Annotated in this window: 31 protein-coding genes and 1 pseudogene; 14 read left to right on the forward strand and 18 right to left on the reverse strand. The window is 50.0% G+C overall.

Annotated features, from left to right (window positions below):
* Window positions 1-195: 195 nt before the first annotated feature.
* The 6 genes from AC0QH1_RS24720 to AC0QH1_RS24745 all read right to left on the reverse strand — a co-directional run bounded on the left by AC0QH1_RS24720 (window position 196) and on the right by AC0QH1_RS24745 (window position 4866).
* The gene (locus AC0QH1_RS24720; protein ID WP_324634071.1) at window positions 196-582 is read right to left on the reverse strand and encodes a hypothetical protein; all 387 of its coding nucleotides are present in this window, start codon (window positions 580-582) and stop codon (window positions 196-198) included.
* Window positions 583-619: 37 nt separating this feature from the next.
* Complete coding sequence (locus AC0QH1_RS24725; RefSeq protein ID WP_324634073.1) at window positions 620-1753, reverse strand: glycosyltransferase; 1134 nt, start codon at window positions 1751-1753, stop codon at window positions 620-622.
* Between the two features lie 81 nt (window positions 1754-1834).
* Entirely contained in the window at window positions 1835-3097 is a 1263-nt protein-coding gene (locus AC0QH1_RS24730; protein WP_324634074.1) for a BaiN/RdsA family NAD(P)/FAD-dependent oxidoreductase, read from the reverse strand.
* A gap of 199 nt (window positions 3098-3296) precedes the next feature.
* Window positions 3297-4178: an SDR family oxidoreductase gene (locus AC0QH1_RS24735; protein ID WP_324634076.1), complete on the reverse strand. Its 882-nt coding sequence runs from the start codon at window positions 4176-4178 to the stop codon at window positions 3297-3299.
* A gap of 371 nt (window positions 4179-4549) precedes the next feature.
* Window positions 4550-4708: a rubredoxin gene (gene rd / locus AC0QH1_RS24740; RefSeq protein WP_324634077.1), complete on the reverse strand. Its 159-nt coding sequence runs from the start codon at window positions 4706-4708 to the stop codon at window positions 4550-4552.
* Between the two features lie 32 nt (window positions 4709-4740).
* Window positions 4741-4866, reverse strand: a complete 126-nt coding sequence (locus AC0QH1_RS24745) for a hypothetical protein (protein ID WP_324634079.1) — start codon at window positions 4864-4866, stop codon at window positions 4741-4743.
* 3 nt (window positions 4867-4869) lie between these two features.
* On the opposite strand from AC0QH1_RS24745, the gene AC0QH1_RS24750 reads away from it, so the two are divergent.
* The 3 genes from AC0QH1_RS24750 (at window position 4870) to ligA (ending at window position 8956) form a co-directional block, all read left to right on the forward strand.
* Window positions 4870-5349, forward strand: coding sequence for a DUF4112 domain-containing protein (locus AC0QH1_RS24750; protein ID WP_324634080.1), 480 nt, complete (start codon window positions 4870-4872; stop codon window positions 5347-5349).
* 337 nt (window positions 5350-5686) lie between these two features.
* On the forward strand, window positions 5687-6751 hold the full coding sequence (locus AC0QH1_RS24755) for a vWA domain-containing protein (protein WP_324634081.1): 1065 nt from the start codon (window positions 5687-5689) through the stop codon (window positions 6749-6751).
* A 168-nt stretch (window positions 6752-6919) separates the two neighbouring features.
* Window positions 6920-8956: an NAD-dependent DNA ligase LigA gene (ligA, locus tag AC0QH1_RS24760; protein WP_324634082.1), complete on the forward strand. Its 2037-nt coding sequence runs from the start codon at window positions 6920-6922 to the stop codon at window positions 8954-8956.
* Between the two features lie 187 nt (window positions 8957-9143).
* Here ligA and atpC read toward each other — a convergent pair whose 3' ends face one another.
* Window positions 9144-9632, reverse strand: coding sequence for an ATP synthase F1 subunit epsilon (gene atpC / locus AC0QH1_RS24765; RefSeq protein ID WP_324634083.1), 489 nt, complete (start codon window positions 9630-9632; stop codon window positions 9144-9146).
* A gap of 66 nt (window positions 9633-9698) precedes the next feature.
* Window positions 9699-9854 carry a hypothetical protein gene (locus AC0QH1_RS24770; RefSeq protein WP_324634084.1) on the reverse strand — a complete coding sequence of 52 codons (156 nt, stop codon included), beginning with the start codon at window positions 9852-9854 and terminating at the stop codon, window positions 9699-9701.
* 765 nt (window positions 9855-10619) lie between these two features.
* Here AC0QH1_RS24770 and AC0QH1_RS24775 point away from each other — a divergent pair.
* The 3 genes and pseudogenes from AC0QH1_RS24775 to AC0QH1_RS24785 all read left to right on the forward strand — a co-directional run bounded on the left by AC0QH1_RS24775 (window position 10620) and on the right by AC0QH1_RS24785 (window position 15039).
* On the forward strand, window positions 10620-13382 hold the full coding sequence (locus tag AC0QH1_RS24775; protein ID WP_324634085.1) for a response regulator: 2763 nt from the start codon (window positions 10620-10622) through the stop codon (window positions 13380-13382).
* A gap of 466 nt (window positions 13383-13848) precedes the next feature.
* A complete protein-coding gene (locus AC0QH1_RS24780) occupies window positions 13849-14025 on the forward strand; it encodes a hypothetical protein (protein WP_324634087.1) in 177 nt (58 codons plus the stop codon).
* A gap of 153 nt (window positions 14026-14178) precedes the next feature.
* Window positions 14179-15039: pseudogene (locus AC0QH1_RS24785) on the forward strand (hypothetical protein).
* Here the strand turns inward: AC0QH1_RS24785 and AC0QH1_RS24790 are convergent.
* Window positions 15033-15371, reverse strand: a complete 339-nt coding sequence (locus AC0QH1_RS24790; RefSeq protein WP_324634088.1) for an NfeD family protein — start codon at window positions 15369-15371, stop codon at window positions 15033-15035. The pseudogene AC0QH1_RS24785 and the gene AC0QH1_RS24790 overlap by 7 nt on opposite strands.
* A 404-nt stretch (window positions 15372-15775) precedes the next feature.
* Here AC0QH1_RS24790 and AC0QH1_RS24795 point away from each other — a divergent pair, with 404 nt between their 5' ends.
* From AC0QH1_RS24795 to AC0QH1_RS24810, 4 genes are read left to right on the forward strand one after another with little or no spacing between them, the layout of a single operon-like run.
* A complete protein-coding gene (locus tag AC0QH1_RS24795; RefSeq protein ID WP_324634090.1) occupies window positions 15776-17659 on the forward strand; it encodes a sigma-70 RNA polymerase sigma factor region 4 domain-containing protein in 1884 nt (627 codons plus the stop codon).
* Entirely contained in the window at window positions 17649-19109 is a 1461-nt protein-coding gene (locus AC0QH1_RS24800) for a DUF1822 family protein (protein WP_324634092.1), read from the forward strand. The genes AC0QH1_RS24795 and AC0QH1_RS24800 overlap by 11 nt, the downstream gene beginning before the upstream one ends.
* 40 nt (window positions 19110-19149) lie before the next feature.
* On the forward strand, window positions 19150-21636 hold the full coding sequence (locus AC0QH1_RS24805) for a CHASE2 domain-containing protein (RefSeq protein ID WP_324634093.1): 2487 nt from the start codon (window positions 19150-19152) through the stop codon (window positions 21634-21636).
* A gap of 31 nt (window positions 21637-21667) precedes the next feature.
* Window positions 21668-22432, forward strand: coding sequence for a DUF928 domain-containing protein (locus tag AC0QH1_RS24810; RefSeq protein ID WP_324634094.1), 765 nt, complete (start codon window positions 21668-21670; stop codon window positions 22430-22432).
* A gap of 110 nt (window positions 22433-22542) precedes the next feature.
* Here the strand turns inward: AC0QH1_RS24810 and AC0QH1_RS24815 are convergent, their stop codons facing one another.
* From AC0QH1_RS24815 to AC0QH1_RS24835, 5 genes are all read right to left on the reverse strand, one after another.
* Entirely contained in the window at window positions 22543-25359 is a 2817-nt protein-coding gene (locus tag AC0QH1_RS24815; protein ID WP_324634096.1) for a CHAT domain-containing protein, read from the reverse strand.
* Window positions 25311-29810, reverse strand: a complete 4500-nt coding sequence (locus tag AC0QH1_RS24820; RefSeq protein ID WP_324634097.1) for a two-partner secretion domain-containing protein — start codon at window positions 29808-29810, stop codon at window positions 25311-25313. Before AC0QH1_RS24820 ends, AC0QH1_RS24815 begins: the two co-directional genes overlap by 49 nt.
* Window positions 29811-30122: 312 nt before the next feature.
* The gene (locus tag AC0QH1_RS24825) at window positions 30123-30797 is read right to left on the reverse strand and encodes a Uma2 family endonuclease (protein ID WP_324634098.1); all 675 of its coding nucleotides are present in this window, start codon (window positions 30795-30797) and stop codon (window positions 30123-30125) included.
* A gap of 154 nt (window positions 30798-30951) precedes the next feature.
* The gene (locus tag AC0QH1_RS24830) at window positions 30952-36696 is read right to left on the reverse strand and encodes a S8 family serine peptidase (RefSeq protein ID WP_324634099.1); all 5745 of its coding nucleotides are present in this window, start codon (window positions 36694-36696) and stop codon (window positions 30952-30954) included.
* Window positions 36697-37161: 465 nt separating this feature from the next.
* Entirely contained in the window at window positions 37162-37341 is a 180-nt protein-coding gene (locus AC0QH1_RS24835; RefSeq protein ID WP_324634101.1) for a hypothetical protein, read from the reverse strand.
* Between the two features lie 54 nt (window positions 37342-37395).
* On the opposite strand from AC0QH1_RS24835, the gene AC0QH1_RS24840 reads away from it, so the two are divergent.
* Entirely contained in the window at window positions 37396-38526 is a 1131-nt protein-coding gene (locus AC0QH1_RS24840; protein WP_324634103.1) for a CAP domain-containing protein, read from the forward strand.
* A 457-nt stretch (window positions 38527-38983) separates the two neighbouring features.
* On the opposite strand, the gene AC0QH1_RS24845 is transcribed toward AC0QH1_RS24840, so the two are convergent.
* On the reverse strand, window positions 38984-43231 hold the full coding sequence (locus AC0QH1_RS24845; protein ID WP_324634104.1) for an NACHT and WD40 repeat domain-containing protein: 4248 nt from the start codon (window positions 43229-43231) through the stop codon (window positions 38984-38986).
* Window positions 43232-43636: 405 nt separating this feature from the next.
* On the opposite strand from AC0QH1_RS24845, the gene AC0QH1_RS24850 reads away from it, so the two are divergent.
* The gene (locus AC0QH1_RS24850; RefSeq protein ID WP_324634105.1) at window positions 43637-45517 is read left to right on the forward strand and encodes a serine/threonine-protein kinase; all 1881 of its coding nucleotides are present in this window, start codon (window positions 43637-43639) and stop codon (window positions 45515-45517) included.
* Between the two features lie 236 nt (window positions 45518-45753).
* On the opposite strand, the gene AC0QH1_RS24855 is transcribed toward AC0QH1_RS24850, so the two are convergent.
* From AC0QH1_RS24855 to AC0QH1_RS24865, 3 genes are all read right to left on the reverse strand, one after another.
* On the reverse strand, window positions 45754-47118 hold the full coding sequence (locus AC0QH1_RS24855) for a sensor histidine kinase (protein ID WP_324634106.1): 1365 nt from the start codon (window positions 47116-47118) through the stop codon (window positions 45754-45756).
* A 166-nt stretch (window positions 47119-47284) separates the two neighbouring features.
* Window positions 47285-47665 carry a hypothetical protein gene (locus AC0QH1_RS24860; RefSeq protein WP_324634107.1) on the reverse strand — a complete coding sequence of 127 codons (381 nt, stop codon included), beginning with the start codon at window positions 47663-47665 and terminating at the stop codon, window positions 47285-47287.
* Window positions 47666-47679: 14 nt separating this feature from the next.
* Window positions 47680-48735 (reverse strand): GGDEF domain-containing protein, encoded by a 1056-nt coding sequence (locus AC0QH1_RS24865; protein WP_324634108.1) that lies wholly within the window; start codon window positions 48733-48735, stop codon window positions 47680-47682.
* A gap of 610 nt (window positions 48736-49345) precedes the next feature.
* Between AC0QH1_RS24865 and AC0QH1_RS24870 the strand changes: the two genes are divergently transcribed.
* On the forward strand, window positions 49346-50404 hold the full coding sequence (locus AC0QH1_RS24870) for a permease (RefSeq protein ID WP_324634109.1): 1059 nt from the start codon (window positions 49346-49348) through the stop codon (window positions 50402-50404).
* Between the two features lie 157 nt (window positions 50405-50561).
* Window positions 50562-51371, forward strand: coding sequence for a TIGR03943 family putative permease subunit (locus tag AC0QH1_RS24875; protein ID WP_324634110.1), 810 nt, complete (start codon window positions 50562-50564; stop codon window positions 51369-51371).
* Window positions 51372-51572: the final 201 nt, after the last annotated feature.

Genomic DNA, 51572 nt, shown 5'->3' on the forward strand with positions numbered 1-51572 from the left:
AACAAGAGCGCCAACGCGCCGAACGAGCAGAGGCGCAACTGCAAGAAGAACAGCAGCGCTATCAGGCTCTCATCGAGAGACTGCGCGCGCGAGGCATGGATCCGGAACAGTTGTAAGCGCGCCAGGGGGTTCACCCACAAGACACAGTGGCGATCGCACCTCTAGGGGCGATCGCCACAAGTGACTGACTGGCATTTAACGCGACCCCTCAAAGGTTTTTGGCGAAACCTCAACCGCGTCCACCTCAATGGTTCCCGGCGGCGTCAACCGTTCGAAATGGTCTTGTGCTCCCTTCAGCGGTTCCCCACAACTGGGACATTGAAACTGAGTTTGATTCAAACCGGTAATTTCATAACTGCAAACCGGACAGCGATCGATAATGATATTGCGCTTCAGCCACCAGCGCAAGCCAACAAATGCCACCACTGGCGCGATCGCTATTAATGCGAGTATAATCAAAATCGACTTAACGACCCATCCCAAACCAATCGACACCAACAACCACACGATTAACAGTGGCACCACCCATCGGCTCAATTCCGAAAGGGCAAACATAAAATTTTTAGTCGTTCCTTGATTCACGATTTACTCCTGTGTCATATTATCCAACACTTCCATACTACTCAGAAACCGCGAGTAATTGTTGGAGGCGGTGAGTGAAGGCATCCGTACCAAATGCCGCCAACGTCTCTTGACGCAACCACTCCCCGTCACAGCGCTTGTCCTCGCCTTTGAGGATTTCGATGCAAGCTTTCGCCACCGCCTCCGGGTCGCGATGGGGCACTCGCCAACCCAACCTGCCATCTTGCAGGGGATCTGCCGATCCATCCCTATCCCCAGACAGCACCGGTTTTCCCGTGGCCATCGCTTCCATGTACACGATGCCAAACCCTTCTTGAGAGGGCATGATATAGGCATCGGCAACCCGATAATGTGCGCTTAATTCCTCCGCCGGCACGAACCCGGCAAAGACCACCCGATCGCTCACCCCCAACTCTCGCGCCAGTTGCTCCAATCGCGGGCGATCTTCCCCCCGTCCGATAGCCAAATACTTGACATTGGGAATCGCTTGTGCTATAATTGGCAAAGCCCGAATGGTGACATCCACCCCTTTATAAATATCCCCGGGCCACAGACGTGCCACGGTCATCAACACCCGGGAATCCGCCAACCCATACCGTTCCACTAACTCCGGCGGTTTCGGACCGGGGGTAAATAGGGTTCCATTCACCGCGCAAGGGAGCAAGGCAAACTGTTTCCGATCCAATCCATTCTCCTCACAAGCGCGATCGCGACTGTACCGACTGATCGTCCAAATCCGATCCGCCTTCTGCAGCGACTTTTGCGCCCTAGGGTCTAACGGTTCCCACACTTCCTTCCCGTAGGTCAACACCGTGTAGGGAATTCCGAGGGGTTTGCACAACAGTTGTACCAACGGCCCTAAATTAATATGACCGCAAAACACCCATTGAGGACGCCGCTGCACCAACAGCGCCAGTAATGTCATCGCCAGACGCCAGCGCCCCCGCCACGGCGGTAGGGTTTTGAGATAATGAAATTCAAACGCCTCATTATCGGCAAATGGATTATCGCACTCCGGATCGTCGCGCAATAGCAACACCTGCGCCTTCATCTGATTTTTCGAGGCAATTTGCCCGTAAGCTTGCAGAATATCTTTCACATAAGACTGAATTCCCCCTTCCCGGGAAAAAATTTCTAAAAACACGAAGATATGTTGGGTTTTACCTGCCACGTTTTGCTCCCATTTTTAACCGATAATCTTGGCGATCGCCCCCTAATTTTTTCCCAAAAAGATCATCCCCTTGCAACAGCTTCACCCTGCGGATTTTCCCATCGCCTGACCCGCCAACCAACTGGTGGTCCAAGCACTTTGGAAATTAAACCCTCCCGTTACCCCGTCAATATCCAGGATTTCTCCAGCAAAATAAAGACCGGGACAGCACCGACTTTCCATTGTTTTAAAATTCACTTCTTTGAGTTTGACACCGCCGCAGGTGACGAATTCTTCTTTAAACACCCCTTTCCCCGTAATTTGATAGCGTCCCCGCGTTAATTCTTCCACCAAGCGATTAAACGCTTTTTTGGAAATTTCCGCACAACGGGTTTGGGGGTCGATCGCCACCGTGGCGAGCAATCGTTCCCAAAGGCGGCGCGGAAGGGCAAAGCAGTTACACTTGGCGATCGCCGATTTTGGCGCAGCAGACTTTAACTGTAGCAACTCGGCCCGCGCGGTTTCCGGGTTATATTGCGGTACCCAATTTATTGTTAATGGGGCGCGATACTTTTGTGCGGACAAATATCTCGCCCCCCATGCAGAAAGTTTGAGCGCTGCAGGACCGCTCAGTCCCCAATGGGTAATTAACACAGGACCAGTTTGCTGTAATTTGGCCTCGGGTAATTGCACGATCGCATTCGCCACCGAAATTCCCGCTAAATCCTTTAGGCGATCGCCCTCCAGATTAAACGTAAACAAAGACGGTACCGGCGGTTCGATTTGGTGTCCCAGGGACTTGGCAATTCGATACCCGAGGGGATGACTTCCCGTTGTTAATAATAGGCGATCGCATTCCAACTTTGCCCCAGACTTTAACAAAATTTCAAACTTTCCCCCCTCAACCCCCTCAGTTCCGGAGTTTGCAGGATGTGCGATCGCCCCCACCACCGCCACCCCCGTGCGAAGTTGCACCCCCGCTTGTTTTGCTTCCCCCATCAAACAACCCGCAATCGTTTCCGAATCATCGGTGATGGGAAACATTCGCCCATCCGACTCAGTTTTCAGCTTCACTCCCCGCGATTCAAACCACTCCACCGTATCCCGGGGTTGAAACCGCGAAAAAGCACCGCGCAACGCTTTTCCTCCTCGGGGATAATTTTGCACTAACAGCGCCGGTTCAAAACAATGATGCGTCACATTACAGCGCCCCCCACCGGAAATTCTGACCTTCTTCAGCGGATCGCGTCCCGCTTCCAATATCGTCACCTCCGCATCGGGATGGGTTTGGGCGCAGGTAATCGCACCAAAAAATCCCGCCGCACCTCCCCCGACGACGATCGCTCGCAATTTATCTGACCTCAAGGCCGATTTACGCTTGATAATTGACACTCCACCTGACGATAAATAAGTATGCCAAATAATTCTAACTCATTCTAACTCATTCTAACCCATTTGAATCCATTTAACTCGTTCCCAGACTCCTGCCTGGGAACGCCCTATTTGAGGCTCCGCCTCCCCCCGTAACCATGCCAAATAACTCGCCCACTGTGGCTATTTACCCCTACAATTGAAAGCGAAACTGCTGCAACTGTTCTCGCAAATCCGGCGGATTGTAGCCCAATGCAAACGCCTTTGAACTATCCAACGACACATCCGGTGGCCGTGGTGCCGCCATTTTTACTTCCGCTTGCCGACCTTCTTTTAGGTTAGCATCCCTCAGTTGCAGCACCTCCACCGCTATCGCCAAAAACTGATAGCGCGACACCCGTTCTTTCCCGCCCAAATGTAGCAATTCCGGTGCTTTTTCTAGGGCTAATAACAACCCCTCTGCGCCCACTTTCCCGCTGACCGGGGTGCGGAATTCATCCACAAACAAACTCAGTTCTTTTCCTTCCCGCAGGGTTTGCAACATCGGTTGCAAGAAACTTTTCGCCACCGGCCCGCCATAACCAAACATTAACGGCATCCGACAAACCACCGTTTTCGGATAGCGATCGCGCATTCCCTGTTCCGCCATCACTTTATGCTCGCCATAAATGCTCACCGGACACACCGGATCTGTTTCTTTGTAAGGCGGATTTAACCCATTAAATACCAAATCAGTAGAAGTAAAAACGCAAGCAATCTCCGCATCGGCACAAAGACCCGCCAGATTGCAAGATGCCTTCACATTGATTTTATGGGATTCCTGGGGATGAACTTGACAAAAATTCGGTTGAGATTGGGCCGCCGTATGAATCACCGCATCCGGTTTAATCTCTTCAAACAAACGCTTCATTGCCGCAAAATCCCTCAAGTCAACCTGTAACAAATTTACCCCGGGAATGCTGCTCGGTTTTAGGGAAAAATAAGTCCCATAAACCTGCCAGTTTTGTTTGGCTTTTTGACCCAGATTCCATCCTAAAAAGCCGCTAGCACCAGTAATTAACAGTTTATTAGTCATTCGTCAATTTTTATTAGTCAATTGTCATTGGTCATTGGTCATATTGGTCATTGGTCATATTGGTCATATTGGTCATTGGTCATATTGGTCATATTGGTCATTGGTTTTGGGGTGTAGGGTGCGTCACCCCCGCCACCCTATCACACAAATCAACCAATCCCCGACGGGGGTGACGCACCGATTCCCGTGCGGCTCATTGGTCAATTGTCATTGGTCAAGTGTCATTGGTCATATTGGTTATATTGGTCATTGGTCATATTGGTCATTGGTCATCTGGTAACAGGTCATTGGTACTCCTTCAAAGGACAAATGACAAATGACAAATGTCCAATGACAAATGTCCAATGACAAAGGACAAATGACAAAAATCCCTACTGTGGTTCAAAATCGGTTTTATCCACACCACATACCGGGCACACCCAATCCTCGGGAATATCTTCAAAGGCGGTTCCGGGTTCGATTCCGCCGTCAGGATCTCCTTTTTCCGGGTCGTAAACGTAACCACAGACGGTACAGACATATTTTTTCACGATCGCTCTCCACTTTCATCTCGGCGTGACTCTTATTTTAAGGGAAAGGCGATCGCAATCTTGCTTTGCTCTCCCCAAAGCAGCGATCGCCCCATCCAATCCACCGGATCTTCCGTCATAATTGGGAACGATTTACACTCACCCAATCCCTGCTGCACTCTATGACCACTCCCAGAGACCCAAACACCAACCATCTGCGCCGCCTTCGTACCCTGTCTCGCCTCCTCGATAGCGCGATTACCATCCCCGGAACCCGCTACCGGGTCGGATTGGATCCCCTCCTGGGACTCCTCCCTGCTGGGGGCGATATCGCCGGTGCCCTAGTTTCGGCGTATATCGTCTTTGCGGCGGCGCAAATGGGCGTACCGCGCAACAGTTTATTGCAAATGGTCTACAACATTCTCTTGGAAACCTTAGTGGGTACAGTTCCCGTACTCGGCGATTTGTTTGATGTTGCTTGGAAAGCCAATCTCAAAAATATGGAGCTGTTGGAGTCTCACCTTGGTTCCCCCCGCCCCGCCAAACCCGCCGATAAATGGTTCGTCTTCTTGCTGTTGGCGGGATTAATACTGGCTGTTCTGGCGATCGTCGCCCTCGGTCTCTGGATCCTCAGCCTCATCGTCGGCGCGGTATTTCAATGAGCAAAATAACTTTTTTCTGCAAGGTTTGAAAATCGCATAATTTCTGATTTGCTTGGCTTACAGGCTAGCAATAGCTTGCAAAAAATTAGCAATTTGTACTGACAAAGTAATAAATCTCCGCCAAGGGCGCTTTCGGGGTTGACAAAAAAATCAACCTCGGTTATATTGATTCTAGAGCGTTGGGAGGGTAGCGGGTAGAAACCGGATGGCTATACCCACTCTTTGCCTGGGCAACGAATGAGTTATAGAATGTTTCTTCGCCTTGTTATCTACTACTAAACCGACGCTTTAGTGGCACGCCAATTGGGTTATAAATTTATCCCCCGGAGGTATATCAATGACGATGAAAACCATTGATGTTTTGTTCAGTTTTGATACCACAGGCAGCATGTATCCTTGCCTGACGCAAGTTCGCAAAAAAATCAAAAGCACCGTCACGCGCCTTTTAGATGAAATCCCCGGAATTCGTATTGGAATTATCGCCCACGGAGACTATTGCGATGCAGGCAAAACCTACGTCACGAAAACCTTAGATTTTTCCGGAGATCTGGATAAAATTTGCCACTTCGTGCAAAATGTTGAGGCAACTTACGGCGGCGATGCCCCGGAATGTTATGAATTAGTCTTGCATGAAGCGCGATCCCTATCTTGGCTTCCCGATAGTACGAAAACCGTGGTAATGATTGGGGATTCGATTCCCCATGCGCCGGCCCAAACCCCTGAAAAATTGAATTGGCGCAAAGAATTAGACAAATTAGCAGCGATGGAAATTCCCGTTTATGGGGTGCAAGCGCTGAACCGCTCTCATGCTACGCCGTTTTATCAAGAACTCGCCGATCGCTCTGGTGGCTTTCACATTAGTTTAGACCAGTTTTCCTACATCACTGACCTATTTTTTGCTGTCTGCTACCAGCAATCCTCCGACGAACAACTGCAAGCATATGAAAAAGAAGTTGCCTCCCAAGGGCGCATGAGTCGCGGATTAAACAAAATGTTTAATTCCATGATGAATCGCGAGGTAGCAGTGTATGAGGAAGCTGCCGATTTGCGTGCGGTTCCTCCGGGACGATTCCAGGTTCTCGAAGTAGATAAAACCTGTGCGATTAAAGGATTCGTCCAAGAAAATGGCCTAATTTTCAAGCGCGGACGCGGCTTTTACGAATTCACAAAAACCGAAACTATCCAAGGTAAAAAAGAAGTCATATTGATGGATCGCAAAACCGGAGATTTATTTGCCGGCGAAGCAGCGCGGGAAATGCTGGGATTGCCAAAAGGGGAAACCGTGCGGATAAAACCCGCCAACTTGGAACAGTATGCAGTGTTCGTGCAAAGTACCTCTTACAATCGCAAATTGATGGCGGGCACGCGGTTTCTCTACGAAGTAGAAGACTGGGACAAGTAATTAAACAATCACAGGTTTTTTGACTTATTACCAGGATAGTGCTGGGAACGAGAGCATAAAACTCTGATAAAATATCCGGCATTGGGGGTGGGGCAGCTCATCCCCAAACTGGGATGAAAAGCGGCTATAATTCTTAACTGGATAACAGAGGAAAAGGAGACTTGTCCCTTGCCAGAATCGACAGCAGAAATTAAACAGCGCGCCAAGCAACTGCGCCAACAGCTACAACAAGCTAGTTATGCCTATTACGTCCTCGACAATCCGATAATGGAGGATGCGGTTTACGATAAGCTTTATCGGGAATTACAAGAGCTAGAAAATCAATATCCGGAACTGATTGCGCCGGATAGTCCGACGCAGCGGGTGGGGGAAAAGCCGGCGACGCAATTTGCTACGGTAAAGCATAATATTGCGCTGTACAGTTTGGACAATGCCTTTGATTTGGAAGAATTTGCCCAATGGGAGTCAAAATGGCAGCGGATTGCACCGCGAGAGGAATTTGAGTATGTGTGCGAATTGAAAATCGATGGGTCGGCATTGGCGCTCACTTATGAAAATGGCCTGTTGGTGCGCGGGGCGACGCGGGGCGATGGGGTGACGGGGGAGGAGATTACGCAAAATGTGAAGACGATTCGCTCGATTCCCTTGCGGTTGAAGGGCGAGAATCTGCCGCCAGTGGTGGAGGTGCGCGGGGAGGCATTTTTGGCGCTGGATGTGTTTGAGCGGATTAATGAAGAACGATCGCGATCGCATGAGGCAGCATTTGCCAATCCGCGCAATGCGGCGGCGGGCACTCTGCGCCAGCTAGATTCACGCATTGTCGCACAGCGGCGGTTGGATTTCTTTGCCTATACCTTGCAGGTGCCGGATGTGGAGGATATCCAGGTGGCGCAGACTCAGTGGGAGTCTCTGGAATTATTGCAAAACATGGGGTTTAAAGTCAATCCCCACCGGACATTGTGCCGATCGCTCGATGAAGTGAAGGCATATTACCAGTATTGGGACAAGCAACGGGTGGATTTACCCTACATGACTGATGGGGTGGTGGTGAAACTCAACAGTGTGACCCTGCAAAAACAACTGGGATTTACGCAAAAATCCCCCCGCTGGGCGATCGCGCTCAAATATCCCGCCGAAGAAGCCCCCACTCGGGTGGAATCCGTCACCGTGCAAGTGGGACGCACCGGCGCGCTGACCCCAGTGGCCAATTTATCCCCGGTGCAATTGGCGGGCACTACCGTGTCGCGCGCCTCCCTGCATAACGGCGATCGCATTGCTCAGTTAGATTTGCATATCGGCGATACGGCGATCGTTCGCAAAGCCGGTGAAATCATCCCGGAAGTGGTGCGAATCCTGCCGGAATTGCGCCCGGACAATGCCCAACCCTTCCGCATGCCCACCCACTGCCCGGAATGCGGTCAACCCACGGTCAAACCCGCAAGTGAGGCAGTGGCGCGCTGTATCAACGCCTCTTGTCCCGCCATTTTGCGCGGGTCTCTCGTCCACTGGGGCAGTCGCGATGCTTTAGATATTAACGGATTGGGGGAAAAGCTGGTCCAGCAAATGGTCGATCGCCAATTCGTGCAGTCCGTAGCGGATTTATACGACCTCACGATAGATAAACTCTCTGCCTTAGAGCGATTTGGCCGGAAATCCGCCCACAACTTGCTCCAGGAACTGGAAAAATCCAAAACCAAACCCTGGGCGCGGGTATTATACGGATTGGGCATTCGCCATGTAGGCAGCGTCAACGCCCAATTGCTGACAGAAAAATTCCCCGATGTGGAGCAATTGTCCGCCGCATCCCCGGCGCAAATCGAAGCAGTTTATGGCATCGGTGCGGAAATTGCCGATTCTGTGGCGCAATGGTTCCAAGTCCCGGCAAACCAAACGTTAATCCAGCGATTAAAAGCGGCAGGATTGCAATTCTCTGCTGCCCCCAGTTCCCCACAATCTGCCGCAGAAAAACCCGCCCAAACCTTCGCCGGGAAAACCTTTGTCCTCACCGGCACTTTGCCTACCTTGACGCGCAATGACGCAAAATCTTTGATTGAAAATGCCGGGGGAAAGGTGACGAGTTCCGTGAGTTCTAAAACCGATTATTTGGTGGTGGGAGAAGATGCCGGCTCTAAGTTGAAAAAAGCCCAAGATTTGGGAATCGCGCAATTGGGAGAAGCGCAGTTATTGGCATTGTTGGAGCAATAGTTGCAAACCCCTGGGAAACTCGGGGATCCGGTTAGTAGTGGTGAGAAACCGGGTTTTTTTACCGCATATTTACTGATTCGGCAAGCCCACGTCGGGTGCTTGTATCCCCTCGGTGGGAGAATTGCACAACCGAATTGGGGGGTTTATGCACCCGACGCTGGCTGATTTTAATGCCTCTTGGATTGGGTTACAGCTTTTCGATGGTCTTCATCGCCGAAACTTTGGGATTTTTCCGGGTCGAACCGGTTCCCACGGGTACCCGACCGATTAATTGCTGAGGGAAGTCATGGGCCGCGATCGCCCGCGCCCGCGCCCGGGCGATCGCTTGTTGGGCGCGGGTTTTTTCCGGACGACTCTGGGCGCTGTGCAAACTTTCCCGGGCAGTTTCTAAAGCACTATCCGCCATCGCACAATCGATTTCGTCTCCGCGTTCTGCGCCATTGACCACCACCGTCACTTCGTCTGCTTCAACTTCGGCAAATCCTCCCATCACGAATATCGGAAGCCAATCTTTTTCAAACCGCACCCGTATCACCCCGACTTGGAGAAATGTTACAATCGATACATGACCCGGGAGGATGCCAATTTGACCGTTAGTGGTGGGCAAAATGATTTCGGGGGTGGGCGCATCCCAGACGACTTTTGTGGGCGTGACGACATGAAGGTTCAAAGTCATAGCAATTTTAGATTTTTCGATGTTACATTCAACATGAATTCACCATGCAAATCTTAAACTGTGAAATTATAGCACTGCTGTGGGTTCCTTTTTCTCGTGAGACTTCCCCCTCCCCCACCCGATCGCGCCTTTCCCCCCGATCGCCCGCACTGGCGTAGGCATCCCACCCGCGATCGCGCAATCGCCTCGCCATTTTTCCCTTGCTGATTGCCGATTCATCATCTAAAATCATTACCCATCATTAACTTGAGAGTTGCAGATTGCAGGGATTGCAGAAACATCGGCGGCTGACGCCGGGGCCTTGGGAGAATAAATTGCATTGTGTTCACGAGAAAAACCGGTGGGGTCCCCCAGACATCCCTGGATCCCGACAGTGAGCCCGGGGGAGATTTGTTTAAAAATATGTTAACCGAGCCGTCAAATTTTTTACGATTCGCAATCTACACCTTTCACGTTTTATGATATTATGGTTAGTTGCTTTTTTTTAAAACAAGTAACCGCACCACAAAAAAGCGAGCGGCAGCTTGTTAAAAAATATTAAGGGCGATCGGGATAGACCCAAAGCAAAGAAAGGCCGGAAAATTTCAGCACAAACCAGAGGTAAAATAGAAAAAGTCCACCGGGTGCATCTGGGAAAAAAATCAAGGGAAAAGCACTGGCCGATGGGGGGAATCGAGGCGGCTGAGTAGGGGCAGAAACCCTGTGTCCGTGAACGTTGCGGCCAGGGAGAGATTGCGATCGGGCAACCGAATCGAAGCGATCGCATCTCTGATACTTCGGATAGATTTTTCGCCCTGAGATTCACCATCTGTGGTTTTTGTCGTTTAGGATCGAGATGAGCTTGTCGGAAATGGCAAGTCAAGAAACCCGATCGAAAAACAGAAGTGAAACCCTGTTTTCATGGAGACCTTATGAAAAAACTAACCTTTAGAAGACAACCGATTTAACAACTGAGGATATTCGACGCAAGCAGGTGAAACAGCCGCCATGAGAATTTTACTGGTGGAGGATGACGAGCCGATCGCGCAAGCGTTAGTCGCCACACTCCGAGAGCAAAACTATGTTGTAGACATCGCCACCGACGGACAAGAAGGGTTAGAACTGGTCGAAGCCTTTGGCTACGACTTGATTCTGCTCGACGTCATGCTACCCAAGCTCGATGGTATCAGTTTGTGTGGCAAGCTACGAAACTCCGGCTATCAGATGCCGATTTTATTGCTCACCGCAAAAGACACCACCGAAGACAAAGTTAAAGGACTCGATGCCGGGGCAGATGATTATCTGGTCAAACCCTTCGACATTCCCGAATTAACCGCAAGAATTCGCGCCTTATTGCGGCGAGGAAATGCCCCCTTATCCGCGATACTAGAGCGGGGACAACTGCAACTGAACCCCAACACCTGCGACGTCACCTATGCCAGCAAACCCGTCACCCTGACCCCCACCGAATATCGCTTGCTCGAACTCTTTTTGCGAAACAGCAACCGAGTTTATAGCCGCAGTGCCATCCTCGATCACCTGTGGTCTTTTGACGAACCCCCTGCAGAAGACACGATTCGGGCGCATATCAAAGGCTTGCGACAGAAATTGAAAGCCGCAGGCGCGCCTGCGGACTTAATCGAAACCGTGTATGGGATTGGATATCGGCTCAAACCCCTCAGTTCCGAGGACAAATACCGCGAACCGCCCAAGATTCTCATGGCGGGATTGCCAGAAGAATTGGGTTTTTGGTTACAGCAGCGACTGGGGAAAGTCTCGGTGCGAGTCACCCATACCGGAGAAGAGACCCTGCAAGAAATCAGCGCCGCGCCCCAGAGTTGGTCGCTGTTAATCGTAGACGTGCAGTTAAAAGAACCGGCAGGGGTGGAAGTGCTGCGCCAGGTAGCCAGCATGAGAAAAGGCAAACACGAACTGCCGACGATTTGGTGTGTGGAGAAAGGGGAACAGACGGGAAATGGGGAGCGCTTCAACGGAAAAGGGAAGGGAAAAACTGCCGGAAACGGAGCCAGCGATCGCGTGACTCATGCAACCTGCGTCTTAGTTCATCCCATCGATCGCGTAGAACTAGCGCGCCAAGTGGCCAAAATCCTGGAATTGCCCCTGAGTACGCGAGAAGACGGTTCCTCTGAGGAAGCCACCTTAGCCGCCGTAGGGAAAGTTTGGGAGCGGTTCAAAGACCGGATCGGCGATCGCGTCACCACCCTAGAGCAAGCCAGCAATGCCCTCAAAAGCGGCGAACTCAACTCAGACTTGCACGCCAAAGCGCAAAGAGAAGCCCACAAACTAGCCGGATCCCTAGGGACCTTCGGGTTTTCCAAAGGTTCAGAAATTGCCAAAGAAGTGGAGCAGTTATTGCGCGATCGCCCCTTGGAGTGTGAAGACGGGTTGCATTTATCGAAATTAGTAGTAGAACTTCGCAGCCAGCTCGAGCGCAGTCCCTCTCCAAAGCAGACTGCATCCGTGGGGGTTGCGGAAGACAAACCGATGCTGTTGCTGGTAGATGGAGACCCAGAGCAAGGGTCTCGCCTGACAGCAGAAACCCAGCAGTGGGGAATGCACGGAATCGTCGCCAATACAATTGCCAGGGCCAGAGCGGCGATCGGCGATCGGCGGCCCGAGGTAGTGATTTTAGACCTCGATGTCCCCGCCCCAGAAACAGACGGCAAACGCCCCCATCAAGAAGCATTAGATTTCCTCGCCGAACTCGCCAACCGCTTCCCCCCCATTCCCGTGGTGGTTTTAACCGATCGCAGCAGCGTAGAAGAGCGCTTAGAAGTCGCCCGACTCGGCGGACGCGCCTTTTTGCAAAAACCCCTGCGCCCCGAGCGCATTATGGAGGTAGTCACTCAGGTTCTGCAACGCGCCCACAACACCGAGGCGAAAATTATGGTGGTAGACGATGACCTGCAGGTGCTTTCCCTAGTGCGAACCTTTCTCGAGCCTTGGGGTCTCAAATCCCTCCCCCTTTCCGACCCCCATCGCTTCTGGGAAACCCTGGAACACACCATGCCCGACTTGCTGGTGCTGGATGTGGAAATGCCTCACATCAGCGGCATCGAACTATGTCAGGTAGTTCGCAACGACCCGCGCTGGAGCGGACTGCCGGTGCTATTTCTCACCGGACACCGGGATCCGAATACCGTGCATCGAGTGTTCGCCGCCGGGGCCGATGATTACGTCAGCAAACCGATCGTCGGGCCGGAATTGGTGAATCGGATTCTCAATCGCTTAGAACGAGTGCAGTTATTGCGAAATATGGCCGAAACCGATGCCCTGACTGGCGTGGCCAACCGTCGCAAGTCTACCCAAGAGTTAGAGAAGTTTCTCAAGCAAGCTGCCACTCACGACCAACCCATGTGTTTGGCGATTTTGGATCTCGATCGCTTCAAATGGGTGAACGATCGCTACGGTCATGCCACCGGGGATACTATGTTGCGTCATTTTGGCAAACTGTTATTACGCACCTTCCGCAGTGAAGATGTGGTCGCCCGCTGGGGCGGCGACGAGTTCGTCGTCGGGATGTACGGGATGACGAAAATCAATGGAATGAAGCGTCTGAGCGAGTTGCTCGATATCATGCACCAAGAATCGGCAATCCCGGTTCCGGAAGGAAACTGGCAAGTGACCTTCAGTGCCGGCGTAGCTGAATATCCCGAGGATGGGATAAAATTGGAAGCCCTTTATCGCTGTGCCGATGACGCCCTGTATCGCGCCAAGGAAGAAGGCCGCGATCGGATTGTGGCTCGTTAAGTGAGAATCGCGGCAGGGCATTGCCCACCCTCGGTTTCTCACTTAACTCGGTCCCCCCTGGGAGGAACGTCCCTCCAGAGCTACCGCCTCTCCCCCCAATAAATGCGACTGCGAAGGTTTGTACCCTTGCTTATCATCCCACAGCTTGCGATCGCCGATAAAGGCTTGCAAATCCGCGAATCGCGAAGTGCTTCATTGCTTTCCCCCGGGCTAAAAGTACCGCCTCAATTCAGTGGCAATTGTCTCGCGCTTATCCACCCTTTTTTGCACCCCATATTCCCCGATTCCCCACTTCTGAAACTCCGCTTTTCCGGGTGGATAATTCTCGGCTTTTCAAACCACCGCATTCAACCCCTCCGGGTTTCCTACCCCGGCGATCGCGCGCCTCTATCCCCAACCCAGAGAATGCATTGTTTATAGTAGAAGTATTCCACCTAAATTATCCTCTCAAGAGCGGGTATTTTCCATGACCAAAGCAGATAAAAACCTCGACAATCCGACAGCGAGTTCGGAACTCGCCAGTGGCGTCATTCGCCTCAAACCGCAACATTACATTCATGTTTTAGACAACAACACGGGGATTACCCGGTTGGAAGTCGGACCGCAAACCGTTACCCTGCGCGATGGAGAACGACTGCTATAGCAGGTCTAAATCAGTTGTACAATTCTTAACGGGAGTGGGAGCGTCTCGCTCCCTACACTGACAAGCGAGCTGGAAGCTCGCACTGCCATATCAATTGCATGAATCATTTAGACTAGCTATATTAAAACCGCAACCGGCAATTGTGGATGCGCGATGAAAACGGGGAACCGATCGCCGATTCTCCACGATTACAAAGAACGCACCGCGCGCACGGTATTCAAACCGGATTTAGTCATGTTAGGTCCGGATGAAGCGTTTACGATTTTAAGTTTATCCGGAGATAAGCCCAAACGTCCCAATGCGATTAAAGCCCTCGCTTTATTTTTAGGGCCGGATTTTATGACGGATATCTTCACCGTGGAAACTTCGGACCACGCGCGGCTGCAATTGCAGTTATCTTATAATTGGCATTTTGATGTCGATCGCACCAACGAAGAACAAGCCGGCAAATTGTTTCAAGTGCCGGATTTTGTCGGGGCCGCCGGGGTGCAATTTGACGAATTTCACCGCAATTCAGCCCGCATCATTCGTTAAGCAGTGTTTGGGTTAGATGAACAGGGACGGATTCGCGAAGCGTTCCGGTTTCCGGCGAATAATTTGGTGATGACCAACATCGACATCCAATCCGTGGAACCGGTGGATGAAGAAACTCTAAAAAGCCTGCAAAAGTCGGTACAATTGGCTATTCAAATTACCACCGATGCCCAAGAAGCCGCCGCCCGCCACGATGCCGAACGCATCGCCCAAGAAGCCCAAGCGCGACTGGAACGACAGGCAATTGTAGACAAAGGAGCTGCGGAAGCAAAACGGCGCAATCTGTTAGCATTAGAAGCAGAAAATGTGGCGATCGCCTCTGCGGGACAAGCTACCGCTGAAGCCCGCGCCAAAGCCCAAGCCGCACAAATTCAAGGGCAATTGCAAGTGGATTTGGCCACCCAAGAAGCTGAAGCTAAGGCGATCGCTTCAGCAGTGGCGATCGCCACCACTCTTCCAACGCCGATTCTATGTCAGTAATAAAACCCCGGCTCTTTCCCTCCCGAAGACTCTACAACAGTTTTGAGGGAGGATGCCGGTTCGACCAATAAAACGATATTGTAGCGTCCCACCACATACAGGATTTCCCCGGGAAGCAAGGTAATATTTTGCTGACACAAGGCGGGCCACCAAGAGTTGTGAAATCGTACCCGCCCACCGAAATGCGGTACAATGGCTTCGTCTACGATCGCTCGGTTTTCTAACGCCTCTCGATTGACCCCCGAGGCGGGGGGAACACCTGTGTTATCCCTAACTTTTTCCCCTTTTGAGAAAAGTCCGCCAAAAATTATCTGGAATGGATTTGACTTCATCTGATGCTGTCCTCCCCAGTAGCACTCCGATGCGAGCGAGGGTCCTGTGTTTGTGCTTTCTCTTGGGAGAAATCCGCCAGTGTTCTTGACCAGGGTGTTGGTCGTATTTTTTGTACGATCTGGCACAGAAGCACAGGCGATCGCCCGACTATAGCGTTAGTGGCATTGCCCTCCCGCAAATATGCAGCGCCAGAGCGATTTTTCCTCAAACTAGGACAACAGATTAACAATCACTAACAAAAAAGGGGGAATGACCCCCGTAGCGATCGCGGGGGGAGTCTGGTAGAGTCAAAAAAAATCAGCAGCACCCTTGCATAATTGGCGACGGAGTGTCCTACTAAAGTCATAGGCTCCTGAAAAAGCGCTTTCCAGCGGCTCACTTTGTTGTCTAAAGGAGAACGAGAATGTTCAATCCTTTTCACCGCGATCGCATCCCAACGCCACCCAAGCGTTTGAATAACGCCGAGCGATTTTCCACCTGTCTGATGGTGGATACGCAGCAGGGGCGTGTAGTGTTGCAATGGATTACCCAACCGCGTTTGAGGCGCAACTTTCAGTTATATGCGGCGCGGGATCCGAACTTCGCGCGCTTGGGCGATCGGCGAGAAAGCGCCTTAGAAGCGTTTTGGATCGACCTCGCCCTGAATCCGCCACCCCCCCAACCCTGGGAACCCACCAATCGCGAGCAACTCGCGTTGCAACATTTAGCCAGTTACTACGAACTCATTTGTGACAAAGCTGCCAAATGGATCGTCAACAAACATGGCCAACTTTTATGGCAAGATGCGTTCGATATTGCCAGAATCCTAGTCCATGACGAGGAAAAATTGGCAAGTATTTTAAGTCAATATCAAGCCAAAGGAGACGCTAAATTATCCACCTATTTGCAAGAAGTTTTAATCAGAACGATTAAAAGCGAAGCCTCAGTGGGTCGGTATTCTTACTGGCGGTTAGTCTGTCAAACGCCGCAGTATAAATTAATCGATGCCTTAGGGAGATTCGGATGTCAAGAGCCGGAAATTTCGCAGATTATTTTTGCGCGAAAGTATTTCCACCAAGTGTATTTATTTAACCGGGTGAAAAGTCCACACAGAAAGCCGGGAGAAATTTGGCCCGTGCCCCAACCGGAAGACTTTGGCGAAACGGCAAATTGCTACAATGCGGAAAGACTACTGCCTTCCGCACCCCCTGAAGTAGCCGCCAATCCCAATCCCGTCACTGGCGAGCAGATGAAAGCCTGGATGGAAACCTGTTTTGAAGCCTTAAAAACCACCAAAAAGTTAACAAAAGAATGTTGGTCTCTTGACGTGCTTCGAGAAAAAGGCAGAGAATTTGCAGCTCCGGAAACGGAAAGCGAAGACTATTTTATTAACATAGTGGGAGAGGGTCAATTTAAGGGAGGTTACTTGAATGAAGCGAAAGGAATTAGCGAACGGTTGGAAACCGAGCTGAGAAACTGTAAAAATGTTATCGAACTGCAAGTGGAAAATGGTCGGTGGTTCATCGATGAAACGAACCTGCTTCCCCTCACCTACGGATTCGGCTTGACCCAAACGCAGATTGCTGCTTTATGCAACCTAAAACAATATCAAGTCAGTCGAAAGCTGAGTTACTATAAAACTCAATTGCTGAACGCTTTAACCGAGATTAGTCAGCCCGAGGAATGGGTTTTGCCCTATGTTAGGGAGTGGTTGCAGAAATATTTTCCAGCTCCCAACCGTGCGGATATCATTCAAGCGGCTTTAGTCGAAGCGCTCAAAGAGATTACAGCCTCAGAACGAGAGTTATTGTCCCTGTGCTACGGAGAGCAACTCGATGTCAGGGCGGTAGGCGATCGCCTGGGAATCTCGCCAGAGGAAGTCGAAGCGAAATTAAACCGCATTGAAACCCAGTTGCATAATGCGTTATTGAAGCACCTAGATAAATGGATGAAAGAGTATATCAAGCAATGGCTGTATGAGGTTTACCAACTGTCCATTCAACAAGTCTTAATCCATCATGTCCAGGAGCTGCCATTGCCAATTCAGAACAGCTTGCAAATTCATTATCAAAATTATGCCAAACCGGAACAATTAGCGCGGGAGGTGAGACTTAGCGAATCAGAGGATAGCCAGCTTTTTTGGAAAGGAAGGTGCCAGGTAGAAGAGGATTTAGTTCGGTGGATTTTGGAGGAACTAAACATTAACCTGACTGGAAATAAAGAACGGGAAAGAATTAATAAAATCGTCGAGCGAAACTTGATAGCCATCTATAAACAAGGTAAAGGAGGACAAGACAATGAGAGCTAGAAACCATCGCAGAATTAACCCGATTGATGACTCGTTAATGTTGAAAATCGCACCGGAAGACCAAGAACGAGGGTGGCAGCTTGCTCAGAGCCATTCCAATGCGATCGCCCGCTATCATGGATATCTCAACTGGCTGAGTGTTAAAACAGTCTTACCTTGGCTGGAGGAATGGGCAGCGGAAGAAAATTTACCCAGACCCGCAATTTGGCCCGGGGAAGAAAGAGTGCCGAGCGTTTTAGAACTCGTCCATAATGGCACTGCCATTCAAGTGGGTAACAGGCGATTAATCCTGATTCCATCAGATGAAATGGAACCCGAATTGTTTACCGTACCCCAGGAATGGGTAGACAATCCGAGCTGGATGGGAGATTATTATTTAGCAGTGACAGTTAGTGTGGAAGGAGAAGAGGATGACTGTTGGATGAAAGTATGGGGATTCGCCACCCACCGACAGGTGAAAAATCGAGGAAATTATGATGCAAACCATCGCAGTTATTCCCTAGCGCTTGCAGAGTTAACCCGTGACTTAACGGTAATGGAAATTGCGTTAGGACTTCAGGTGCGCGAGGTAGTGAAACCTTTACCACAGTTATCGGAAACCGAAGTAAAACAATGGTTAGAGCAGTTGGGAGATGCGTCAGTATATTCGCCGCGCTTGCAATTGCAGGTGCCTTTTGAGAAATGGGCCGCCCTGTTGAGTGACGATCGCCTCAGACAACACCTGTGCGATCGACGCATGGGAAAATTAGCGGCGGAGGTGGAAAATACCTCGCCGGTAAAGTTGCGAGAATGGTTAGAGAATGTGCTTGACTCGGGAAAGAATGCGTTAGAAGATGGATGGCAACAGTTTGAGTGGCTGGTATCTCCAGCAGAACCCAGTGCGGTGCGCGGGAAAAGCGAAGTGGTAGACGCCATTGCACCAGTCATTCGCTTGCTGCAACCCAAGGAATTAGAACAGACTCGTCGCCATGCGGCGGGGGTATTGGGAGAACTAGGGGTGGGCAATCCAGAGGCGATCGATGCGTTAACCCAATTGTTGCATACCGCTCGCGAGGAGGAAACCCGTTGGCAAGCGGCGCTGAGTTTGGGTAAAATCAGTCCGGGGCATCCGCAAGCTGGAATTAGAAAAGCCAGGTATCTGGATTTTGGATTGCAGTTGGAGGGTCACTCGATTGCGTTAATTGTTGCCATTATGCCCAGAAATGATAACCGACTCGGCGTGTTTTTGCAAGTGCAACCAATCGCGGGAAGGAAATTGCCACCCTATCTAAAATTGAGCCTACTTTCGGAATCTGGAGAAACGAAAAAAGAAGTGGAAAGTCGAAGTGATGAGGAAGGAAAAGGAAAGGATAACTTAATTCAATTGCGGTTTAGTCCGCCTTCGGGCACTCGATTTAAGGTGCGAGTTTCAGTGAATGAAGTTAGCGCTACCGAGGAGTTTATCGCATAACATATGCCGCAGTTAAGCGAATTAGCAGGGAACTACAGTTATGGGAAAGGCGATCGTTTTAAAAATAGTGGCGGGTGACTTTGACAGCGGATTTCCCGTTGTGTTACAAGTCTTGGACGAGCGCGGCGGTCTTCCTTTGGCAGAACGCTCGGGTTATCTTCCACCGCATCCGCATTTGGAAGGATATTATTTCAATTGGCAAACTAGCTTTCGCAGTCTGACAAGTCAGAGAGGGAGGGATTGGGGAATCGATCCAGATTTACCCTCTAATGTTTCTAATGAATACGATATAGAAGCTTGTCGCGAATATGCCAAATTGCTAGAAAAAAATATGAAAGAGTGGCTGCGGCAGACAGTTGATGCAGGATGTCTAAACATTAGAGAGAGATTGATTGAGGATTTGGCGGAAAATAGGGGTAACGTTCGCATAACGATCCAAGCCAATCCCAAATTATGGAAGATGCCTTGGTTGGAGTGGGATATATTGTCAAAGTATGCCGATTTGGGGATTGGGTTTAGTCTGCTGGAGTATCAGAAACCCGACGCGATCGCTCGCAGTGGAAAGCAAGGTGCTGCCGTGCGAATTTTGGCGGTGTTTGGCAACAACGAGAATATTGATTTGACACCGGATAAACAGGCGATCGCGCAACTGCCGAATGTCGAGTTAGAACCGTTGGAGCAACCCTCGGCAGCAGAAGTGATTCAGAAGTTACGAGATAAGAGAGGATGGGATATTTTCTTTTTTGCCGGTCACAGTCAAACCAAAGGCGATGAGGGAATCATTTATATCAACGAACGGGAAAGTTTAGAAATCGGACAGTTTAAGGAGGCGTTAAAGGAAGCGATTCGCCAGGGATTGCAATTAGCGATTTTTAATTCTTGCGACGGATTGGGGTTAGCGGAAAAGCTGGCGGGATTGCACCTGCCGATCGCGATCGTGATGAAAGAACCCGTGCCCGATCGGGTAGCGCAGCGCTTTTTAACAGAGTTTTTGAAGGAATATGCATCGGGAGCGTATTTATATACGGCGGTGAGGCAAGGGCAAAAATGTTTAGAAGAATTTATCGATTTACCGGGATGTACCGGGTTGCCGATCGTCTGTCAGAATCCGGCTGAAGTGCCGCCGACATGGGAGGAGTTGCGGGGTAGGGAAAGGGGAAGTGTATTGATTCCCGAATCGATAGAGATAAGCGATGCCGGAACTATTTTCCGCGATCGCGAAAAGCAAGTGCCGGATGAACTCACTGGTTCCTCAGTTCGCGATCGTAAAATTGTATGGAGAAAACTGGGTCGCTCATTAGCTGTGAGTTTTGCGATCGGGCTGTTTGTCCTCAGCGCACAATGGCAAGGAAAACTTGAAACCTGGGAACTGCAAGCCTTTGACCATTTAATGAGGCAGCTTCCCGTGGAAGACATAGATCGCAGGCTTTTAATTGTGGGAGCCGATGAAACGGATTTGAGCTTGTATGGACACCCTTTACCGGATGCTATTTTAGCAGAAGTTTTAGAAAAAATCAATGAGTATCAACCTGCGGCAATTGGGTTAAATATTATTCGCGATCGTCCAGTGGAAAACAGAAATTATCCCGGCGAACATAACGCTTTCCTGACTCAGATAAATACTTCATCAAAAAATGTGATTTTAGTCTGTTCTATCGGAAATGACTTAGACAGTAGCACAGAGCCTTTACCAGGACTGGTGGATAGCGAGCGACAAGTGGGATTTATTGATGTGTTTGACGATCGTGATTTAGCCCTGGACAATCGCTTACGTCGCTATCTCTTATATCGCAGTGATAATCCAGTTCCCGAGCCTACGAAATGTCATACTCCTTATTCTTTAGTTTGGCATGTAGTGGAGCGTTATTTCCAACATCATCACTCTATTGACGTGACCCTATCCCATAGCCACTCAAAATTTGGCTCAGTTGGGATTCAACGGATCGCAAATCGCAGTGGGGGATACCAGAATTTGGGGGAATATGCTAAAGGCAATCAAATACTGATTCGTTATCGCCATACTCCGGATCCGAATCAGATCGCTCACCAAATTACCGTGCGAGATGTGTTGGAACAACGCCATTCGTTTAAACGATCTCGAATCGAAGGAAATGTTGTTTTGATTGGCATGACCGCTCCAACGTTACAGAAGTCGTTTTCTACCCCTTATGGGAAAATTAGCGGGTTAAACATTCATGCCCATGTAGTGAGCCAGATCCTTAGTACCGTTGAGGGGGAATTGAAGGGCAAAAATAAGCGACCCTCGATTTGGTGGTGGCCTCAATGGGTTAATGCACTTTGGGTATTATTATGGTCATCTATTGGTGGAACGATCGTCTGGCGTTTTCAACAACCTTTACAGCGATGGGTAGCCATTAGTGGTGCTATTCTGATATTATATGGAGTCTGTTTGTTTGCCTTAACTCAAGGAGGCTGGATTCCACTAATACCAACCATTTTAACCCTCCTGACCCCCACCTTTTGCTTGAGTTTATATACCCTATTCAAGCTGAAGTCGTTTGATTAAACTAATGCACTGATTTGTGTTTCTATTTTCTATGATGAAACTGCTGATTCACTTGTTATTTGCGAGCGTCATTGCTCTTGCCAGTATGCTGAGGCTCCCTGCTTCCATGAGTACGGAAATGGGGGGACAACAAGTAGCCCAAGAGACAGAACCAACAGATCCAGGAACACCAAAAGGAACATCTGAACCAGCGGGAACCCGACCCGAATCAACTTGTCCGCCAACGGAAACACCTCTAACAGCCATTAATCATGGAAACGAGAGTGATTTTACCCTAGCGGAATATCCGATTTTTTTCTTTTATAATCCTTATTCCCGCGAAAATCTGGATGCCATTGAATTTTCCCTCTATGACAGAGCCGAACGCCGCACTATTTATAGAACTGAGATAGAACCCCGTGAAAATCCAGGAATTATCCAACTGAGGATTCCCGAACAGGCTGATTATGGCTTAGAGGTTAATCAAACCTATCGGTGGTATCTTACCGCCTATTGTTCCGAACGCCGTACTGATGGCCCGGATGTGGAAATTAACGGCTGGATTCATCGCAAACCGATGACGGAACAACTGGAGGCTGAGCTAGAAAATCCCTCGATTCCCCAATACATCACCTATATGAATGAGGGAATTTGGTACGATGCCGTTAGCCTTCTCGCCCAAAGTTATGCATCTAATCCACAGAACCAAACATTTAAAGAAGCGTGGGAGAATTTGTTGCAAGCGTTAGGTAGAGAACACTTGAGTCAAGAGCCATTGATTAACCCGGTGGTGAGTGGAGGAGAGGCAGACGAGTAATACCTTGTTGGTAGCAAATCTCTCAATCTAAGATTTTCTGGTGTAGGGGCAATTCATCAATTAAACCTACACTATTAATTGAGGCGCTATCCTCCTGGGGATTTGGACGTTTATCGCCAATTTCCGACTAAAATGTAAGGTGCCCAAGATTTGGGGTTTTGATACTTGAGAGTTTTTAAAAGAGCTTTTTGAGCGCGATGAAGTGCCTCAGCTTTCGTGACTCCCCTTTCGATGAATTCCAAATAAAACTGTTTCATCAGTTGATTGGTTGAGTCATCCTGAACTCGCCAAAGGGTAGCAAGGGTACTGCGAGTTCCGGCTCGGACTGCTAACCCGGCTAATCCTAAAGTAGCGCGGTTATCCCCATCGGCGGTTTTACAGGCACTCAAAACGAGTAATTCAATCGTGCTAGAGGGAGTGCGATCGCGAAGCAGTCTATCAAATTCGTTAGGTCGGATTAATTGACCAGTGGAGTTTGCTGAACCATAAACCAAGATATAAGTATTCTGTGGATTTGAACTAAATTGTCCATGAGTTGCCATGTGGACGATAGAAAACGATCCGATATTTAACTTTTGTTTGAGTCGGGGCTGGGTAAACTCTGAGTTTAACAAAATTTGAGTCGAAACTAGATTGCTAATACTTTCTAGTTCAGTGCGGACATCTAGGGGTTGAAAGTTTTTATCTTCTACTGTTAGAGCTTCAGTAACTCCGGTTGCCAATACGCTGAGTTGGGCTGACTCTTGTTCTAAATCGAAAGTTTGTAAATTTGGCAATAGAGCAATCGCATAATCCTTTTCCACTAAATATTTTTCGGTTTGGCGATCGTATAATGCTGCGATGGGAATATTTTTTAACTCCCCATCCAAGACAAAAACTAGGGTTTTGAGTTCAGCGCTAGTTTCTAAGGCGGGTTCTAGGGGTTGGATTAACCAGCGATAAAGATTATCAGAGTTCTCTAACAGATCTTCCAATGATGAAGGGTTGGCTAGTTTACGTCGGAGTGTTGCGACATTCTCTTGCACTTCTGCCCGAGGAATGGGAATCATCCGACGTTCTAATGATTGTTGGGGTAATTTAAACAAAACTTCTATCCGATTTGGCAAGAGAATCGGATAAATGAGGGCAGCATCTCGGGTAATCTCATTGAGCGATCGCTCAATTCGAGCCGATGAATCCAGCGATCGCCCGGCGTTAGAAACGGCTAGATTGCATTGCAGGAAGTTTTCGAGTTCAGCGAGTTGCAGCGCATCAATAAACTGAATTGCATTTTGCAGGCGATCGCGATTTTGGTCAGCGGTTTGTAACAGCAGATCGACAAATTGCCGATACATGGGTTCAACATTATCTCTCAACGAAAACTGCACATCGGCATTAACGGCCAATAAATCATTTCGCAGCGAATCTAGGATTTCAACGGCAGCGGTATAGTTACCGATCGCATCTTCTACATTCCCTTCACCCGCTAACAACCGTCCCATCTGCCACTGCCACTGATATCTCAACTCTGGCGCATTACTTTGTACCGCTAACTCTAACGCTTCCTGAGTTAACGTTTTCGCTTTCTGTCTGTTTGGGTTATCTCCCTGCTTTTGCGCTTGTGGTGGCAAGAAAGATTCATAGCGTTTCCCTTGAGTCCCGATCGCATACGATTTTAGTCGCGCATCCCGTAATGTCTCCGCTTCTGTTACCGCCTGCTGCAATAATCCATCAATTTCTTCCCTCGAGACAAGCGCCAATTCTGCTGTCTCTCCCTGCCCTAATTTTTCGCACTGCATCAAACTACAGGCTAACTTAATTCGCGCTTCTACCAGTGGTTTACTCAGTTTCATCTCGCTCATCTGAGATTGAATCGCCGCCAATAAGGATTGTAATTCTGTGCCTTGAGTTTCCGATTGACGCAGCAAACTGAAGAGATTTAATTGCGCTAGAAGTTTGATGGTAGGTGAAGGCGCGATCGCCAGCGCCTGGTGGTAATAATTTATTGCGGCTTTTCGATACTCCTCAGCCTCTTGTATCTCTCCATAGTCTTCTTTTTGTTTGGCTAAAGATTGTTGAGTATTAGCTAGGAAAAATAAGGTCAAGCTTTTTTCTCTCGGCGAATCGATTTGACTGATTAAAACCCAAGTATTCTGTAAAATTTGCTCCGATGCATCAAGCTGCCCGATCGCTCGCAAAACATTTCCCAAACTCCGCAATGCGATCGCTTTGAGTTCCGGATTATATTCTCCCGCGAAATGCCGTTGCACCAATTCAATCTCTGACTCGGTTTCTATTGCATCACAAGACAAATTCTCTTCTGCGCCAACCACTTCCAATAACAGATTACAGGAGCGCCGATAATAGCCCATTTGTTCCAATGCCTGAGCTTGATTCACCAGTGCCCCGAGTTGTCCTTCTTCATCATTAAGGTGCTGGTATTCTGCTGCGGCATTTTCCCAACTGTCAAACGCGGTTTCTGCGTTTCCCAAAGCCAATAATAAATGACCTCGAGTATTCAATGCCACTGCACGAGCAATGCGATCGCCTCTTGTTTTTCCCATCCGTGCTAATTGCAGACTGGCCGAGCTGGCTTTTTCGGCATTGTCCCATTGTTTCAATTTTTGATAAGTTAAGGACAAATAACTCAATGCCAAAGACTGATTTAAGCGGTTGCCGTGTGCCGCATAAAAATCCGCCGCTTGTTGGAGTGTTTCTGCTGCTTCAGAATAGAGATTGCGACGATAGAGTTCCCTCCCCCTTTCCATCAGTTGTTGGGGCGTAGCGGATTGCGAGATAAGCTGGGACACTTCCCATGAGTGCCCTATCTGCAATCCGGGGATGCCGAGGGCGAATATTACCCCCAACATCCCTAACAGGAAGAATCTCAACCCCCGTTTCAGAACGGATTCCACCTGACGGAAAAATACACCCCATTTTCTTGCCACGTTCTGTCCCTCGAATCAATCTCAACTAAAGGTAGACCCCAGTCTAACCGAGCAGAGAAGTCATTCCCCAGTTGCAATTGTAAACCCAATCCGGTGGAAAGTAACGTATTTTTATCCGGGTTGGCGCGATCGCCTTCATCCCAGTTCCACCCCACCCCCAAATCCACAAAGGGAATCACCTGCAAACTGCCTTGCAACTGGGGAAACTGGACAATCGGATATTGTAACTCTACCGAAGCAAAGGCCCCATTATCCACCAGTAATGCATCTTGGCGATAGCCCCGCACGCTATTGAATCCACCGACGCTAAACTGTTCTAATGGCAGTAGGGAATTCGTCGCTAACTGGATATCTCCGCGCAGGATGAGTAACGGATCTGTGCCCCCTGTTACGCCTAAACCGTCTAACCGACGCACCCACTGTCCCTGTCCCCGCCACGCCAAAAATCGGCTATCGGGTTCGTTGTCATTTACGGTGGCATCAAACCATCCGACACCCAAACTGAATTCGGACCGGGCGGCAAAGATTTGTTGACTGTCTTGCCATAAGGCATCTTGAAAGAATCGAATGGCAGAAACGCGGGTTTCACCGTTGTTGTTTGCGCCGGGGGAAAGGGGGAAATCTACGCCTAATAAAGAGGTTTCGCTTTCCCGACGCGAGGCGGTGATTCCTAATGCCAATTCGGTTCGAATTAAGTTGCTGGCATCTTGCAGGGATTGGTTGGGAGATTTGGGAATAATCCGTTGAATAATGGGTTGACGATAGCTGAGTTCGTAGGTGCGAGAATTCGCTTCGATATCCACTTCATCGAAAGGGGGTTCGACGATTTTGCTGTCGCCTGTGCTGTAGCGGAAAGTGAGGGTGCCATTGTTAGGGGTGAGGGGGAGGGCATACCCGAAATCTAAGTTGTTACTGCCATCGGTATTGGCATAGTTGAAGGTGGCAATGTCACCGAGTCCTAACAAATTGTATTGTGTGAGTTGCGCTTGACGACGCAAACTGCCAACCGAGGGCGATCGCCCGTTATCAATTGCCAATTGAGGGCTAAAAAATCGCGCTTTTTCGACGCTGACGGCGAGGAAACTGGTATCGGGTTCGATGCCTGCAGCAAGTTCGGCGGAGATGGTTTCCAGGCGGGGGTCGAATTGCAGGAGGTAGAGGGATTCTAGGAGGGTGTCGGTATTGACGATATCGCCGGGGTTTAATCCCAGACGGTTTCGCACGTAGGTGGCATATTGGTTGGTGAGGCGGGAGTTGCCGATGACGCGGATATCTTCGAGACGGTTTTCGATCGCTTGGATGGTGACGACGCGATCGCGCACGATTTGCGGCGGGAGAAAGGCCCCTGAACCGATATATCCTTGTTGTTCGTAAAAGGTGGCGATCGCTTCTGCTGCTTCCTGAAGTTCGGTAAACGTGAGATTGCGGTTGGTGTAAGGTTCGGTGATGGCGGCGAGTTGTTCGGGAGAAAGGGCGCTGCTGTCGCGCAGTTCAAATCGCGCTACGGTAAGGGTTTCGGGGACGGAAGCCACGGGAGTGGTGACAAGGGTTTTCGGTTGTTGTGCCGAGAGACAACCGGGGGAGAGTGAGGATTGATTGGTGAGGGGAGTGGCGGCGTCGGGTGCAATCAGTTCGAGTTCGCCGCGATCGTTGATTCTCATGCCGGTTGCTTCGATTTTGAGGATGCGGCGAGGTGGTACCGGTGAGGGAGTGTTGGGGAGGGGTTCTTCGGTGGCGGGTGTTTCCTCCAGTTGCAAGACGCGCCAATCTTCCCATCCCTCCCGAGGGGTGAGGGGATCGGTGGGACTGGCGGGGATGCCCCCTTTGCCGGTTTGGACAAATTCGCTGTTTTGGACGATGCGACAGGGATCGCGATCGACGAGGGATGCTACATCTACGATTTCGTCTTCTAATTCGACAACGCCGCGACTGGGGTCGATGTCGGGAGTGTTGAGGGCAATTTGTCCGCTTAAGGTGGGATCGGTGCGCGAAATGGCGGTAATATCGCTGGTATCGGGGAGGTCTATAGTGGGGTCGAATTGACTCAAGTCAGCATCTAAAACGTTTTCCAATTCCTCTCGCGATCGCGGTTCTAATCCAAAGATTCCTTCAGCAGTAATATTAATAACGCCACCGCTGCCATCAAAGGCATTGGCAGAAATATCGCTATTTTCTAAAGCAGCAATAATCTCGGTATTGATGTTAATATTACCGCCATTTCCAGGTAAATTTGCGGTTCCAGCAGTAGTGGAAATTTCGCTTTGGCGACGCAGGAACATATTATCGGATTCTACGATAACATTTCCTCCTTCACCGGAGGCAGTTTCTGCGGTGAGTCTTCCGGTCTCGAGACGGAATTCAGGACTGATAATTTGAAGATTGCCTGCTGCACCTCCGCCTAATGCGGCATCGACGGCTACTTTTGCTCGATCTTCGATATTTAATTGTTCGGTGGTAATGCTCAAGCTTCCCGCATTCCCCGTTCCGGTGGTGATAACGGTGATGCGACTGGGTAATAAACCGTCTGGATCTCGCGAGGGTAAGGGTTCAGTTGGGGGGATTGCCGATCGCCCAGTCACTTCAACAGAATCGGCATTAATAATCACAGAACCGCCTTGTCCATTGCCAAAAGTATCGGAGGAAATTGCTGCACCATCACCGACGATAACGCGATCGGCGGAAACCGTTATATCTCCTGCATCTCCCAGTTGAGCGACGGGGACTCGGGGATCCGGTCGAGATTGACTAACTGCACCACTAGGCAATCCATCTGCATCGGTTCCGAGTAATTCTAGGGTTTCTGAAGCGTTTAAATTTAAAATGCCACCGCGTCCGGATCCTACGGTGAGGACAGAAATTTGTCCGCCTTCTAACACCGTTAAATTGCGGGTATTGATGTTAATATTGCCGCCGGTAGATGTTCCAGTAGTTAAGGCAGTGATTTCAGCGCGATCGCTAACGATTAACCCTCCCGTGTTGATGGTAATGTTACCTGCTTCTCCGGTTGCATTTGGCGCAACAAAAGCGGCTATTCTGCTCCGATTTAATTCTCCACGGGGATTGGTAATGCCGCCACTGATTTCCAGCAATCCTGTATTTTCAATAGTCAAATTTCCGGCATTTCCACTGGCTGATGTGGAGGTAGAAATCACAGCGCCGTTCAGAATGGTTAAGCGATCGCTGCGAATGGTGATATCTCCCGCAGTTCCCGTTGCTGGAATGGGATCGATCCGCCGGAGTGCAACAATACTTAACAAGCTGCTCGGGCCGACTGGAGAAGCTCCGCTTAATTCTATTTCGCCAGCGTTAATCTCTAAATTTCCACCCCGTCCTCCAGCATAGGTACTGGTCGAAATTTGTGCGCCATTTCGGACTGTTAAGCGATCGGCTTCAATTGTTAAATTGCCAGCATCACCCGCTCCTTCCGTTTGATTGAATAAACCGGCTGCCAGTGGAGGTGGAGGTTCTGCACCCGCTGGAATATTGGGAGGAATTGGTCGTGGTAAAAAACCACTCACTTCGATTTCTCTTCCTTGAATGGTTACATCTTGTCCCGGTGCGAAACCATAGGTGCTACTGGTAATTCCTGAATTTTCCACAATCAGGCGATCGCCGCGCACTTGAATCGCACCCCCTCCCCCGCGTGCATTGGGAAACATTGGCGGCAAACTGCTGGCATCTACCACAGAATTATTGATAACTTGAATGTTACCAAACTGTTCTATTTCCTGATAAGACAATGAAAATCCTGTCTCTGCGGGGGCTAAATTGACGGTGCCATTCACCACACCACCCAGTTCGATTCGTCCTTCTAATGCGGCGAGGTTCCCATTATTTAAACTAACCTCTCCCCCCACCAAACCCAACGTTTGTCCCGGCGCAACAGCCAACCCTAACGGCGCACCAATGCTATTGACGGGAAATTGTTCGGGAGTTGCTTGGGATTGATTGATGATTCTGCCGGTATTGCTCTCAAATTGTAATTCTGTAGGAATGCTAATGGTTAAAATGGGTGTAGTTGTGGCAAGGTCGGTGCTAAACAAGCTACCATCGGCAAACCCAATCCGATTGGCGGTAGTTGCTAAAAACGATCCACCGATTCGTAATTGAGCGTTGGGTCCAAAAATAATCCCATTGGAATTGATTAAAAATAAGTTTGCAAACCCATTGGCACTCAAAATTCCATCTATATTTGAGATTGAATCTCCGGTGATGCGAGAAAAGATATTTTGGATGGCGGGAGAATTGTTAAAAAAAGCGCTGCCATTAGTGGGGATAGAAAATTCCTGGAAGCTATGGAAGAGATTGCCGCCTCGGATGGTTCCCCCGTTAATCTCGAAGCGGTTCCCGTCAGAATTGATGAGGGAATTGTCGGGAAGGGTGGTATCGGGGACAATTTGAGGAAATGCTGGAGTAGCGATCGCTACAATCGCTAGAGAAAAACCGCTCAAAAACCAGCACCCTGAAAACGCATTGGGTTTCATGTCGAATCGAATTAAAAAACTGTTCTAATTTTAGGATATTTTAATTGAAACGTACAACAGACAATAGAAGATCGATTCCCCATGATTCAGGAGCGGATCCCCCCAACCCCCCTTTTTAAGGGGGGCTTAGGTGTTTCCCCCCTTAAAAAGGGGGGACGAAGGGGGGATCTTAACTGTTTCGTCGTTAAAGAAAAATGGGATCGGGACATTTTGGCAACAAAAAAGCGATCGCCTGTGACATATTTTCCTCCAAAAGTTTCTTGGCGATCGCTGACAAAGTTACACCGGTTCCGGGTCAATCCCTAATTCCCGCAGTCGCGCCTCCAACTGTTGGATGCGCTGTTGCGCTGCTTGCGCTTGTTGTTCTGCCTCTTGCGCTCGGCGATCGAGTTCGATGGGAGTTAAAAATCGTCGTCCATCGGGACGATAAATTTCCAATCCGCTTTCGGTCATTTCAAAGCGAATTCCCAGACGCGGTGACACCCACCCATTCATCTCTTCAATAACCGTTAATTTATTGTCAGAACGCTGCCAGCCGTTTAAATCGATGCGTTCTGGATCGTAGAGATAATACTCTTCTACCCCATAGCGATCGTAAAATTGCAATTTTTTCGCCATTTCCTTCAAAGTGTTGCCGGGGGATAAGACTTCAAACACCACTTGCGGGGGGATATCCTCCTCTTCCCATTGTTTGTAAGAGCCTCTTTTGCCTTTAGGACGGCCAAACACCACCAAGGCATCGGGAGCTTGACAAAGTTTATTCTTTCCCTCCACAGGATACCATAGCAAATCCCCGGCTACAAAAACATCGGCATTGTCAGCAAACAGGATTTCTAAATTTTCTTTAATGACGACAATCCAAGTAAACTGCTCGGTGTTTTCTGCCATTGGTTTGCCGTCACTTTCGGGATAGATAATCTCTGACTTTGGGGAAGCTTCAAGTTTTTGGCTCATACCGCGTTATGCCTCCAGCGCTTTCCATTCCGATTTTAGTGTATCATAGGCGGCCTTCAAGTATGGTAGGGTGGGCAGTAACCTGCCCACCCTACATTTAGAGTTTATGTGTAACTCCCGAAAAAGCGATCGCTCGTTTTACCCCCCTTTGATTTTAAGGTAAAGCTTCTACAGTAACCTCTACGAATCCAGCACTTCCTCCCGAACCGGAACCGGAATTCAATACTGTCGGTTCTCCATCAATAATCGCAGCAGAAATCCAGTCATTCGTTCCCGCTATCCGATACCACAAGGAGCTAGACTGTCCTAACTCTGCGGAATAATCCACAAAGTCACCTTCCGTCCATTTGTCAAAGGTTAAGTTCGTTCCGTAGGGATATTCATTAACTTTTGGAAAACTGGTTCCTGGGCCAGAACGGACATTCGCCCCAATGGTTGATAGGGTACTTCCGGTAAAGTTAACTGTTTCCCATGATAGATCGAACTCTGCACCACCCCGTTCTTCATAAAAGTCCGCATAGACTTCATAAACTCCATCTTCAGGAACGGTAAAATCAACGACTTTAGCCCCGCCATATTGTTGTTGCCATTGATTTTGTGGCGTCATGTAAACCCATTCATTCGTGGTCTTATTTTTCGCGAGTAGCTGGAATCCATCATCCCCGCGTACAAATGCGCGATAGTGGCGACCCGCTTCTAGATTTTCTTCCGTATAGGCGCGAATGGCAAAGTTATTATCGGGCAAGCGCACATCATTTAACGCCGCAGATTCTCCCCAATTAAAGCTAATCCCTTTTTTACCATCAGTGCGAGTATCCGATCCTAAATTAACCACACCGATCGCATTGGTCGGATCTCCACCATTGGCAAAGTAATCTCCCGCCGGTTGATTTCCCAGTTTGCGATCCCACCAGTAGAATGTGGAGTGCCATTCTGGGGATGGGTTCACTGCATCTTGGAAAAATTGAGCTTCTTCTACTGTAAAGTCAACCACACTATCAATCCCTAGCTCGTAATAATCCACATAGAAATCATACTCGCCAGTTTCCGGTACTTTAAAGAAAATGGTTCGAGAAGGCATAGTTGTCTCGCGAGGACGCCAATCGGCACCATCTCCTCCTAAGACGACACTATCATCAATCCATTCCCCTGTTTCAACGTTCTTAACCCGGAACCAGACGCCATCATCAGATTGCGTGGTAATTTTATACAATTGGCCGGCTTCAAACGTAGTGCGCGTCCAAGCTTCCATTGCAAAATCATCATTTTGCACAGCACTATCGGGACTACCAGTATCCCAATCTTTGAACAAACTTAGCTTGCCATTTTGAGATTGATTTCCTAGATCGAGAATGGCTGCGGGATTGGTGAAATCGTAGGTACTGCGATCGCTGACATTTTCAGGAGTGCGATTAATAAACCGGGCATTCCAGTGGGTTGTGGGGATGGCATAGTTGGCAATTTCCACCGTTCCACTCTCATCGGTTCCGATCGTATAAGCATCGTCTGCGGTAAGCGTCAGTTCTACTGTTTCATCTTCTTCGTCGAAGAGGGTATCGTAAATCGGATTAATATTAATCGGTGCCGAGTTTTGTCCTGCGCCAATCGTGACTGTACCTGTTAGCGGTTGATAGTCTTCTCCATTGGTAGCACTACCAGCGATCGCATAATTCACCGTCAGCGGATTTTTGGTATTCCCGGTGCGCGTTACGGTAAATTGACCTGGAGTGCCATCTTCTGACGCATTGGGTTGCGTCGCAGCAATGGTAACGGTGGGAGGAGTACCGTACAAATTCAGTTGCCATGACAACCATTCCCCTTCGATTTGATTGCCTTTTTCGTCGTACACCTCTAACGTCCATTCTCCCAGAGAAGATTCACCCCAATGATGAATTGAGGTAAATGTCCAGTGATTCGATCCGGGGTGAACTTCGTAGGTTTTGCCAATCCCATAAGGATCGTCGGGAATCGAGTTCATCAAGCGGGATTCGGTGCCATCGGGGGACTTGAGAACGATGGTTAAGTCTTTCCAGTCTGCATGGTCGATATCAACCAAAACCTCTGCATGTTCCACGGTGATATCTTTGGCGATGGAGATGGAATCCGCCAGTGCTTCGTTATCTCGGATTTCACTGAGGACATTTTTCAGTTTATTCTTGCCGCTGACTTTGATTTCTTCTCCCACTGTGGTCCAATCTTTCGCCGCCGTCACCGCCGCTACCGGATCTACTGCACCAAATCCATAGTGCTCATTGATGTGATATCCTCCGCCATTCTGCTGCCAATCGGGATGAGTGTTATCGGTTTTATAGGCGGTTTTGGCGAGGATATGCTGCACGTCTCGTGAGGTTAAATTGGGATTGGCTTCTAACATTAAGGCAATCACACCGGAAACAAACGGTGCCGCCGCCGATGTGCCGCCAAAGTCAGTCACCCTGCGCTGATTGAGTGCGATCGCAGTGGTGGTAATTCCCTCTCCATCCCCAGTTCCACTATCAGAGTATGCTACCACAAATGGTGCTTGGGTGCTATATTCCGAAAGAATGCCTTCGCGAGAAATGGCACCGACAGGAATTACGGCGCGAGAATTGGCTAAATTATTGTAGTTGACATGACCAATTTCTGCGCCATCATTTCCCACGGAGAATACATAATTATTCCCTAGTCCATTTCGACCGAATTTAAACCCAGAGTCTAAGGCAGCGATCGCCAGGGGAAGTTGCCGCATATATTGCGGCCCCCAGCTATTATTAAACACATCAATTTCCTGGTTGCGATTTAGGCGTTCTTCGGACTGTTTTGCATCAAACAAGGCATCGGCGATCGTATAACCTTGAGAATCATAGCTATAGTTCACGGGGTCGATACTTCCAATCAGCCTAAGCGCGGCAAATTCCGCTTCTGGCGCAACTCCAAACACTCTATTTCCGCCTGCTTTACCCACTCCTGTCACTAAAGTGCCATGAGGATTTGCAACTTCCAGTTCCACCGACCAAGACTTTATTTGATTGGTAATCTGTTGGAGGAATTTTGGTGGATTTTTGTGGTAAGCATCCACGGAAATTTCTAAGTACCACAATCCCGCAGCATAAGTGCCTTCAAACCAATTATCTAACGATAAGTTTACCGATTGGCTGCCTTCCTGAACCCCTAACTTTTTGAATTGGGTTGCGCGAGAGTCCTCCCACCCCGGAAAACTCCACCAATAACCTGCAAAAGATTGCCAGTCAAATGGGTCTTTTTCGGTGTGAGTGGGACTGTACAACCGAAACTCTGCCTCGTCAAGAGATAATGGTTTTTTGCCCTTGAACTCTAAGTTAAAATTCGTATCCATTACCAGTCCAGTTAAATTAACCGGAACGGGTAACAACACCCGATTGCCATCGATAACGGGTTTGCCAACATCTCCCTCAAATCGCTGTTGCGATCGCGGGGATGGATCGGCATCGAGATCGGTAAAATCCCAACTTATATTGGGGTTATACCGAGGAAGCAATTCGGGATGTCCATAATAGACCCCATCGTCCACAATCCCGATCGTTGCATTTCTACCTCTGATGGGTAAATTCGTCACTGGATCGATGATTTCCCAGGCATCAGTAACACTAGAAGAAGCGCTGGAATTGATATCTGACCACAAGTTCCAGTGATCCTTAAACCAATCCTCCGATAGGGTACTCATCAATTTCATGGGAACCGGCACCTCTGGATAGGCAAATTCCACTCCGTCGAGTTCGGCGAGGAGATTGGCGATATATTCCGGAGTGGTTTTCGGTTTTGACCCTTCGGCAAATTCCCATATATAAGTATTGGGAATCTGGCCCGTTTCTCCCAAATTCACCGCACCCACTGATGCGGCTAGTTCCTCCGCCGATTCCCCCGGCGTGACCCACACTACCCATTCCCGAGTGTCGGCTAATTCTTCAGCGGTGTAGCGATTCAAATTGGCGGCACCAGCAATATCTAATTTCAGTTCTTCTGATAATCCTTCTCTACCAGGATCGGTAATGACGGCAAAGTTTTCAGTGGCAATATTGCTTTCCGCACCTTGTTTATCCCAAGCAATGGCTCGCAGTTCGTAGCTACCCGGTTCTAAACTGCTCAATTCGTAACTAAAGGCAAACCGACTCGTTCCACTACTGCCCGGAGTGAACTCCGTCACTTCCCCGACATCCAACCACGCCCCGCCGATTTTACGCATGGAAAATTCGATGCGATCGAGATCGCTGATGCCATCGGCATCGAAAACTTTACCGCCTTCAAAACTCAGGGTTTCGCCGTTCGTATAAAGGGGGAAAATACTAAAGCGCAACTCTCCCGGAACCGAGTTGGGTAACTCGCCGCCTAAGCTGGGTGTCATTGGTGGCACTACGGGCAGAATGACTTCGGGTCTTTTCTCCGTCGGTGGGGAAACCGGTGGTTTATCTTCCGGTGACCCCTGGGGTGCGGGTTTTTCTGGAGTCTGTGGTGGCGCATCCACAATGGTAACTTTTTCGATCGCTACGTTACTGGATTTGCCTGCCAAATCGTAGGCGATCGCTCTTACTTTGTACTCACCCGCCCCTAACTCCTCGTTCCACTGATAGCTAAAGTTAGCAACAGTATCGTCTGAAGCTTTCGCCGCGAAGTTCGTCACCGAATCGATTTCCCTCCATCCTTCCCCTGGAGTTTGCAAGAACAATTCCACGCGCTGAATATCCTCAAACCCATTGCGATCTCTCACACTTCCGGCGATCGCTGTCGGTGCCCCTAACGAATCTGTTTCAACAATCCCAAACTCTAATTTTTTCGGCGGAATATTGTTATTTCCCGGTGTAGCGCTCTCCGGAACCTGGATTTCTGGCGTCGGAGTTGGTTGCGGCTGATTGTTTTCCTCGGTTTCCGATGTGGGTTCCTCGGTTTCCGATGTGGGTTCCTCGGTTTCTGGTGTCGGTTCCTCGGTTTCTGGTGTCGGTTCCTCGGTTTCCGATGTGGGTTCCTCGGTTTCTGGTGTCGGTTCCTCTATTGCGGGTTGAGGGGCGATCGCATCTTCTGGATCTTTCTCTACATAAATAACGATATCTTTTGTATTGCCATCGTTATCCTGCTTTCCTCCTTCTCGTTCCAGGGTGAAAAGCGTCCCTTCTTCAGTTTCCTGTTGCCGAAAATGGAAACCGCCACCAGAATTCGTATCTAGGGAAAACACCGGACGATTGTTGCCATTCAGTTTATTCGGATTGTCGAATACCTCCTGAATCGTTCCTTTCGGAACCATCATCAATCCAAACTTATCCCCGGCTTCCATCGAGAAAGTCTGGCTGGTGCGATATTTTACCCCGTCTAACTCTTCATTTAACTGATTTTCCCAAGGGAAACTGCCGCTGACAGAGGAGGGTTGACTTGACTGAGAAATTAACTGTTGTCCCAAATGGGAATTACTCAATACTCGTCGGGCTACTTCTTGAGAGTAAGCGGCTGAATCCGGGGCGAATTGTTCCATCCCCTTCAGACTAAACAAGCCAATTTCGCGATCGTGCTTATCCGCGTAGGCAATCTCGACTTTTACTTCTGTATCCTTCGTTACCACAGAACCGGGTTTTAGGGGCGATCCCGTAATCGGATCGATGTTCAGGGTATAAGCCGTATCGCCATCGCGTCGCAGAATTTCCAGGGAATAGTCTCCGGGCAATAAATCGTTGAGGGTAATGACACCCGCTGCATCGGTGAGTGTTGATGTCCGCAGAATTGTCCCCGCCGCATTGCGAAGCACCATTTCCACATCGCTTTCCAATCCAGTTACACCCAATCTCCAACTCCCCACTTCTCCCACTTGAAACAGGTAATTATCCTCGGGGTAGAGAGCGAGTACCGAGTCGCTGTAGTTGTAGTTATTTGTCAGTAAACCCAAGTCGATTGACATTTCTTTACTCCTGCGGTTCTATTCTCGGCTCCTCGATCGCGCAATGGATTTGCTGGCTTGGCTGTTCCACTGCTGCGAGGGCATTTCAGCGGTTGGGGCAACGATTGTGATTCCGGAGTTGTGTTTGGGAGATTTGAGCTAATAGGTTTGACTGTTCGATTATTTTCCGATTGGAGCATAAAATAGATCTCTCAATCTGTTCTGCCGTTACCGTTGTGCATTATTTCATCAAAACTTTACAAGGCAGCCTATGTTTGTAAAGTTTTGATGAAGAAGTGGCGCAGCGAGTCCCCCGGGGTTCGCGAATCGGGCGATCGCGTCTGCTGGGGGACAAGCGGAATCTGGCTTGGTAACGTTTTCATCGGCAACCTCCCTGTCGGTTTAACTCCCTTAACCCTTTAGTGGGAAAGGCACGAACCGATTATGCAAGGCAGTTCGCCCGCCGTTTTCCGGTTCGCTATTTGCTTAGTGGGAGAGGGGATGGAAAATTATGCACGGCTGGAAAAAAATTCCTGCTGCAATCTCGAGATGTCTGCCACCCTGGGGGGCGATCGCCAATTGTGTAGCTTCGCAAACGCCTTCGCTTGGATCCATCGCCACAGTGGCTCCCAAAAATTGCGGTGGGATGGAAACCGACTGCTGCATAATTTGCCAATGTTTTCCCCAATAAATAGATAGAAGATTGCGAGGTCATTAAATATGGCGATCGATATCTATGTTCCATCGGAGTTCGACAATTTCGAACCCGAAGAGGTTAAACTTTATAATCTCGTCAACGAATATCGTGCTGAAAATGGCTTGCCTACCATTCCGGCATCCAAAGCTCTGTCTCTGGTTGCCAATCGGCACGTTCTGGATTTAGCCGAAAATATTGGAGAAGTGACCCACGACTGGAGCGATGTTTCTTTTTCCAACAATCCAGAGGCGATGTGGAACGCTCCTGAGCGATTTAATACCGGTTATCCCGGTATTGGCTACGAAAACGTTACCGGATTTGAGGGATTTAATGGACCGACGATAACCGCAGAACAAGCAATCAGTTCTTGGAAAAACAGCAATACAGGTCATCGGGAAACAATCCTGAATCAACTCGGCCCCAATGGCGACTGGCGAGACAACCAGTGGAATGCTTTGGGCGTTGGAATGCATGAGGGATATGCCGTTTTGTGGTTTGGCGAAGAGGTCGATCCCACGGGAGAACCAACACGAGATCCAGTCTCGGAGGAGACGCCTCCACTTCCAGAGCCACCACCGCCGCCAACGCTACCAACACCGCCACCGCCACCGCCACCACCCGCACCAACACCTCCGCCCGATCCTCCAGAGCCGGTACCGCCTCCAGAGCCGGTACCGCCGCCGATTCCAGAGCCACCACCGCAGCAGAAGGCAATTTACCGTTTTTTCGATACGGTAACGGGAACTCACTTTTACACGGCTTCGGCAGAGGAACGGGATAACGTGAGGAATACGTTGCCGCGATATGATTACGAAGGACCCACTTTTGCGGCTCCTGCTGTACCCTCGGCTGAAACGGCGTCGATTCACCGCTTGTTCAATACGGAAACGGGAACGCATTTTTTCACGATTTCTCAAGAGGAAGTGAACCAAATTCGCGCGAATTTGCCGCAGTATGTTTACGAAGGGATTGCTTACGAGGCGTATCCGGAAGCCGTCGCCGGTACTGCGCCACTGCATCGGTTTTTTAATACGGAAACCGGGACGCATTTTTTCACGCCATCGGCACAGGAACGGGACGCGGTAATGGCGAATTTACCGATTTACGACTATGAAGGGATTGCCTATTATGTCAATGAGATCGGTTTGTTTTAAATTGTTGGCGATCGCAGTGACACCGTGCGTGCGCCTGTGATGGTTGAATGTTAACGCAGGCTCAAACATAGGGAATTTTTTCCCATTCTCAAAATGCTTTGAGTCAGAATGCGATCGGGGTGCGTCTATTTTACCCGATTCCGGTTCAATACCTCATTCCTCTGTTTTGCCCCTTTCGAGGGTTATATCGCCACTGAAGGTTTGTGCCAATCCGTGGGCACCGAAATCAATATAAAAAACCCAATTTTAAAAGAGTTTTTTGCCAGGTTTTTTGTAGATAATATAACTCGTGAACTCGTTCCCAGGTTGTGCCTGGGAACGAGTTAAACCCTTCCCCTAGTCCTTGTCATGCGGACTATAGCCCGCTTCGGGCATGGCTACGCTAACGCCTGCACAGGCGCGATTTCAATCCCCCGAGTGATGTTTGCACGCGCCGCATGTTTGCACGATCGCGATTTCAATCTTCTGCCTCATGTTCCACCGCACCCAACGCCTTCAGGGTGGATTTTTGCGCCTCAGTCAGCCCGATCGCGCCAGTGATATTCATTCCGGCATAGGGCTGATTCACGATCGCCTGTACGCAGTCTCCGGAGGGCACCTCCCACAGTTTCATCCATTCATCTTCACTGCCCGACACCAGGCGATTTCCCTGGGGATGAAATGCCAGGGAGAGCACTGCACTGGGATGCGCTTGCCAACTGGCGACAGATTCGCCGCGCTGGATATCCCACAGATATATCCGACCCTCCTCGGTTCCCGAGGCGAGGGTATTGCCATCCGGGCCGATCGCGATCGCCACCACGGACTCGCAACGCTGTATGGTTTTCACACATTGTCCACTGGCGACCTCCCAGACATTTATCGTGCCATCATCAGTTCCGGAAACCACCCGTTTGCTATCCCACGCAACGCCTACGGATATCACTTTACTGGTATGTCCGGGGAAATTCGCCACACAGACACCGGTGTCGATGTTCCACAGTTTCACGGCGCGATCGGCACCGCCAGACGCCAGGGTGTTGCCATCGGGGGCGATCGCCACTGCGCCGACTGCACTGGCATATCCGGATCGGGTGGCGATACACTGGCCGGTTGTCCGGTGCCAACGTTTTACGGTGCCCTCGGCGCAGAGACTGACCAGGGTTTCTTCCCCGGGGGCGATCGCCACTGCCATCACTTTACTGTGGTGTCCGGCGAAGGTTTTGGCGCACTGGCCTGTTCTCACATTCCACAGTTTCACCAAGCGATCGGCACTTCCCGAGGCGAGGTACTCCCCGTCGGGGGCGATCGCCACGGCTGTCACCGCACTGGCATATCCGTGAATCGTCCGCAGGCACTCGCCGGTGCGAATGTGCCACAGTTTCACGGTTTCATCCGCACTAGCGGAGGCCAGGGTTTGCCCGTCGGGGGCGATCGCTACCGACCCCACGCGGTTGCTATGCCCGGTCCAGGTTTGCAAACACTCGCCGGTTTCGAGGTCCCACAGTTTCACGGCGCGATCGGCACCGCCAGACGCCAGGGTTTTCCCATCCCGGGCCACATCCACGGACCACACGGAGCTACTATGTTCTGCCAAGGTTTGGCTACAAGTGCCGCTCTGGATATCCCACAGTTTCACGGTTTCATCCGCACTGGCACTCACAACGGTTTTCCCATCTGGGGTGACGCCCACGGAGAGCACCCAATCAATATGTCCCTGCAAGGTTTTCAAGCAATCTCCGGTGGGGATATCCCACAGTTTCACGGTTTGGTCTCCACTGCCACTCACCAGGGTCTTGCCATCGGGGCTGATGGCTACGGACCACACCACACTCGCATGTCCGTACAGGGTATGCAGGCATTCCCCAGTCTGCAAATCCCACAGTTTCACCGTGCGATCGGCGCTACCGGTGGCGAGGGTTTTGCCATCTGGGGAGATGCGGGCGCAGAGGACGCGACTGGTATGCCCTGTCAAGGTTTTGATACAATTCCCGCTCTGCACTTGCCACAGTTTCACCGTGGTGTCATCGCTGGCGGACACCAGGGTGTTCCCATCCGGGGCAACGGCGAGGGACCACACTGCCCCCGCATGTCCGCTATAGCGCCAGATGGGCTTGCCATCGGCTACCTGCCACAAGTATATATCTCCCGGCTGGTCTCCTGTAGCACAATATTGACCGTCTGGGGTAAAGGCCACGCTCAGTACCATGCCGAACAAGTTGGCGAATATACATTGTGATACCGTGGCCTCGGCAAAATTGGTATTTCGCAAACTGGCATGGCTGAAATCCCCCCCGACCACCACGGTTTGACGCAAATCGCGATCGTCCAAGGCATTGGGGTTGAGTTGCAACAGCAAGGCGATCGCATTCGCCCCGAGATACCCCACTTCGGTTTCGGTTTGACCTTTGGTTCCCTCCACGAGCTGCAATAACCGCGCTTCCGTGGCGGATCCGGGGGCGATCGCGGGCAATAATAAATCTAGCACTGCTTTCGTCAGGGGCGATCGCCCGAAGGTTTCGCGCAAGGGTTGGGAAAATGGATAATTCTGAATATCCCCCAGTTCGGCAAAATCCGGCGCTAATACCCCCAATTGCGCCGCCAACTTATACGCCACAAAAAACTCCAATAAGGAGCGATGGGCTGGGGCATAATCTCCATCCGCATTGCGAATTAACATGGTTTGCCCCATCATATCATAATGCCAGTGGTCTAAATCTTTTTGCTGCTGCACCACCGGGCCGAATAACTGACGAATGCGATCGGGAAATTCGCGATAGTTCAAACTCATGCGATCGCCGGCGAGCATTTCCCACGACAACTCGCACAGGAAAAATAACTTATCCGCCATCGACGTAAACGTGCGCTCGGTTTTGATATCCCGCTCCATCTTTCGGCGCACTGCATACCAATAGATTCGCGCCAAATCAATCGGCTTGCCCGACTCGATTTCCGGTAAGGCTTCTAAAATTAATTCAATCATCACCGGGCGACGGGCTAAATCCACCAATTGCGGATGACTCATCACCTTCTCCACAATCTCCGGGCTAGCGCGTTTCCCCAACACTTCCCCCACCCGTTCTGACTGAAATTTTTCTAATTCCAGCACCTCAAATTGGGGGGTTTCCCCCGTTAAATTCGATGTAGATGCCTTTAACTCGGCATTGAGCAAATCTCGCCCTTCCCGCGCTTCTGGGAAATGCTCCGTGCGACAGGTTAAAATCACTTTCGAGCCGGGAACCACCACTTTGGCCAATTGCCAAAAATTATTAATCATTTCTTGGCGATCGACTTTGGCTGCCATTTCGTCGAACCCATCAAAAATTAGCAGCAATTTGCCCATCCGGTTGAGGCGATCGAAGGCAGAATATCCGGGCAAACCGATTTCGTGCTTGCGGAAGAAAAACTCGGAAAATAACGATTCTACGCTTACGGCTTTGGCATAGTCGCGTAGGGGAATCACCAAGGGAAGCCGGGGCCGGATGCTTCCTTCTTCCTTGGCGACGCGATATTTTTGTAAGGTTTGCCAAGCATAATGGAGGGCAAACCAGGTTTTCCCGGTGCCGAATTCGCCTAAAATGGAAATATGTTCTTTGGCCGGGTCGTCTAACCAGCGATTGATATAGCGATCGATCCACCCGTTGCGACCATCGTAGCGGCTTTTTGCAAGTCGTTTTTTGCTTATCGGATCGAGTTCTTCTTTGGTGCAGGCGAGGGGGACGTAGAGTTCTTCGATGTGACGTTTTTTCACTTCGGCTTCTAACCACTGGAAGTAACCGCTAAAGTCGGCGGATTCGTCAATCAGTTCGTCGAGGGTGTAGCAGAAGAGTTGGGGGTCGTTTTCTACGGCATCGACTGCGGCTTGACTGATTCGCCGGGGGGCAACTAACCATCCTTCATCGACTTTTTGTCGGTCTACTACTTGGCCTAAATCGTAAACGTCGCGGATGGTGACTTCGCCTTCGATACCGCGCACTAAAATGCGATCGAATCCGCGTCGGGCGCGGATGTTAATTATCCATTCAAAATACTTTTCGGTGATGACTTGGTAGGTCTCAAAGTCGTACAATGATTCGAGCCAGTCTCGCACTTGGTGGGCAAATGCGGAGGGAAGGCGTTTCTCGGCAGGATCCGGATTGGCTAATAAGGGGTTCGGATCGCTTTGGGTGAGTTTGGCGAGGTCTTGGCGAATGTCTTCGAGGGCGTTAAGATTGTTGAGTTGGTCTAAAATTTGGGAGGTTCTTTGGTTTAAGTCTTCGATTTTGCGAAATTGCAGGACTTCGGCGGGGGTGCGGGTGCGGTTGGTAATGTCCATAAAAATGGCGCTAAATTTTGCCAATTCGCGCTGATGTTCGATGCCTTGTTCGCGGATTTTGTCTCCTAAGGCGTAGCTGTAGATGTAGTCTTCGGCTTCTTGGAGCAAGCGACTGGGGTCGTTGCGATCGAAGGCGTTGCGAAAGGCTTGTTGAATTTCGATTTGGCGAAACAGTTCTAAAATCAATCGCAGTTTTTCGACGCCTACATGTTCGAGTTTTTCTAGTCCGTATTCCACTAAGGTATAGCGATAAACGCCGGTAAAATCCGCTGGGGGATGATCGGGATCGAATTGAAAGCGTTTGAGTAGTTTGATGACTAATTCGTTGCGTTGCGCGGTGTTGATGATGACGGGGGTTGCGGTGCGCGCGATCGCCAATATTGCTCGAATGATTTCGTCAGTTCCGACCATAATACCCTTCTTTTTTGTTCGCCAAAGCGATCGCCTCTCTGCGCGCTACAGTGCAGTGGTCTGTTCGGTTTCTCGGATATCCCGAACCGATTTCGAGGCCGGTGCCCCTGCGCCCCCCCCTTTCTGCCGGAAATTACAGGTTGCCATTTTGGAATATGGAGCAATGGCAAGCGGATACTTCCGAGTGGGGAATCATCACTTCGGACGTTTGGCGGGGGTCAAACCTCGACGGCAATCTCGAGACTATTTTATTATCCCACAACCGCCATGTGCGAGGATGCCCCGGGAAAATGGCGGATCCCCACCGGGATGTGGCGCTAGAATGCGCCATCGGCGAAGGGGGGAATCTCTGCACCGGAGCGATCGCGATTTACTATAGAATAAACCACCAGATCGAGAAAGCCGATGAGTTACTGTCTCAATCCCGCTTGTCCGAATCCCCAAAACCCAGACCCCACAACGTTTTGCCAAAGTTGCGGCACGAAACTCATCTTGGCACAACGATATCGACCCCTAAAACTCATCGGTGCGGGGGGGTTTGGTCGGACGCTGTTGGCTATCGACGAGTTTAAACCCTCAAAACCGCGCTGCGCCATCAAGCAATTTTACCTGCAATGGCAACAGAATGCGGCGAAAGCATCACAATTATTCCACCAAGAAGCGGTGCGTTTGGAACAGTTGGGCAAACACCCTCATATTCCCGAACTGTTCGCCCATTTGGAACAAGACGATCGCCAATACATCGTTCAAGAATTTATCGAGGGGCAAAATTTAGCGGATGAATTGGCAGAAAATGGTCGCTTCTGTGAGTCCAAAATTATCAGCTTGCTGCAAGATTTATTGCCGGTTTTGCACTTCATTCACCAGGGACATGTGATCCATCGCGATATCAAACCAGAAAATATTATCCGGCGTCGCAGTGATGGCAAATTGGTGTTGGTGGATTTTGGGGCGGCAAAATATGCTACGGGTACGGTTCTGGGCAAAACCGGCACCACGATTGGCACCAAAGGCTATGCCGCACCGGAACAAACTTTTGGTAAGGCGGTATTTTCTAGCGATATTTACAGTTTGGGGGTGACTTGCATTACCCTGCTGAGCGATCGCGAACCGTTTGAGTTGTATGACGCGATGGAAAGTACCTTCGTTTGGCGGGAATATTTGGGCACCAATTCCGTCAGCGATCGCCTCGGGCAAATCCTGGATAAGGCGATCGAAAGTAGCGTCAAGCGCCGCTTTCATTCGGCGCAAGCGGTGATGCAAGCGTTAAGTTCCCCCGCGCCGGTCAGACAGGGTAGACCCCCGCGACCGGTGGCGCGGGCGCAACCCCCTACCCGCACGCGATCGCAACCGCCAATCCCTACACCGCGCCCGCGCACTCCCCCGGTGACGATTTCGGAGTTGGGCTGTTTTGGCGGTCATCCCTCGGCGGCGATCGCCCTGGCGATCGGCCCGGACGGACGATTGCTGGTCACGGCAAGCAAAGGGGGCATCAAATGGTGGCAATTAAAAACCGGCCAAGAATTACCCACTCTTCGCACGGAGTTGTTCTCCCACTCGGCGGGCGTCCATTCGGTGACGTTTTCCCCCGATGGTCGTCTGCTGGCGGCAGGAGGTGCCAATGGAACCATCTCTGTATGGGAAGTGGCCTTTCGTCGCCAAATTCGCACCCTCTCCGGGGGTCGCGGACCGGTCCGCTGTGTGGCGTTTTCTCGGAATGGTCGTCTGTTGGCGGCGGGGTTTGATGAGGGGGCGATCTCTCTGTGGGATGTGGCTACATGGCGCGTTCTTCGCACCCTGGAGGGCCATTCGGGGGCGGTGAATTCGGTGGCGTTTTCCCCGGATGGTCTATTGTTGGTTTCTGGAAGTGCGGATACTTCGATCGCTCTGTGGGATGTTCGCACCGGTGAGGATAAGCAGGTGGGGTGGGGGCGATCGCGAGCAGTGAATTCGGTGGCTATTTCCCCCTGCGGTCAGTTCCTCGCCTGCGGTTGCGCTAACCGCACGATTCTCCTCTGGGATTTCCGCGCTTGGCAACAACTGATCCCCCTCACGGGCCACTCCGCTTCGGTGAATTCGGTGGCGTTTTCCCCCGATGGTCTGACCCTCGCCTCCGCTAGCGACGATACCTCGATCGTCCTGTGGGATGTGAAAACTGGTGACGAAAAACGCACCTGCTGGGGTCGATCCGGTGCCGCCTATGCCGTGGCATTTACCCCCGATGGCGAAATCTTTGCCGGCGGTTTTGAAGATAAAACGGCGAAAATTTGGCAAGTTAAGAGGTGAATTGGGTGTTGGTCATTGGTCAATTGTCATTGGTCATTGGTCAATTGTCATTGGTCAATTGTCATTGGTTATTGGTACTTCCACAAAGGACAAACCACATTGGACAAACCACATTAGTCATTGGTCATTGGTAATTCCACAAAGGACAAATGACTAAGGACAAATGACTAAGGACAAATGACTAAGAACAAATGACTAAGGACAAATGACTAAGGACAAATGACTAAGGACATTTTTTATTCTTCATTCTTGGCTACGGGTAACATAATTTCAAATTCCGTTCCGATACCGACTTGGGAGTTTAAATTAAGTTTGCCTTTGTGCTTGTCTTTGATAATTTCGTTGCTAATGGCCAAACCGAGTCCGGTGCCTTTGCCGACGGGTTTGGTGGTAAAAAATGTCTCGAAAATCCGCTTTTGAATGTCTTTGGGGATGCCCGGCCCGTTATCGCGAATGCGAATAACGGCCCAATCGGAATTGTCTGAGATTTGTAACAGTTCGGTGGCGATTTCGATGCGCGGTTTCCAATCGGCATCGGCCTTGGGATTGGCTTTTTCTGCTTCCAAGCGCTCCATCAGGGCATCTACGGCGTTGCTTAGCAGATTCATAAAGACTTGGCTGAGTTGTCCGGAATAGCACTCTACGGGAGGCAGTTTGCCATAGTTTTTATTCAGTTCAATATCGTATTTAATCCGGTTATGGAGAATCAACAGGGTACTATCAATGCATTCATGCAAGTCGGCGGGTTTGCGGGCGGTTTCGTCCATGTGGGAAAAGTTTTGCATGCCGCCAACGATTTTGGTTAAGCGGTGGGCACTGACTTCGATCGCTTGGACGATTTTGGGGAAATCTTCGCGCAAAAATTCTAAATCGATGTCGGATTCGAGTTCCCTGAGTCTGTCGGATTTTTCGGTCATTTCTTCTTCGTAAACCGAGAGCAAATCGAGGACGTCTTGGACGTAGTTGGTTAAAAATCCCATGTTGCCGCTAATACAGTTGACGGGATTTTTGATTTCGTGGGCGACGCCGGCCACCATGCGCCCCAAACTGGCCATTTTTTCGGTTTGAATCATGTGGGAGCGGGTTTGCTCCTGTAGCATTTTGGTGGTCAGTTCGTGAATTTTGGACTGGGCGACGAGGAGTTGATGGACGTCGAGGAGGCGGTAAACATCGGGTTCGAGTTCGACGACGATCGGTTCGTAGAGAAGTTGGGGCGATCGCTGTAGCGATCGGCGGGCGGCGAGGACGATTAAGGTGTTGCTCGGAATAATTAAATGTTGAGTTTTGGTAAAGTTATGGAGGGTTCTCAGGGGTCGTTTGGAAAATAGTTCTAATCCGTAGGGACGACTCAGATGCTCTAAAAATCGACGTCTGGAAATCATGCCTACGAATTTCTCGCCTTCGACTAAAATCGCTCCGGGCATTAGCGGATTTTGGGCAAAGGCTCTGGCTAGTGCTTCCCCGGGTTCGGATGCTTCGATCGCAAAGTCATAGAGTGTCAGTTCTTCCAGTGTAGATTCTAAATTCAGTTCCGGCGTCCATTGCCGTTCTTCTGGTTCTTGCAGGAATAATTCGGGATACTTGTCTTTTACGGCTAGCATTCTCTGTTCCCTCACTTGCTTTGTGTTTTGCAGGGTGTTAAAACTCTGGTATTCTTTTTACAATTTTATAAAATTTTTGGAGCTATAGTGTTAACTCTAGTAAATTTTTTAGCAAATTTAACGGGGTCTTAACCTTGAATTAACCTAGAAAAAAAGTGGTGGTGGCTTACAGTTTTTTTTGAGAAAGAAATAATCGGATTCGGTGGCCGATTTTTCCGCAACTTGGGGAGATAAACGGGAAAATCCGGTGGCGATCGCCGATTGGTTTGCGGAGATTTCCCGGCTGAATGCCCTTTGGCGGGTGAAAATGGCCAGAATGTTTGGCATTGGATGTTTGTCGGCCATCATCCCCGAGGGGGTATGTTAACTGTACCGCAATCGGCCAAAAATCGGCAGTATTTTCCCGCCGATCGCCGTTAGTGCAATGAAATGTTACATCAATCGAAGTCATCATTTTGGATTGAGTGAATTTTGATTGCCAATCCGGGGCGATCGCCAGGGGACAACCCCCACTGGAGGGTTTGCAATCCGGGCAATGACTGACCACGGATTTGAGAAACCTTAGCTGCAATGGGCCACGCAGCGATCGCGTCCCAGTTCTTTTGCCCGATAAAGGGCTTCGTCTGCTGCCCCCACGAGGGTTTCGGGAGTATGTTTGCAAGTCGGAATCATTGTCGCTACCCCTACACTCAGGGTGACGGTAGAACAAACCCGGGACTGGCGATGGGCAATATTTAACCCTTTGACCTGTTTGCGGATCTGTTCGGCGACGGTGAGGGCACCGGCAGGGGGGGTATGGGGCAAAATCACGGCAAATTCTTCGCCGCCATAGCGGGCCACTAAATCTGCGGAACGCCGAACCGCCTCGCGCAAACGCTGGGCCACCTGTTGTAAGCAGCGATCGCCGGCTAAATGCCCGTAGGAGTCGTTATAAAGCTTAAAAAAGTCGATATCGCATAAAATCATGGATAACGGCGCATTTTCTCGCATCATTCTGCTCCATTCTTGCTTTAAGTAACTGTCAAATCTTCTGCGATTGGCGACTTGAGTTAACCCATCTAAACTGGCTTGCCGTTCTAATTGTTGGTTGGCGAGTGCTAAATCGCGATAGAGTTTTTGCAATAATTCCGTGGCTAATTCGTGAATTTTTGACTGGGCTAAGAGTAACTGGTGAACGTCGAGCAATCGATACCTACCCAACCCCATGTCTACGATAATGGGTTCGTAAAGTAAGTCCGGCGATCGATGCAAGGCTCCTTGGGCGGCGGCGACAATGGTGGCGGAACTGGAAAAAATCAAAGAGTCTGTACGGGCAAACCGATACAAAGTTTTGATGGGTCGTTTGAGAAATAACTCCAACCCGTAGGGGCGACTCATATGCTCGAAAAATCGCCGCCTAGATATCATCCCCAATAGTTCGCCGGATTCGATGAGGATGACTCCCGGTAACAGGGGATTTGCATTAAACGCTTCGGCAATTTCGCGCCCGCCTAATGACGATTCTACTTGAAAGTCATAAAGCGATAGTTCTTTCAGGCTGGATTCTAAATGTAAGGGTTGACTTTGCACTCGCGAGGAAAGTAAAAAGGAATTTTCAGTAGGGGAAGCACTCGACATTGTAGACTCTCCAGAAGTTATCGCCAGAAATTGATGAGCGCTCATCATTCATCATTCGGTGGAAGTAGAAGCATTTGCTCGCGATCGCGTCTAGCCGGGAGGCGATCGCGATCGCCAGGGAATCTATGGCCGTTTTTCGACTGCGATCGCGCAGAGAAGCTGCAACCGTTCCGTCTGCGTGGCTCCCTCGAGGGAGCGAGAGAATTTAGATACTAATATGTTAAACATTCCCCCGCTAATTGCAACATTTAATAAATATTTTTTAATCATTAGCAACATTTTTCCTCAATTCTGTCATTTTTTTTAGCATTTCTGATAGTGCGTTGCCCCCTGAATATTACTATTTATTAATACAAATTTAACCTTTTCTTAAGTCTTGACCCTGGATTGTCCGGAAAGGGCGATCGCGTGGCGGACAATCCAGGCAACGGCGGACGTACCACTTGAGCTTGTATATTGTTATGATGTGGTCTGCCTAACATCCGAATGCCGCTTTGCGATGCGGGGGGTGTTTGGATCCAGGGTGCTGGCGCTAGCTCCCCTTGGAGGGATCGGAGCGCTGATGGTTCGGATCCCTCAAACCAGTTCCTCACTGCGAAACATAGGCCGTATGAATCAACTACACAACGCCTTTACGCTCTTTATGAGTCTGCTCGTCGAAGCAATGCCCTTTCTGCTGCTCGGAGTCCTGTTCTCGAGTTTGCTGCTGCTGTTTGTAGACGAGCGCCAATTGCTTGCGAAGTTACCGCGCCATCCCCTCCTGGGAGCCTTTATCGGCAGCTCGATCGGCTTTCTGTTTCCCGTCTGCGAGTGCGGAAACGTTCCGGTGGCGCGTCGCTTGCTGATGCAGGGGGTGCCTTCTTCGGTGGCGATCGGGTTTCTCCTGGCGGCCCCGACGGTGAACCCGATCGTGATTTGGTCTACCTGGAGTGCCTTTCGCGATCGCCCGGAAATGGTGGTGCTGCGAGTGGTCTTTTCCCTGGCAATTGCCACGATTATCGGCTGGGTCTTCAGCGCCCAAGAGGATTTAAAACCCATTTTACAACCCAGTGTGGTGCGCGCGATTCCTAAAGCTGCGCCGAAACGGGAAAAAGCGGCGATCGCTTCCGACTCCCCCCTGTTGCAGTCGGGGACTTTCTTATTGGGAGAACCGGGCAAACCCATGCGCCTGGATACCGCTACCCTGCCCCCGGTGGAATCCGCTACCGCCGCACCGCCCAAGGGCTGGATGGGCAAATTACCCCTAAAATATCCGATCGACGCTCGCCGATGGCGGTTGTTTGTGGATAATACAATGGCGGAATTGCGCGAACTCGGCGGGGTGCTGGTCCTGGGAAGCGCGATCGCGGCGATCGTGCAAGTGGCTGTCCCGCGCGAAATTATCCTCAGCTTGGGTCAAGGTCCGGTTACTTCAATTCTGGCAATGCTCGTCCTGGCAACGGTGGTCTCGATTTGTTCCACGGTGGATGCCTTTTTTGCCCTGTCTTTCGCCTCTACCTTTACCACCGGCTCTTTGCTGGCATTTCTGGTGTTCGGTCCGATGATCGACCTGAAGGCGATCGGTCTGATGTTGTGGATTTTCAAACCCAAACCTATCGCTTATATCCTAATTCTCGCAGCACAATTAACCTTCTTCTTAACCTTGGCTTATAATCTAAAAATCGCCTAATTCCTTCCGCCTGCTGACTTCCCCACTGCCTTTTCCGGGCATAAATTCAGCGGTAACTCTCTGCAAAAACTCTGTGCAACACTCCAGGATTTCGGCTGTGTTTCCCAGCAATTTATCCTCAATTCTGCACTGGCACCTCTACCCGCAAAACTGCACAATGGTTGTTCGTCGTTCTAATTCTTCTCGGTTCTCTCGGTTTGTCCCTTGGATTGATGTTCTGGCAATTTTGGCTTGGGGTATTTTGCTGCTCAAATATCGGGTAACGGGAGAATTAAATATCCTCATTCACCCCAACTATTTTGCCCTAACGGTTCTCGGTGGGATTGCGCTGCTAATTGTAGGCAGTATTAAAGCAAAAGATTTACTCGATCGCCAGGGGATGTTCCCGGGAGGGGGAAACAATTCCGCGCGGGAGACGTTTCAAAGTAACGAACAGCATATTACTCTCTTTGCCCCGGGATGGAGTTCCGGATTGCTGTTGTTTGCGGCAATTTTGGGCTTTATTATCAGTCCCAGTGTATTTGCCAGCGAAAAAGCCCTGCAGCGCAGCGTGAATGACTTTTTGCCTGTCACCCGCGTGCAACCCCAGGCGTTTACCGCTTCTGTCAAACCGGAGGAGCGATCGCTCATCGATTGGGTTCGTACCTTAGCCGTTTATCCGGAACCGGATGCATATGCGGGTCAAAAAGTCAAGGTGCAAGGCTTTGTCATTCATCTGCCCGAACCGGAACTCCCAGAGCAATATCTCCTGGTGGCGCGGTTTATCATCACCTGTTGTGCCGCCGATGCCTATCCGGTTGGTTTGCCGGTGAAACTGTCCCAAAGTCGCGACGCCTATCCTCCAGACACTTGGATCGAGGTGGAAGGTCAGATGATGACGGAAACCTTGGCGGACCGTCGTCAGTTGGTGATTCTCCCGAGTTCGATTCGCGAAATTCCCAAACCGAAAAATCCCTACGAGTATTAAACCCTTAAATTGCATCCCCCCACCCCCGGGGGCGATCGGGTGGAACCCACCCTCACCTGCTTGCTGGAGGCTTACGCAATTAAAGCATTGCACATACGCCCTGCCTGCGCCTACGGCTTCATTATACCCCATGCTACTCTTGTTTGTCAAGGGTGAATCTGGATAAATGCTGGGTTTGGCTTACGCAATTAAAGCATTGCA

It is taken from the genome of Phormidium sp. CCY1219 (assembly GCF_055795085.1).

Excerpts from the sequence above, each read along its gene's own strand:
- AC0QH1_RS24825 (WP_324634098.1), bottom strand. The coding sequence starts at position 30,797 with ATGAGCCAAAAACTTGAAGCTTCCCCAAAGTCAGAGATTATCTATCCC.
- AC0QH1_RS24735 (WP_324634076.1), bottom strand. The coding sequence starts at position 4,178 with ATGACTAATAAACTGTTAATTACTGGTGCTAGCGGCTTTTTAGGATGG.
- AC0QH1_RS24855 (WP_324634106.1), bottom strand. The coding sequence starts at position 47,118 with ATGCTAGCCGTAAAAGACAAGTATCCCGAATTATTCCTGCAAGAACCA.
- AC0QH1_RS24795 (WP_324634090.1), top strand. The coding sequence starts at position 15,776 with ATGTTCAATCCTTTTCACCGCGATCGCATCCCAACGCCACCCAAGCGT.
- AC0QH1_RS24810 (WP_324634094.1), top strand. The coding sequence starts at position 21,668 with ATGATGAAACTGCTGATTCACTTGTTATTTGCGAGCGTCATTGCTCTT.
- AC0QH1_RS24830 (WP_324634099.1), bottom strand. The coding sequence starts at position 36,696 with ATGTCAATCGACTTGGGTTTACTGACAAATAACTACAACTACAGCGAC.
- AC0QH1_RS24790 (WP_324634088.1), bottom strand. The coding sequence starts at position 15,371 with ATGAAGTCAAATCCATTCCAGATAATTTTTGGCGGACTTTTCTCAAAA.
- AC0QH1_RS24775 (WP_324634085.1), top strand. The coding sequence starts at position 10,620 with ATGAGAATTTTACTGGTGGAGGATGACGAGCCGATCGCGCAAGCGTTA.
- AC0QH1_RS24865 (WP_324634108.1), bottom strand. The coding sequence starts at position 48,735 with ATGTCGAGTGCTTCCCCTACTGAAAATTCCTTTTTACTTTCCTCGCGA.
- AC0QH1_RS24750 (WP_324634080.1), top strand. The coding sequence starts at position 4,870 with ATGACCACTCCCAGAGACCCAAACACCAACCATCTGCGCCGCCTTCGT.
- AC0QH1_RS24875 (WP_324634110.1), top strand. The coding sequence starts at position 50,562 with ATGGTTGTTCGTCGTTCTAATTCTTCTCGGTTCTCTCGGTTTGTCCCT.
- AC0QH1_RS24805 (WP_324634093.1), top strand. The coding sequence starts at position 19,150 with ATGGGAAAGGCGATCGTTTTAAAAATAGTGGCGGGTGACTTTGACAGC.
- AC0QH1_RS24840 (WP_324634103.1), top strand. The coding sequence starts at position 37,396 with ATGGCGATCGATATCTATGTTCCATCGGAGTTCGACAATTTCGAACCC.
- AC0QH1_RS24780 (WP_324634087.1), top strand. The coding sequence starts at position 13,849 with ATGACCAAAGCAGATAAAAACCTCGACAATCCGACAGCGAGTTCGGAA.
- AC0QH1_RS24835 (WP_324634101.1), bottom strand. The coding sequence starts at position 37,341 with ATGCAGCAGTCGGTTTCCATCCCACCGCAATTTTTGGGAGCCACTGTG.
- AC0QH1_RS24870 (WP_324634109.1), top strand. The coding sequence starts at position 49,346 with ATGAATCAACTACACAACGCCTTTACGCTCTTTATGAGTCTGCTCGTC.
- AC0QH1_RS24800 (WP_324634092.1), top strand. The coding sequence starts at position 17,649 with ATGAGAGCTAGAAACCATCGCAGAATTAACCCGATTGATGACTCGTTA.
- AC0QH1_RS24845 (WP_324634104.1), bottom strand. The coding sequence starts at position 43,231 with ATGGTCGGAACTGACGAAATCATTCGAGCAATATTGGCGATCGCGCGC.
- AC0QH1_RS24770 (WP_324634084.1), bottom strand. The coding sequence starts at position 9,854 with ATGATGAATCGGCAATCAGCAAGGGAAAAATGGCGAGGCGATTGCGCG.
- atpC (WP_324634083.1), bottom strand. The coding sequence starts at position 9,632 with ATGACTTTGAACCTTCATGTCGTCACGCCCACAAAAGTCGTCTGGGAT.
- AC0QH1_RS24850 (WP_324634105.1), top strand. The coding sequence starts at position 43,637 with ATGAGTTACTGTCTCAATCCCGCTTGTCCGAATCCCCAAAACCCAGAC.
- AC0QH1_RS24755 (WP_324634081.1), top strand. The coding sequence starts at position 5,687 with ATGACGATGAAAACCATTGATGTTTTGTTCAGTTTTGATACCACAGGC.